Origin of the sequence: Nostoc sp. FACHB-888 (genome assembly GCF_014696655.1) — a bacterium.
In the GTDB taxonomy this organism is placed as follows: domain Bacteria; phylum Cyanobacteriota; class Cyanobacteriia; order Cyanobacteriales; family Nostocaceae; genus Nostoc.
Genome location: NZ_JACJQM010000044.1, coordinates 1 through 56,431, shown reverse-complemented (window position 1 = coordinate 56,431; position 56,431 = coordinate 1). Strand labels below are relative to the sequence as shown.

Here is a 56,431-nt window from a genome sequence, read left to right as displayed (position 1 = left end):
TGTCAATGATTGCAATTCTTTTAGTAATTTTTTAATATAATTTTTAATATTGTTTTGTATTTGTAACTAAGAATTTAGCATAACAAGTACTGAAGAACCAATTTAAAATTTTTCTAGTTTTATTAAAATTAAAATTAGAAAACTCTAAAACCACCCAATAATTCACCCCTGAGATGCGATGTGATTGCACCTCAACCATCATTACAGCCAAGATTCGCAAGACAAGTTACTCACTTGTCTCACGCGCTCAAAATCACTATCCTGTGAAATAATTGTCAAATCATGACGCAATGCGACCGCATACCCCCAAAAACCACATAGTTAGCCCCCTCCTCGCTTGCGGGGAGGGGGTTGGGGGTGGGGTTCTATCTCTGCAACCAAGCACCAATATCCTGCAACACCCTCTCCATCCTCTCCAAAATATCCTCATTTCTAAACCGTACAACCTTCAACCCCAAACTTTCCAAGAATTCTTGACGTATCGCATCTTCCTGTTGCGTGTAGTTGTGAATCTCACCATCCACTTCCACCACTAAGCGCGCTTCATTACAGTAAAAATCCACAATAAAACGATCAATTGTTTGCTGACGGCGAAACTTAAAACCCAAAAGTTGCTTGTCTCTCAACTTCTGCCAAAGTAACTTTTCTGTTGGAGTTGGTTCACACCGCATTTGTCGCGCCAATGGCTTAAGTTTTTTCCAAAGTTCGTATGGGGTTTGCCAAGGATATCCCGGAACCCCACCCCCTAACCCCCTCCCCGCAAGCGATGAGGGGGGACTGGAGTAGGTGAGAGGCTTTGGGTTGGGGTTTTGATTTTGGGTCATTTGCGCGATTGGTGGTTAGCTAATATTTCATGTATTATTCCCAGCGATCGCACTTTCCCAACTCTTCAAAACTCTGGCATAATCAGACATGGCTACGCCTAAAAAGCTGATTTAAAGCTTTACGCCGAATGGATATTTTAATAGAATAATCTCATCAAAAGATTCGCAGAAATATAAATGGACTGGATTACACTACTGCGATCGCTACAATCTGATTTTATTAAAAGGTTAGCATCTGGTTGTCTGCTTCATTGTGAAACAGAAGGTCAATATAGTGAATTAACTATAATCTCTGGAGAAAGGTTAAGGGCACTACGGGAATTTTGCTGGCTGATGGCTGAGAAATATAAACGTGTTTTACCAGTCCGTGACGTTTTTATTAGCTATCTCAAAGGGAAGTTGGGTGAGGAAGTTGTCAAAGAACGTTTAGCTGATTTTATTACCGAAGTTGATTATGAAAAGCGATTCGGCGGCGATGGCAATATAGATTTTACCTTGACTTCTGACCCATCTATTGGTATCGAGGTTAAATCTCGTCATGGTCGGATTGATAGAGTTAGATGGTCAATCAGTTCTGAAGAAGTTGAAAAAAATGCAGTTGTAGTTTGCATTTTGATTCAAGAAGATGTAAGTGAAGCACAATCTGAGTATCACCTTTTTTTGGCTGGCTTTCTCCCAACCCGGATGATTAAGTTGAAGACTGGGAAAATTTCATTTGGCATAGAACAATTACTGTATGGTGGTGGTTTATGGTGTTATCTAGAACAGTTACAATCTTCTATAAATAATTCTAGGCAACAATCATCAATTCACAAATACTTCCCGAAACAAGAAATTCTATCTAAGCCAACTATTAATCAGGTGTTCAAACCCCCTTTTGAACCTGAATATAGTGGTGAAGAGTTAAATATATTTTATGCAAAACTAGGCGATGAATGTTTTGAAAAAGGAGAATATACAAATGCGATCGCTAACTATAATCAAGCCTTACAAGTCAAATCTAGCGATATTGATTTATATTATAAACGAGGTTTAGCTTACTATCAAGTAGGCGATTATGAAGCTGCGATCGCAGATTATTCTCAGGCAATCCAGATGAATCTTCATGATGCTAAATCTTACAATAAACGAGGTTTAGCTCTGTCTCAACTGGGAAGATTAGAAGAAGCAATTAATGACTATAGCGAGGCTATCAGAATTAATCCTAATGTTGCCGTAGCTTATAAAAATCGGGCTGAAGCACGTTCTCATGTAGGAGATAATCAAGGAGCAATTGAAGATTATACCCAGGCTATTAAAATCAACCCCCATTATGCTGATACTTATAAAAACCGTGGGATTGCTCGTTATTTATTAAACTCTCAACCGGGATTTCCTCAAGCAATTAAGATTAATCCTAAAGATGCCATAGCTTATAAAAAGCGTGGTAATGCTCGTTCTGACTTAGGAGATTTTGAAGGAGCAATTGAAGATTATACTCAAGCAATACAGATTAATTCCAATTATGCCGATGCTTATTATAATCGTGGTAATGCTCGTTCTGACTTAGGAGATTTTGAAGGAGCAATTGAAGATTATACTCAGACAATACAGATTAATTCCAATTATGCCGATGCTTATTATAATCGTGGCAATATCCGTTTAGAAATAGGCGATAAGCAGGGAGCAATTGAAGATTTTCAAAAAGCGGCAGACATATATCGTAAAGAAGGTAAGCTAGAAGCACTCAAAGATACACGAGAAATTATATTAGATTTACAAATAGAAGAATCATTAGATATTTTAAATTTCTAAAAAATTAATCAATGTAAATAAATGGCAATTTTCAATTATCCCCAAGAACCCCGACAACTTTTACAAAATCGGGGTTCTAACTTTTTAGTTGGATTCAGGAAAAATTGATTTGAGGCTTATTTACCTAGCTCACAATATGGTTCCGGTTTCTTTCAAATAAACTCGTGTAAATGGTTCATTTTCAGATAGAGTATAATCTTCAATCAACCCTCTGCGACGGATAGAAATGTCGTTGCCTTTTCTAATCACCACAGTAGAACCATCGAAGACATCCCGCACTAGCATCATCTCAGTTTCGCTAGGATTATCCAAAACTACCATATTACTACTGCGGTAAAACATACCCTCTTCATCTAGGATGTCTCCCGTATACTCGGCAATCAATAAATCAAGTTTGGGATGACGTAGCAAAGTTTGGACGTTGCTATTGTAATCTTTACTTAATACTTTTTTAGACCGATTTACAAACACTGCATCACGACAAACAGCGCCTATTATCCAGTTGGGATGTTGCAAAAGAATATGGTCAATGGTTTCTTGCAATTCTTCAACTGAGATTTTATTAAAGGTAATAATTGGTATCCTAGCGTCTGTACCCGACTCAAAAAAGGTTTCTAAAATATGAGAAGGCACATCAACACTTTCACCTTCAGAAGGTTTAAGATGCATTAAAACGCCTGGTGCAGCGTTGATTTCCAAAATGGCAAAGTTACTCGACTTCCAAGATTCTGAGAGACTTTTGGTCATGACATCAATACCAAGGCAAGTCAACTGGAAGTGTTGAGCTATATCTTGCGCCAAGATAATATTGTCATCATGAACCGTCTGCGTTGCATCGATGCTCATACCACCAGCAGAAAGATTGGCAACTTTACGAAGGTAAACAGTGCGTCCCTTCTCAATAACGCTATCCAATGATAAGCGTTGTTCCTCTAGGTAGAGTTCCATCGCTTCATCTATTTGAATTTTACTCATCGGCGAGGTAGGTGTATCTAAACGTGCAGGTTTGCGGTTCTCTAGGCGGATTAATTCTGCAAGCGTTAAATACCCATCACCAACAACCGATGCTGGACGGCGTTCTGTAGCGGCGACAAATCTGCCATTAACACACAACAAGCGAAAATCTGATCCAGAAATACTTTTCTCAACAATTATCCTAGTTAACTGATCTTCGGGAATCGCTGCTACTGCCCTATTATAAGCAGCTACCAGTTCTTTTGAGTCCTGCACGTCAGCCGTAACCCCAATTCCTTTGTGGCCTACCACTGGCTTAACTGCCACTGGGTAGCCAATTTGTCTTGCTGCTGCCAAGGCTTCCTTTTCAGAGAAGACGATATCGCCTTCAGGGACTGGAAAACCCAAACTTTTTAAAAATGCCTTACAATCATCTTTACGGGTGGTGAACTCCGAATCTAGATGGCTATCACAGTTAAATGTTGTTGCTATCCCCCGGACGTGTTTTTTCCCTAAGCCGTATTGCATTAATCCTTCTTCCCACAAATAAAAGGTAGGAATACCTTTTTCATAGGCTGTTCGCAATAAGGCGTAAACTGTAGGCCCACCATAGACAGATGCGCGAAATTTATTTTGCAGCTTCACCAAGTGTTCATCAAAGGGAAAATCTTCGTCTTGGGTAATAGCTTCAAACCAATCCCAAACAAAATAAACTACCTCTCTAGTTGTGCGTTCATGTAATGATTGGACGCTAATTCGCACGAAATCTGGATATGGCTTGACACTCCAATGGTTAAGGTGCAAATCCATGTCCAGCTTTCCAACTTCGGACACAACTTGGGCAAAGAGATGAGCATAAGATTCGTAACTTTGGTCGCTCAGATTTCGATAGCGATGCCTCTCGACAAGCCGCTCCGCGTCTGTGCCAATCCTTGCAACATAATCTTCAATGGGTAAAGGCTTTCTAGAGTCAACTAGAGCAAAGTCAAATACTAGTGCCCCTATATCTAAATAGGGGTTGGGCCCAACATAATGCTTGAAGTTGAAAATATCGAATACATCCGTTCTTCTAGCATTAACGCGGACTAAATCACTGCTTTTTTGTACAACCATTGATTACAAACCTTTGGCTAAACACCCTGAAATTTCGCTGCTGAGTTATGATTACTCAGACTTATTGATTGTAGATTGATTCAGATTAATTTTGGAGAGTGATGGCAAAGCCATTGATCTAATCAGAACTCACATTAACCTTATTAGTAAGCATTTTCAACTATCTCAAGGCATAATTAAACTTCCCTACTTCAGCAAACGAAAAGTATAATCACTTCATCCTCATGAATAGTCAAAGTTATAACCTTTGAAAGGTACAACACTCACATAAGAATTGGTATAAATAAATATGCGGTATTTAAGAGACAGCAAAGTTATGAATAGCACAGAAGCTACTCTAAGAGATGAAATTCGAGAACTTGCTGAGGAAGCTTTTCACCAAAAGCTAATCTCTGGCCATGGTGATGGCCCGGACATAAATGAGTATCAAATTGTTTATCAAGGCAAACCCAGGCATCTCCCACTAGAACAAGCACGTTTTTTCTTAACTAACTTGCTTTACAGAAGTCGCATTCATTAGGACTTAGCACCAGATATCTAATTGCACCTAGCTAGAGTTAATACCAATTATTAAATTGCGCGATAAACTTTTAATCGGCAATTAATAATATGTTAACAATGCCTCTAGAAAATCTCTCTAGAGGCAGTTAATATGTGGATTTTATTAACTCAAAAAAATAATTTTGAGGATAGTTATTTTTTTGTAATTTTCTGGGAAAATCTCTTCGTTTCATGGCAGCGTCTAACGGCAAGCCGCTTCTCTACGAGATGCTACGCGTAGCTTGCTTTTCCGTACTAGTATGCGTCTACGCAAATTATAACCCTACGTTCTATCAAGTGATCTACCAAAGGGATGATTTGATACTTGAATTGTCATGATTTAGTAAAGTTTATTAACCCACATCAGGAAGCATCATCGTGGAAAATAATACCAAACGGCAGTTAGTAATTATTGGGGGAGCTGAGGACAAGGAAGGAGATTCCGTAATTCTGCGGGACTTTGTGCGTCGTGCTGGGGGTACGAAGGCGTACATTGTAATTATGACGGCGGCGACAGAATTACCAAGAGAAGTGGGAGAAAATTATATTAGAGTTTTTGAGCGGCTCGGAGCTGAGAATGTTCGCATTCTTGATACAGAAACCCGCGAAGATGGATCTTCATCTACCGCATTGGAAGCAATTAATAAATCAACTGGAGTATTTTTTACTGGGGGAGATCAAGCTCGCATCACCAGCATCCTCAAGGGTACCGAAATAGATAAGGCGATTCATCAACGATTCTCTGAAGGTATAGTTATCGCAGGCACAAGCGCTGGAGCTGCCGTGATGCCAGATAAAATGATAGTGGAAGGCGATTCGCAGACAAACCCTCGGATTGAAACTGTCGAAATGGGCCCCGGTCTAGGCTTTTTACCAGGAGTGGTAATTGACCAGCACTTTTCTCAGCGTGGACGCTTGGGACGCTTAATTTCAGCTTTAATACTAGAACCTGCTGTTTTGGGATTCGGTATCGATGAGAATACCGCTATGGTAGTCACAGATAACCAAATTGAAGTAATTGGTGAAGGTGCGGTTACCATTGTTGATGAATCAGAGGCTACATACAACAATATGGGCGAAATTTTGAAGGATGAGCCTTTGGCGATTTGCGGAGCAAAGCTTCATATTTTGCCACAAGGCTTTAAATTTGACTTGAAAACCCGCCAGCCTATCCTAAATGATGGCTCTGTGGCCAATGTTTCTGTACCCGTTGGTTGAATCAATACCTAGCTTTGAGCAGGTGCGTTTAACTTGAATAAATAATACTAGTAGATTAGTGACATTTATCTCTTGAATATCCTCCCAAGTACTCTCAGAAATAGGGGACATAGCCCCGCATTTTCAGGAGAAAAGGGGGGATTAATTATTAATAAGCGATCGCAGCCATGATTGTAAAATAATATGTATTTATTTATACATGAATGTCTGATAACTGGTTAGCCAAATCTCAAAGTAAGTTCGACGAGTCACATGGTGTATGCCCGTTCCCAACCCCTGGCAAACCAGCCTGATGAAAGATACATTCTGGTTTTGGGAACACTAGATTTACTACCAGGCTTAACAGGAAAGGGTCGATGTCTAACAGTGGATGGAATCACAGATCGAAAAACACACTTCCCTTGCAATTACCCATAACATATTTAAAACCAGTGAAGCGTAATACGATTACCCATGAGTTCAACTCTGGTTCACACGCAGAAATACTACCTATACAGGAAAGTGACGATAATTTATCGGAAGCGTCCAAATTACTACGGCAAGGAATTCAACAGCAGCAAAGCGGTGAATTAATAGCGGCGTTGAAATCCTTACAACAATCCTTGGGACTGTTTCAGGCAGTTGGGGATTTGCAAAAACAGGCTCAGGCACTTTCTTTTTTAGGATTGGTAACTTACAGCGCTGGAGATTACAAAGGTACTATCTCTTACTCCCAAGAGTGTCTGTCTTTGCTCAACAATACCTCAGATTTAGCAGTGCAGATGCAAGCACTTTCCCATCTAGGCAATGCCTACCGTCACTTGAATGATCATAAAAAGGCAATTGAATTTCTAGAAAAATGTTTGAAAATAACGCAGCAACTGCAAGACAAACGCAGTCAAGTGGCGGCACTGAATAATTTAGGATTGGTTTATAAAGGTTTGAGCAACTTTACGCAGGCAATTGAGTATCAGCAGCAAAGTCTAGAAATCGTCCGGGAACTCAAAGATAACTGGGGCGAGGAACAGGTACTCAAGAATTTGGGTAATGCTTGGTATGCTTTGGACAATTACCCAAAAGCGATCGCCTATTATGAGCAGTGTGTAGTATTAGCACACTCTTTAAAAAATGTTCGCAGTGCTTCTCAGGTGCTAAAAAACTTGGGGAATGCTTGTTATGCCTTAGGTGATTATGCTAAAGCCATTAAGTATTATGAAGATCGGTTGCACTTAGCTAGAGAAATCCAAGACAAGCGTAGCGAGGAACAGTCTTTAGGTAGTTTAGGAGTTGCTTGTGAAGCTTTGGGTGATTATAACAAAGCAATTACATATTATGAAGAACGTTTACTGTTAGCTAGGAATATCAAAGACAGTCGCAGTGAAGAACAAGCTCTTGCCAGTCTGAGAGTCGCTTGTTACGCCTTGGGTGATTATGCCAAAGCTATGCAATATCAGCAAGGAACATCTCAAAATACTTAAAAAGTAAGGCAAAAGTAAGGCAGAGTAAAAATTTAAAATTCACTCATTCAAAAATTAAAATTATTCGCATAAATCCATTCCTCCCATTGTCTTTTGTTGCTGGAGATATTCAAGAGCTTCTAATGTATCTACTTGGGGAAATTGTGCGTAAAAATTACTCACACTCCAAAAAGGTTCTGGTGTTTCCAAAACAATTGTGCGATCGCCCCACTGTTCTAACCAAGGTAGCAATGTTTGTGGCGCTACTGGACTACATAGCCAAACTGCTGCTGGAGAAAGGGTTTTGGTAGCAGTTGCCGCTACCGCTATTGTCATACCTGTAGCAATGCCATCATCAACTAAAATCACCGTAGCATTCTTGGCATTCACCTGCGGACAAGCAGGAATTAATTGAGCCTCAAGAGACTTAGCTTGGTTGATAGCTTTATTTAAAGCTACTTCTCGCCCCCGCGCATCATGTTTAGAGCGAAATAGCTTTTGCTCAGTCCAAAGAACATTTCCAAAAGTAGTGACTGCACCAATTGCTAACTCTGGGTTTTCTGGATGACTGATCTTTTTCGCCACCACAATTGTTAACGGACAATCCAAAAGACGGGCTATTGGTGCTGCCACTGGTATACCCCCTCTTGGCAAAGCATAAACAATTGGTACAGGCTTTACCCCAGAATCAATAGTTTGCTGAGTCAAAACATCATGAATCACTCGCGCCAATTCCTCACCTGCATGGGTGCGATCGGCAAAAAATGGGGTATGTGACATAGTTTCCCCCCAGCATATTAGGACGGCATTGCTTTTATCATGACTGAATTTTGTCTCAAATTAACTGATACAATAAGATTTGTATAAATAATTAAGTATTCAGCAAAAGTCTATTTATCTTGATAAATCTCCAAACAGAGCAGTATTTAACTCAGATAAGACAGATGGTGCTGATACCAAAATCCTAATTTTCATGAGCAGCGAAACCCAACTCAGCCTCTTCGACGACTCAACCCTTAACCAACGAGAACTGATTCCCACAGACGCTAAAATTGCGATCGCTCCGGGAACTTATACTGACATGACGGAGTTGGCACAGCATTGCAATAGCTGCCACCGTTGTGGATTGGGAGACACTCGGACTCATGCTGTCGTCGGACGCGGTAATCTCAAAGCACCAATTATGGTTATAGGGGAAGCGCCTGGCCAAAATGAAGATGAAACTGGCTTACCATTTGTAGGTAGATCGGGGCAGTTGCTGGAGAAAATTCTGGCATCCGTGAATCTAACTACTGAGGATCATGTATACATTGCCAATATTAACAAATGTCGCCCACCAGATAATAGAGTTCCTACACCAACAGAAGTGGCGGCTTGTTTACCCTACTTACTAGAACAAATTCGCCTAGTTGACCCCAAAATAATCCTGTTAACAGGTGCAACTGCTGTCAAAGGAATCACTGGCGATAAGCGGGGGATTACGAAAATTCGCGGACAATGGCTAGAGTGGGAAGGGCGTTTATGTATGCCAATTTTTCATCCTTCCTACTTGCTGCGTAATCCTTCTAAAGAAAGAGGTGCGCCTAAATGGTTGATGTGGCAGGATATTCAGGCAGTGCGTGCCAAGTTAGACGAAATCCAAAATAACAGTTAATTTTTAGTACAAGAGCAAAATTATATTTTAAAAGCTTATAAACGGCAGCTTTTAAAATATGACGAAGTTGCGTCTTGAAAACTCCCTCTTAGTAGTAGTGCGGTTAAAAGTTTAATTGAGTTAGTTAGTCAGTTAAGGTTTTTTGGTACTGATTTTAGACCAGTAGAGACGCGAAATTTCGCGTCTCTACTAAGGATTCTTAGCTTAACCGAACGGGATTGTTACTTAGCAGTCTTTTTTAAACCTTGCCATCTTTCTCGCAATCGCTTCAAGTTAGGGCTATGACCACCATAACGCCAACTAACATAAGCTTGACTAATCTCATCTATGACCTCAGCAGTTGCTGGGGAATGATGCTGGTACGATCCTCTGGCATACTCTAAAGGTGTTTGCGCTGGATGCTTACCTAAACCTTTTTGGGTTGTCCATTGCAGCATTTGTTGATAAAGGCTCTCCATTGCTGGCAATTTCTTTAACCATCGACGGTTGCGCCACTCTCGCCACTGACCCCAACCCAGCCAACCGAAGAAAGCTACTATAGTTGTCAAAATTAAGCCAGTTAATACACCAAACCAACCTTGAGAGAATAAAGCTAAAAACCAAGCGATCGCTCTAACTACCCACCTAAATATTGTCTCAAAAACATTATTCAACAAACCTGTCACTGGAGATGGTAACCATCCAGCAACCCATTGCCACAACTGGCGCAACACGCTAAAAGTCTGAGTATCTTCTACTGATGGAGGTATCAGAGGATGATTGGGAATCGGGTCAAAGGCAAACCAGCCATATTTCGGAAAATATACTTCCGTCATCGCATAAGCATCAGTATTACGGACAACATATAGCCCTGTAAATGGATTAAATTCTCCTGGACTAAACCCTGCTACTAACCGGGCTGGGATACCAATAGAACGTAGCATTACCGTAAGAACTGTTGAGAAATGGTCGGGATAACCACCTTTATATTTGAATAAAAAAGCTTCTACTAAGTCATCCTTTTCTCCCAAATAAGGCAAATCGAAGGGATTTTGGGGAATGGAGTAGTGTTGCTTCAGGTATTGAGCTAGGTAGAGAGTCTGTTCATAGGTTGAATCTAGGCTTTTAGAAGACTTTGCGATTCGTTCCCGATTGTAGTTAGCAAGAATTTCTTCGGTACGTTGCCGGACTTTTTCGGCAATTTCGGGAGGAATTTGCAGATAATGCTTCTTAATCTGTTGCGGATAATTAGTAGAAGCTTTACCTAATAAGGTGCGATCGCGGTATGGTACTTCAGAAACTACTGTGTAAGTAAGTCCTTCTGATAATTCCACAGGCGATCGCAATCCGTTTTCTGTATCAACCGCGATCATCGGTGTCGGAAAGTAAATCTCTTTGGGATAAGCCATCGCTGGAATTAGGTTAGGCAAATCCGCCACGACTGTATAAGTTTGGACTATCTCTTGGGTTTTACCAGTAATCAGAGGTCGGTTCAGGAAAATTTGGTAAGACCAAGGCGATCGCTTGATGGTTGTAACTTCTTCATTACGCGATACTTCCCATCCTTTACCCGTATAACGGTCAAATCCTAGAACTCGCCAAAAACCCTCAGCTTGCGATCGCACCCGCATCACAACTTTAGGTTTCATCTCGCCCCGCAGGTTTTGGTTAATTTGGCTATTAAAACCGTAATAAAAGTTACTATCTACTTTACCTGGTTGACCATTTTGATTTTGTCCCGTACCACTGCCTTGATTATCACCTTTACCTTGGCGGACATAACCGGGATTTATAATACTACGTCCAGTGAAACTGCCTTTTACTTGAATAGGAGAACTTACAGGAAAATTCCGTAACTGATAGCCAGGGAATCTGGGTAAAACAGCAAAAATTGCCAGTCCCAGACCGACAATTAGCAAAAAAGTCAGAATTAAAAATTTAAAATTAAGAATTGAGGAATTCTTATTGGATTTTTCCTTTTGAGTTTTTAATGGTTGCAAACCCAAGCGTGAGCGATAATCCAGTACTAAAGTTGGTAGAGCGATCGCTAAAAATAACAGCAACACAGGTGCAAATGCTAAAGTTTGACTTAGCGTTGCTGCCACACCCAATAAAATTAGTCCTATAACGATCGAATAACCCAAATTCTTCCGGCGGGGTGTATCAAAGCTATGCAACACCTGGAGTTGAATTAATAACTCTGCCAAACTCAACCGCGTATCATTCAACTCTCCCACTAACCGCCCAAAGAAAGCACCCAGTGCTACTAACATTCCGATAGCGATGCAAAACTTAACTGCAACATTGGCATCGCGGCGACTATAGTAGCTCCAAATCGCACCCAATATACTTAGGGGTAACGCCCAAAAAGTGAATGAAGTCTCTGCGGCGATATCCGTCGCTACAATTCCCAAAATAACCAACGCTAGCACTAGCACCCGCAAGGAAATTGAATCTTCCACTTCTATCAAAGGCGATCGCTGCGGAAAATTACCTACAGGGACACGCCAAAACCGATTCATCTTGGATAAGTTAAGCATTTCGATTCTAAGTGAAAATCCCACGGAAACAATGCTGAGGACAAAACTGTTCGTCCTACTTTAAAGTATTCCCGTTACAGAAAGCTTTCTTATCCTGCCTTTAAGTATCTATGAAGGTTTCGCGCTTATTTTTACAAATTAAAGCCCTTGCAGGAGTTTCAAAACCCTGTTATCAACCTTTGCTTCGCTTCTTTTGACGAAAACTCTGCGCCAGAGGAACAGCGACTTACCCTTAGAAGTACTAAACCCCTCCCCGCAGGACTACGATGTACACATAAGTAATTGAATTACTCGAAACAAAAGCAAAAACCTCACCCTGTCCTATCGGACATCCCTCTCCTTAGTAAGGAGAGGGACAGGTTTTGCACAAGCAAAACCAGGGTGAGGTTCTCCAAGTTAAATAAGTAATCAAGCAAACATGATATGACGTTACCGCGACCTGTAACGGCAAGAGTGAACATAAATTTGTATAAAAAACAACACAAACGAATAAATCCGTTCTGAAAAAATGGTGTCTCGGTAAAATAAAGGCGAGGCGAAATCAGCACAATACAAGAAATTAACTCGTTCTCCAGGCTTGGTTAGTAACCGAGTGGACTGACGAGTACCCACAAAAAATCAATTATGAGGTAGAGGGTAAGTCTACTTCTACTGGTTAGTTGTAACCACGCCTTAAGTTCCGCAAACGATATAAGTAAGCACCCTGTTGCTAATAGTGTCGAGAGGACGAAAAAGCCACAAGGCAACAGCTAGGCAATGATTACCTTAAGATATTCAGCATTACGTTCTAGCGCTGGCAATTAAGGTTACATAGTGAGATTAATGACAAACAAAAGCGGCTGTTGGTCTATTTCTGGAAACTCAACTTCCAGGGTATAAGTTGGGCTAAGTTGTTCGCAGCCTAACTCCACACTTAAGTATCCCGAAGTCGAAGATGTTGCCATTGCTAAGGTGCCACTTCCCCGAAGTGCTAAAGTTCCTTTAACAGGTAACTCAGCCTGAACAAGTAACTTTGTAAGTTTACCTACAGACTGATACTCTACTCTGATGTCCAAATTACCGACAGTGGTTAGCCATTGTCTTTCTACCACTGGACTAGTTGCTGAGAGTGGTAGAGTCAAATTTTCCAGCAGTTGTTTAGCTGCTAGCAACGACAAAGCCATTTGTTGACGCGGTTGTAAATCTGAGTAATCGCTCTGAATATTGGGAATTGTCTCCAGAGTACTTACAGACCTATAGGTGCTTCTTAGCACCAATCCAGCTATGTCGTTTAGTGATTGAGACTCGTTAGGGAAAAAGTTCTCCACCACTTGAACTAATTTTGCTCCCAGGGGCACTGAAGATGTCACCATCGCTTGACATTTTTCCAGCAATTGCTGAAAAACTCTCTCCGGTAAAGGACGTGGCAGATTCAGCTTCGACTGTTGTACCATCCACCCCCAGCTAGGAACGAGCGTCATTGACGGCTCGTCAACAAAATCGGGATAGTCGATTAATTGTGTTTCCCAGGGAAATAAGGGTGGGTGTTCTTGGGCTTGGATTTGTAAGCGATGCTTAAGGACAGCTTGAAAACGATCTTGCACAGTAGGAATTTCTCCCAATTTAAAGGTCTGGGGCGTTCCTCCCAATTTTGGCTCACTGCTTTTTGAAGCAGTGGCTTCATTGTGGAGGTTTTTTACCCCGTCATTTTCCTCACATTCTACAGATTGCTCGGTATTTTTGACATCATCTGTCAATAACCAACCGAGACACTGAGATTGTAAGGATTCTGAGTCACTATTCATGAGTAGATGCACCTGATCCGGACACTAATGAGTTACGAATTTCCCAAGCTTGCTCAAGAATCTTAAACCATCGTTTTTGTAGTTGTGCCATTGACAGCCCTAAAGTTTTTGCGATTTTTTCATCGGCTTGCCCTTGTTGCTTCAACTCTAGTAAAGACCGTTGCTTAGTGTCCAGCTGTGCTGTATATACTTGCCATTGCTGGGGAGTTAAACCCAAATTGGTATGCAAAGAGGCTTCTAGCCACTCGTGAACCAATTCCCAACGGTGTAATAAAGCAAACCGAATCAAATGATACTTGAAGCGTTGCTGTAAATAATCTCTCTGACGAGGGGTTAAACCTAAAATCGACTCAATTTCCTGTGCCGATAAATCCTGGAGGCGGAGGGAAAAGTAATCAGCACAGTCAGATTGTTGCCGTTCTTCGAGATAATTCATTAATTCTGTAACCACAACGGAGCGCAAGGTATCTTCTTCAGGTTCGGGTTCGGCTTGCGTTGCCATTGTGGAGCGCAATTGATGTACTACTGGTTCTTCCCAAGAACCATCGGCTTCACTATTGCTGCCTTCTGCGGCTTGTTCTATATCTACGCTGGTTTCTGGGGGCTGGTGTTGAGAAAAAGTTTGCGCCCGCAAGATAATTAGCTGCTGCTGACGGCCTGGTAAAGGAATGCGTCGCTTGCCGTAGCGCTCGGTAAATGCCATGTACTCGGACAATTCTAGAAGTGTCTGAGGGCGATAAGTAGCACCGAGTTGATTTTCTCGGCGGAAGGCGTTTAATGCTTCTAGATAAAAACTCTGTAAGAAATCTTCAATTATAGTCAGTCGCCCTTGATAACTCAATTGCTTCTGAGGCGGATTAATGTATCGATAAATAATTGCACTCAGAGTGCTGTGTAATTCTACCCTGCCCCGATTTGAACCCAACTGATAGTACCTGAGACACTGTTGTAGCCGATGCCGAGCGAGGGTCATCGCCGAGCTTTCTACAGTTCCAGAAGCTTGGATACGTTTGCTTTCATGGCAAATCCGATATACTTCAGTGGTAATACGTGTTGCTACATCATGGCAATTCTGTTCCGAAGCTTTGGTTGATTGTTGAAACTCCCTGGATAGGAGTTGAAAGATCACCTCCACGCCTTTAGAATTTTCTCCCAGAATATTTGCAGATGGAATAGTTGCGGTTGCGGCTGAATTCATAGTCTCGGTTTTCAAAAGACCCTAAGTATTTAAATACAACCTGTACGACGTGGGTATTGGCTTCAGTTTTACGTATAAGCTAAACGCAGACCAATCCAACATTGAGGATGTGGCTGATTTTATTATTCCCAACTTGGATGGGATTGTTCACACTTTGATAGATGTTATTGCCATTACCCAGGAGCCGTATACAAGTCATTATGGATTTAGAAGCACAAATTCAATTGCTGATTGACAATGCACCCCGCGATGGTATAACACCAAATCTGATTTCAGCAATTGCTCCTGCCCTTAGAGCGATCGCTCAAAAATTACGTTACTCCCAGTACTATATTCTTCAAAATTCAGAGTCAAGCTGGGTTTTAACTACATTGAGCAATCGTGCTAATTCAGGATTGGAAAAGCGTGTGATTTACGCTTTTCCTACCATACAGGATGTCTCTCTAATTTCCCCTGCTGGGCTTGACCCTCAAATGCTAGCTAAAATTATTCCTGTCACCCATATTTTGTTCCAACTGGTGGCATTGGAACCCGTAGATAGTATCGTTTTTTTGGAGACGCCGGGTAAGACCACTCATACCGTTGAAATTCGGCGAACTGATCTAGAGAAACTCATGCAGAAACAGTTGAGACAACAGCGATCGCCTAAACACATACCACCTGATATTGCATAGAAAAAACTTGGATGTGGGATTTTTTAGATACAATCCCACATCCAAAATTTTAAATCTCAAATTTGTTTGAAAAAGTTTTTGATGAAAAGAAATTAATGCCAGTCACTACCCTTTTAGTTCTTTAAAAAAGCAACCGAACAGCTTAATTTTCCGCCTAATCTAAAATTGATTAACAAACAGTTATCAGTGAACATTTTTCAAATTTTAGCTGATTATTGAGCAAAATTTCTCTACCTAAGAACAGTTGTGAGGTTTAGCTTGCGGTCTAAAGTCCTGTTTTCTACCTGTTAGTTAGTAAATAATTTAGTAAAGACGACTCAGTGTGTACTCAGCTATGTTAATCAATGCCTGGTGAGATTCTGAGGGTGGGAGAACTGCAAGATGTTCAATTGCTAACTTAGCATGGTGAGCAGCTAACTCTCGCGCCTGCTGTATACCTTGACTATCTTGAATTAATGCTAGTGCTTGCTCTAAATCCCCTTCTTGAGCAAACTTTCGTTCAATCAGCACTTCCAAAGATGGTTTTTGGGCTAAAGCAAATAAAACAGGTGCAGTTAAATTACCACTTTTAAGATCCGACCCCACAGGTTTACCCAAGGTATCTGCTGTACTGGTGAAATCTAGAATGTCATCAACAATTTGAAATGCTATACCAAAATGACGACCGTAGCTATACAGATGCTCAACAGTTTCTTGTGAAACTTCACTAAGTAACCCAGCAGCTTTAGAACTGTTAGCGATTAATGAAGCTGTTTTGTAATAACTCTTCTGGAGATAAGTATCAATAGAAATGCCAGCATCAAAACGATTTAATCCCTGCTGGATCTCCCCAGTAGCCAAATCCATAATTACTTCTGAAAGGAGTTTTACCACCTCTAAATTGTCCAAGTTTGCTAAATACCAGGACGATTGGGCAAAAAGAAAATCTCCTGCTAATATGGCAATTCGATTACCGAACAAACTATGAACGGTAGGAACGCCTCGCCGCGTATCTGATTCATCTACCACATCGTCATGTACTAAGCTTGCTGTGTGAATCATTTCTGTAATCTCAGCTAGGCGGCGATGACGCGGTGTAATCTCTTGAGCTAACATTGTAGCCCGCGATATTAGCAGGACAATTGCTGGTCTGATACGCTTTCCCCCAGCTCCGAATAGATGTTCGGCTGCCATAAACAGGATGGGGTGGCGATTTCCAACTAGCTGCTTTAGGTTATCTGCTAGTAGTCGCAGGTCTGCTTCCACAGGGGTAAACAGGGAGGTGGCTGGGGTCATGGATGGGCGGACTCTGACTTAGGTTACGAAAGTTTACATATCCTACACTCATTTTAAGATAACCCTGTGCCAGCGCAAAGTTTTCATAAGGTAATCCCATTTTCATGAGTATATCGGTGATAATTAAAGTTCATAGCATATTTGTCAATAAGCAATTATGCTTATTTTTTGGTAAGTCGGATTTTAAACTAACTTAAAATATGAATTTTTAGTAAAAGAAAACAAATATTAGCTTAAATTGGATTAAGTAGTTTCCCATTAGACGTTTGCCGCCACAGGTTGAAAAAAATTAAGCAATTTTACTTATTGACAAAATGGGTAAAAATTAAATGTGAGACTAATAGGTAAGACTAAATTTCTTTAAGACTGAAGTGTAGCTATTCAAAAAATTTGAAATTTAGCAGTCGAGTAGGCTTCAAAATCAGGGTCGTTGTGTTACGCTAAAATATAGGAATTTTAAATTTTTCAGATAGTCACACCCCAAAAGTAATTCACTTACTAAGTGATAATACTGTGTCGGTGATGTAAGTCTAAAATAATTAGTCGTAGTTGAGATTAAGGGAATAATTCCTTTGAGCTTTGTTACGATATGCAAAACTCCTGATTTGGAGCTATGCGATATCCCTGTGGGAAGTCGCTACACGTCTTCAGCGTATGTCAAGCGCAAGCATTGCTCTTTTCATAGCAGTGTTAATAAAAATAATGCAGATCAAGTAGATCGCTGAGAACCGTAGTTTTAGATTGCTAAATGGCAATTTAACTGCTGTGGGATCTATGGTCTGCAAGAAGCCCATTAGACAATAAATTCTTTAACCGTAGAGAGATGAAATCTCTATAGGTAATTTTACCATAGAAAACTACAGCAATCAAGAATGTACTTGGTTAGCTGAGGTTTCACTAATTTTATGGAATTTTATATTCGTTTGAAACGGTGCTGGTAGAACAATGATTTACGGAAGTATACCGATGATGATTTTTATTTTAGCGTCTGGATATTTGTTTACAGTTTACCTGTTATTAGCACTGGCGAAGCGAACAGGTACAAAGACTGTTCCGACAATCTCTCCATCTGCCGAAGGAAAACACAAGCAGGAGATACCAATAAGGACAAAGGTAACTGAAGTAGTTAATAGTCAATAGGCATTGGGCATTTGTAAATGACCAATGACTAAGGACAAATTAGTTTTATTGGAGTTGGGAAATAGCAGTATCAGTGAAGCAAACCTCTTCAACCATTGGGGTATAGCCTAGCCACTGCACTCCTGACTGGGAAAATTGTTGTGGACACCCGCTGACGGCGAAGCGAGTTGGCAGTGGTAGGTGGGTATTTTTTAAGCCTAGTAAATCTAGCTCTTGGGCACAAGCTGCCACAACATGAACAGCTGGATCAACTAGTTGGACTTGAGAGGGGAGGAGCGATCGCAATACTGGTGTCAGGTGGGGATAATGGGTACAGCCATGAACTAAGGTGTCAATTTCCTGCTCTAGTAAAGGCTCTAGGTAAGCTCGTGCAACTTCAGCAGTGTAGGGGTCGTGAATCCGATTTTGCTCGATGAGTGGCACAAACTCAGGACATCCAACTTGCCACACTTGGACATCAGGAGCAATTTCAATTATGGCGTGCTTATAAGCATTACTTTTCGCCGTAGCTGGAGTAGCAATTACACCAATCCGCTTTCCTTGCTGCACCGCAGCTTTTGCACCCGGTAGGATTACTCCCAAAATGGGTATGTTGAATTCTTGACGCACCGTTTCTAGGGCTAGGGCAGAACTGGTGTTGCAAGCCATAATTACCATTTTTACCTGCTGCTGTTGTAGCCAGGTAATAATTTCACGCGTAAATTGTAAAATTTCTGCTTGTGAACGAATTCCGTAAGGAAGTCGAGCTGTATCCCCAAAGTAAACAATTGATTCATTGGGGAGTTGCCGATATACTTGTCGCAGTACCGTCAGTCCACCCACACCACTATCAAAGATGCCAATTGGGGCACGTTGGGGTTCAAGAGCCGAAAAATCGTCAAGATTCGCATCAAAGATCGAAGATGAATACACAGGCAGATATTAATTTAAGTTTTGGGATTTAAAATACAGAATTTAGCAGACAATTTGCTAATTGACCACTAAATTATGGAGGTTAAAGCAGGCTAAATACGACCTTTTAATTAATAATTTGTACTATATTAACGCTGTAAGTATTTTAGAATGCCACTAGCGATCGCATCTGCCATCCGATTTTGATACTCTGGTGTTCCCAATCTAGGATTGTCTTCTCGACCAGACATATAGCCTGCTTCTACTAAAATCGAAGGCATAGAGCTTTTCCTGAGAACGTAGAATCTGGCTTTGCGGGTTCCCCGGTCTTTGATTGTATCGATGTTCTGGAGGATGCTATTGCGAACTGCTTCAGCCAGAGCATAACCGCTATCATAATAATATACTTCTAACCCATTCACATCAGGACGACGATCAACGGAATTAGCGTGAATGCTGACAAACAAAGTTGCATTAACTCGCTCGGCAATATTTACCCGTCCTTGAAGTTCTACGAAAAAGTCAGCATCCCGCGTTAGCACTGCTTGTACACCATTTTGCTCTAAAATGGCTGCTACCCTTCTACCAATAGGCAAGACTACATCCTTTTCTAACAGTCCACCCAGACCAGGAGCACCTGGGTCTTTTCCACCATGTCCTGGGTCAATAACTACTAGCAATTTTCCTCTGGGAACCGAGGGGGCTGGCTGTGGCTGGAAGATAGGACGGGGATTATCTATGGGGTTTGGAGATTGACCTTGGTTTGCCGATGGCAGAGGAGGTAAAGCAATGGGGGGTGTGAGGCTACGAGAGCTTTGTAATTCTAAAGCCAAAAGCTGGTTGCCAACCTGATTTAGTTCCCCAATTTGCACTCCGGCTGCTGGTTGAACCAAGACGATGACAGTATTCGATTCTTGTGGTTGCAGGCGAACCCGAAGGATAGGACTATTAGCATTAAAAGTAGGGCCTGTAACCTTGGGAGCTAACTGAGCATTGTTGATAGTGATGCGGAACAGACCAGAGGTTCTATCCCAGCCTCCTGTAGCAGATAAATTTTTGTCGCCTCTAATTAGCAATTGTGTGCCATTACCAGCCAATTGCACAGACTCAATAGTAGCAGGTGAGGTGTTAGTAGATGGTATAGGGCGTGGACTATTATTTCCAGGCAGCTGGGCAATGCCACGACTGGGCAGAATCACAAAACCACCAACACTGCTAGTGGTTGCTCGCCAATTTTGACTATTTTCGTCCACCTGTAACGTCATGCGAACAACAGATGGGCTTGTTTGTAGTTGGCTGAACTGAATGCGGCTGACACCATACCGATTAATCGGCAAATCGCGCTGCCTTAGATTTGGTGATAAAGTAGCGCCAGCAATATCAATGTTAATTGCCCTTTGCTCGTTGCTAGGATTTACCTGAATCTGAGGATTACCACCAGTGGTACGGATGAAAAAACCATCGCCTGTGACTTGTAAGTTCTCAATTTGAGTAACTCTGGCGGCAAGCATTCCGTTTTTAAGTGGATTGACAGGGCCTGTTCTCACCACCTTGTAAATATTTCTTGGAGAGAATACTGGTGGAGATGTTCTCGGTGAAGTCTCTGTTGCTATAGCTTGCTCTTGTTGCCCCCCAGGATTTGAGGGTACATTTTCGGCTTCTGGCGTAGGTAATTGCACTGTCCAGCGATCGCCAGTTGTGCCAACAAATTGTACTCTCTTAGGGTCTAAAGTATAACCAGGAGTGAGTTCAACGACTATGCGCGTTGTTTGCTCGTCAAATTGCCCAATACGGATAGCATGAATTCCACCACCCACCCGTTGGGTTAACTGCGGACGCCCAAATGTGGTGCCTGGCAAATCAATTACCAAACGAGTGGGGTTAAAAATTAATTGTGCTTGGGGTTGAACATCCCCCAAAGTATTAAATTCCAGGCGATTTTGGTTGGCATCAAAACGCCAAGATTCGAGTCTCGCGGCCATTGCCGGCGACGACAGCATGAAGATAGTTCCAATAGTACTGGATAGCAACCAGCGTAAATTCACAGTCTTTTCTCCTGATTCACATTCATGGGAGCCGTCAACATCTCAACATATTGGCTAATCCTCACACCGTCACCGCGCACACTTGAGTTTTGTGCTGGTATTAAGACACAGCTAATGGCGTAGAATATAGCACGATCCTCTGATTTTGCCATGCCATGAGCCTATATAAATTTGACTTGCAAAGCATCAGATGACAATAACAAAGAAGCTACTCCTGTCCCGCCGCAAGAATACTGAAATTGTTGTACTACTAAATTTGGATAAAAATGGTAAAGATTAGATGTATTTACTCAATTATTTTGAATAAATTCCTTATCTTCTCTTTAGATACTGAAGGATGCCACGAGCGATCGCATCTGCCATTTGATTTTGGTAAGCAGAGCTTCTGAGTTTAGCGTTATCATCTCGACCAGTCAAATAACCTGTTTCTACGAGAATAGAAGGCATAGAACTTTTTCTAAGGACAAAAAATCTGGCTCGCCGCACTCCCCTATCTCTGACATTTACACTTTGGAGAATACTATTATGGACAGTGCGAGCTAGACCCAAACCACTATCGTAATAATAGGTTTCTAAGCCACTGACATCCGAACGACCTGGCCCGACTGCATTCGCATGAATGCTAACAAAGATATCAGCATTTGCTCGCTCTGCTAACTTCACCCGTCCGGGAAGGGTAACGAAATAGTCAGAATCTCGCGTCATAACTACTTGTACGCCATTTTGCTGCAAGACCTGAGCTATTCGTTTGCTAATAGGCAAAAGAATATCTTTTTCGCGTAGTCCCCCAAGACCTACTGCTCCAGGGTCTTTACCGCCATGTCCGGGGTCAATCAGGACTACCACTCGCCCCCTGGTAACTGAACGCTGTGGTTGTCTTGGGGGCTGGGGATTGGGATTATTAGGGTCTGGGAATGGGCCCCGGTTTGGCGGTGGTAGCCCAGGTAAAGCAAAGGGGGGTCTTGCGGGGGGGATTGCAACAATTCGACGAGAGCCTTGTATCGGTAAAGTCAGAAGCTGGTCACCAATTTGCCTGGGTTGCCCAAGTTGTACTCCTGCTGCTGGTTGAATTAAGACAACGACTGTGTTGGGTTCTTGCCGTTGCAGACGTACCCGGAGAATGGGGCTATTGGGAGCAAAAGTAGGGCCTGTAACTCTAGGAGCTAACTTGGCATTGGGAATTGTGAGGCGAAACAGGCCTGAGGATCTATCCCAAGTTCCCGTGGCAGATAAAGTTTGGTCGGCTCTAATTAGCAGTTGTGTGCCATTATCAGCCAGTTGCACAGACTCAATTGTTGCTGGTGAGTTGTTGGCAGATGTTCTGCTGGGAAGGGAAACGGGTTCTGACTGACTATTAGAATTATTACTTCCAGGAAGTGTAACAACACGACTGGGTAGAATCACCAAACCACCGCCGTTACTATTAGTTGCTCGCCAGTCTGGGCTATTTTTGTCTACCCGTAAACTCAAGCGGACACCAGGAGGTTGGGTTTGTAGCTGGGTGAATTCAACACGGCTAACACCATGTTTATTAACGGGTATATTATTCTGTTGCGCCAGACGTGATGATAAAGATGCGCCAGAGATATCTACGAAGATAGTAGCGCGATCGCGGCTGCGAATTACCTGAATTGGGGGATTGCCACCACTGGTGCGGACGAACAACCCATCGCCTGTGACTTGTAAGCTCTCAATTTGAGTCGCCCCTCGTGTAGTAGTGGCAACCCTTGAAATATTAGGTTGAAGCTCAGAGTTTGGAGTAACAACACTGTAAGCACTTCTAGGAGATAAAGTGGGAGACGAGGCTACTCTATCGACTTCTGGTCTAGGTAATTGCACCGTCCAGCGATCGCCAGTTGCACCAGCAAATTTTACTCGTTTGGGGTCTAAAGTATAACCAGGTGTCAGTTCGACAACTATACGTGTTGTTTCTGTATCAAACTGCCCAACCCGAATCGAGCGAATTCCACCGCCTACCTGTTGAGTTACCTGCGGACGCCCAAATGTGGTTCCTGGCAAATCAATTACCAGCCGAGTGGGGTTAAAAATTAGTTGTGCCTGGGGTTGAACTGCTCCCACAGTATTAATTTCCAGCCTGTTTTGATTGGCATCAAAGCGCCAAGATTCAAGTCTCGCGGCCATTGCAGGCGACGATAGCATGAAGATAGTTCCAATAGCGCTGGGTAATAACCAGTGTAATTTCACAGTCCTTTCTCCTAATTCAAGTTCATGGGAGCCGTCAATATCTCAACTCATTGGTAAATCATCACACCGCCACCACCTAAACTTCGCCTTTGATGCCTTTTTTGATTTTTAAGCTGGTATAAACACATACTTAAATCAGTACCAAGTTTCATAATTGGGTTTAAATCCCCATGTGAAAACCTCCACCTGTAGAGGTAGAAACTCTGACTCCTAAAGAAGCTAGAAAACTAATAACTGATAACCGTTTTCTGATAACTGTTTTTTGTTCGTTGCCATCAATACGCTAAGTAAATAATTCCCATTACTGGGAGATGATCTAGCAAGATTTATGGGTGTTACTCCCCAATTACCTAAAAAATATTCAGATAAAGGCCAACAAGCCAAGGGAGATTAGAAATAAATAACATTCTAAATGCTAGTAAAAATTAGAAACAAACGATTATTCTACAATTACACGGGACGGAAATTTGCTACGGGAAGTTTCCACTGCACGATCACAAAATCTTCAAAGTACGGTGATAGTACTGAATTCAGAGTCCTGAGTTCTGAGCGAAAATTACTCAGAACTCAGTAAGAATTTACCCAAGACTTTGATTAGCGATCGCCAGATTCTGGGGTTACTTCCAAATTGCCACTATCATTTGATGCTGGCACTCTCGACTGAGGTGGTTCAATTACCAACGAGGTTCCAGAGGAACCGTCTAAAATTAGTTGATCTGAGCCTGCATCCACGGTTTTTGGATCTGGAAATACAAATCGTAATAAGGGAGGAGCTAAAAAGGTTGTCAAGATAACCATCATGATAATTGCCGCCCCTAATGGTTTCGAGAGAGCGCCACTGGCTGCGCCGACACCAGCAAACACTAATCCGACTTCGCCCCTGGGAATCATCCCCACACCGATTGCTAAACGGTTGATTTCCGGTTGACCAAACACGCTTAAGCCTGTGATTACTTTACCGAGAATGGCTACTATGATCAGGAAAGTTGCCATAATTAGACCTTCTCGATTGTCGGGAATTGCTGGGTTTAATACTCCCAAATCGGTTTTTGCCCCAACAGTCACAAAGAAAATTGGCACTAACATATCGGCAATCGGACAGACTTGGCTTTGCAGTTGTTTGCGCTTATCTGTCTCTTCTAGGACTAAACCTGCCGCAAAAGCTCCCAGAATTGCTTCTAAGTGGATGACGGCGGCAAGGTATGCCATAGCAAAGGCAAAGATAAATGCTGGTATAACCAGTCCACCGCGTGTTTTGAGTTTATCAGCGATCGCCACAAAGGACTTATTGAAAACATTGCCTAGTAGGATTGCTCCCAAAATAAAACCAGTGGCGCTGATAATCAAATAGATGACTTTGCTGACATCCACCACGCCATCTTTAGCTAGGCTGGCAACTACCGCTAAAACGATGATTCCCAAAACGTCGTCTATTACGGCAGCGCCCAAAATAATCTGCCCTTCTTTAGAATTGAGTCGCCCCAACTCTGACAGCACCTTGGAAGTAATACCGATACTAGTGGCAGTCAAAGCCGCCCCTGCAAAAATTGCGGGTACAGCACCAATACCAAACAAAGTCATCAGTCCCACAGTACCAGCGGCAAAGGGTACTACTACCCCCACTACTGCGACAATGGTAGCTTGGATACCAACTGCCAATAAATCTTTTAAGTTCGACTCCAAGCCGATTTCAAACAGTAGGATGATCACACCCAATTCTGCTAAAACCGAAACCACCTCAGACTGAGCTGCAAACACCGCGGGGCTGGCTTCAGGAGTTAAACCAGCAGTGATTTGCAGGAAGGACATGATCAAAGAGTTAGAACTATCTGTGCTGCCTTCTGGAAACACTAAAAGGTGGAAAACAGAAATGCCCACTACCACACCACCTAATAGTTCGCCTAAGACAGGCGGCAAACCCACTCGGTTTGATAACTCTCCACCAACTTTGCTGGCGAGATAAACTACTACTAAGCTTAGTAACACTGCTGCTACTACCATTGAACTGTCTGCGGCTTCTGTTGCCGTAGCCAGCAGAGGAAAAGAGAAGTTGATTGGATTTAACAAATACATGGGTTCCGTGAAAATCCTTCTCTTTGATTTTGACGCGTTTCTGAAAAACGGCTATCTGTGGAGATGCTATTGGCAGCTTGCATAAATTTATTTGTGCCATTTGTCAACTCAATCAATTGCTGCCAGTAGACTTTGGAAACCGGGACTACAGACAGTCTAGAAAATTGCAGCAAGTCAAAGTTGATAAATTTATAAAAAGGCGTCGGGAAAACCCACTCTTTTTAAAGATGGAATGAGAGACGTTGTTGATGGTTAACAGTCTTTCGTGTTGTCCCATCCCCTTTTCAAAATGGGATGAGCTTAATTAAGCGTCCCATTCCAAATTGAAGTAAGAATAATTTTCCGACTTTATTTACGCCGTGGCGTACTAAGTAATGTTCTTTAGTTTCAAAAAATGTAACCATTTCAGCTTTTAACTGTAGCAGTGTCAAAGTAAGAACATACAAATCGTATCTAGCGATCGCACTTCAGTTGTGAAAAACTGATGGTAACTGTTGACTCTCAACAGTCCCATAATATTGCTACATACCTTTATTCAAAACATCTGTGGATACTTTGAGGAGTGCAAATCTTATGACTAGAGCCGCTTTACTCGGTTCTCAGTTTTCCAATGGAAACCTGTGGAAAATACTGCCTTTAGCAATGCTTTTCTGTGTAACTATTACACTGCCTGCATTGGCCCAAGAAAAGGATAAATTGTGGCGAACCCTTACTGTCAATGGTCGCGGAGTTGAAGCAATTCCTACAACCTTGGCGCAAGTCAGTTTAGGAGTGGAGATTCAAGGGAAAACAGCCCAAGAGGTACAACAAGAAGCCGCCCGGAGGTCATCGGCTGTAGTTGCGTTCCTCAAGAGCCAAAATGTCGAAAAATTACAAACTACTGGTATTCAGCTTAATCCAGTTTACAGTTACACCAACAATGTGCAGAGGATTACAGGCTATGCTGCCAATAACACTGTGAGTTTTAGGATTCCTACCGAAAAAGCTGGTACATTATTGGATAATGCAGTGAAAGCGGGTGCGACACAAATTAACGGTATTAGTTTTGTTGCTAATGATGAAGCGATCGCGGCTGCTCAAAAACAAGCATTAAAAGAAGCTACTCAAGATGCCCAGCAGCAAGCTGATGCGGTTTTCAGTGCCTTGGGTTTCAAATCCAAAGAAGTGGTGAGCATTCAAGTTAATAATGCCAGTGCGCCTCCACCACCAATGTTTTTAAGGGCTGAGGCTGCAAAGTTAGCCAATGCAGATGCTTCCACCCCTATCGTTGGTGGTGAACAACAAGTAGAAGCATCCGTGACACTACAAATTAGTTATTAGTCATTAGTCCTTTGTCATTTGTGAGGGCAAAGGACTAATAATCAATGCCCAATGCCCAATTAAAAATGTTCTGAAGACATATCTCCTGCACCACTTTCTCCATCGCGCTTAGAGCCTAATAAATCTAGTTGGTCTACTCTAATAATCGGTGTAGAACGGTTTGCTCCTGTTTGGCGATCGCTCCATGAGTCAAACTTTAAAGAACCTTTTATACCAATTAGGCTTCCCTTACGCACATAATTACCTGCTACCTCGGCCGTCTTATCCCATAATTCTAGAGTGAACCAGTCAGGTTCCTCGCTGTTGCGCGATCGTCTTTTTACAGCTAGTGTCAATCTACACTTAACACTACCAGACTCAAAATATTTTATATCAGGGTCGCTACCTACACGGCCCACAAGGGTGACAATATTAATACTCATATGGGTTACCTCTTAGTACAAGCGTACTTGCAAATGCCGACTTTCATCATAGCGAATTGTGAAACACTTGAAAATAATGTATTAAACAGTTAACAATATAGTTGACTTGAAAAATTATACATACTACTTGGAGAAACACATAAAACTATACGGATATACTAAGTTAACCAGAGAATATCAAAACATACACACCTGAGACATAGTAAATATTCCTGGGAATCATATAAACATATAGTCTAGTTTACTCAACTCAGGATACAAACATAATCAAATCAACTCTTACCGTTGTAGTCAAAAAGTATCGCACATAGGGGGCTTAGAAACGCGTGGGTATTTTTAGAAACTTTCGCACATCATGGGATATGGGTATCGACCTCGGTACTGCTAACACCCTCGTTTATGTATCTGGTAAAGGTATTGTACTGCAAGAGCCTTCTGTAGTTGCTATCGATGTTAACGAAAAGGTAGCACTGGCAGTAGGAGAAGAAGCCAAAAAAATGCTCGGTCGCACACCTGGAAATGTGATTGCCCTCCGCCCTTTGCGTGATGGTGTAATCGCTGATTTCGATATAGCCGAGCTGATGCTGAAAAGCTTTATTCAGCGTGTGAATGAAGGTAAATCTTTAATTTTACCCCGGATTGTCATTGGTATTCCTAGTGGCGTTACAGGAGTAGAAAGGCGAGCTGTGATGGATGCGGCTCACCAAGCAGGAGCAAGAAAAGTGTATTTAATCGATGAACCTGTAGCTGCAGCAATTGGCGCAGGACTACCTGTTGCCGAACCCACTGGCAACATGATCATCGATATTGGTGGTGGTACAACAGAAGTTGCAGTACTGAGTCTTCAAGGTACAGTAATCAGCGAATCAGTACGCATTGCTGGAGATGAGCTGACTGAAGCGATCATTCAGTATATTAAGAAAGTTCATAACTTAGTCATTGGTGAACGTACTGCCGAGGACATCAAGATTCGGATTGGTTCTGCCTATCCTACTAATGATGATAATGATGCCATGATGGAAATCCGAGGCTTACACTTGCTTTCTGGTCTACCGCGAACTGTAACAATCAAAGGCCCAGAAATCCGTGAAAGTATGTTGGAACCGCTATCAGTAATTATAGAAGCCGTGAAGCGGACACTGGAACGTACACCTCCAGAACTAGCAGCAGACATTATTGACAGAGGTATTATGTTAGCTGGTGGTGGTGCTTTGCTCAAAGGCATAGATACCCTCATTAGCCATGAAACGGGGATTGTGACCCATATTGCTGCTGATCCTCTTTCCTGTGTTGTGCTGGGAACAGGTCGTGTGTTAGAAAACTTCAAACAGTTAGAACGAGTTGTCACCGAAAGCTCTCGCAATATGTAGCAAAAAAATATCAGACTTGAGTTCTATTTGAGTTCTATTTGGGTTCTATATAAAGAGAATCCAAGTAGAACTTAATTATGTAAGTGTATAAAGGTATATATGGTTACAATACGGCGTTGGTGGGATCATAAAGGGTTACAAATTGGGTTGTTAGCTTTAGTAGTTAGTAGTGCTTGGGTATTGCGACAAACTCAAGGTGAATTAGTGCTTGAGACATACCAGGCAATTACCCGTCCGTTAGAGATGTTGCAGTCAGGGCCAACTCGAGAAGAACGTCTTAGAGATGCTCGGATATTGGAATTGCAAACCCGTATAGTAGATTTGGAAAGTCAAAAAACAAAGCTACAAGATTTATTAGGCTATGTAGAAAAAGAGCCGTTGGCATCACGGCCAATTCCAGCACGGGTAATAGGACGTAGTGCTGATCAGTGGTGGCAACAGGTTACCCTGAATCGCGGTACGAATGCAGGGATTCAGGAAGGCTTTATAGTCAAAGCAGATGGCGGATTGGTGGGTCTAGTGGAGAGTGTAACTCCCAATACTAGCCGTGTGTTGTTAATCAGTGATCTTAAAAGTAAAGTGGGTGTATCAGTTAGTCGCACAGCAGCTAAAGGTGTTTTGCGAGGAGATTCTTCTGCCGAAGCTGTGCTGGAGTTTTATGAAAAAGTCCCAAATGTCAAAGTAGGAGATTTAGTTTCCACATCTACTTATAGTCAGAAATATCCATCTGGCTTGGCAGTAGGACGAATCAAGTCACTGGATTTAAAGAAACTTCCCGCATCAGTGGCGAAAATTGAGCTTTTTCCACCAATTCGCTCTCTTGATTGGGTAGCTGTTTATCCAAAGCCAGAAAACCAAGAGTCGGAAACCCAAAAGTCTAAGTAAATTCTTCAAAAAATCTATAGAAAAATGAAGATTCCTGCATTTAGTCACAGCAGGCAGAAAAAGCCAAAATCGTCAGGACGAAAATCGAAATTTCAAATCCAGCCACTTTCCCGTTGGCATCCTGGTGTACGTCAGTTGCTGGGTTGGATAGTGACGGCTAGTTCTGTACTGTTATGTTTACTGTTATTACCAACTCGCCTGCCAGGTATGGAATTATTGGGAATTGGCCCTAACTGGCTGTTAATTTGGGTGGTAGCTTGGAGTGTGAAGCGCACGGTGTTTGCTGGCGCATTCGCAGGTATAGTTCTAGGGCTACTTCAAGATTCAATGACATCACCTAACCCTACTCATGCCCTCAGTTTAGGTATAGTGGGAATTTTAACTGCTCTGCTACAGAAGCAGCGTTTTATCGAAGAAGATTTTATTTCGATCGCTGTAATTGTCTTTGTTATGGCAGTTCTAGCAGAAACCATCTTTGGGTTGCAATTAACTTTGATGGGAAATGAGCGCAAATTAACAGATATTTGGACATATTACCAACGTGTTGCCTTAGCCTCTGCCATTCTTAGTAGTCTGTGGGCACCTGTAGTCTATTATCCGCTAAATCGTTGGTGGCAGAGGATAAAATTGTTGGAGCAATAGTAAAGGGAGTTAGGAATTCAAAACGGGATAGGTTACAGGTGATACCAAACCTATGTAAGCCTGCATAGAATAATTCCTTTGTTTGCGATGGAGTTTCAAGTCTTTATATTCTGTGCATCTTCATAGAGAATTGTTACGACACTAAAGAAAATTATCCCTTGTACCCTGTAACCTAAGTCTTTATGGAATTTAGGTAAGCTCTAGCAATATAGATTCAAGCTACATTAAATCAAACAACATCGTATCATGATAGTTAGTAACATTTATGTCTAATACTTTCTTTTTTGCCTTAAAAAAATATCAGGTAAGTCATCTTTTGATTTACTAATGGCAAAATGTGGAAGTTTTCACTGACTAACTTAATTGGAGAACGCTGATGTCGAAGGAAAGAAAAAGTAATAAAGAAGTTAAAAAACCTAAAAAAGATCCCAAAGACAAAAAGGATAAAAACGAACCAAAGAAATAGGACGATTTAAGTAGATAGCTTTAGCGAAGACCAAGAGTTGCATTTCTTGATATTGAAAATACTTCGTTTAGTAGCATTGAGTAGGAGAAGTTATTCTCAAAAGTTTACTCACCCTTGGTCAAGCCTCAAAATCTGAGAATTTAGAAGATTTCAGTTACCTACACCGTATTGCTTGCAATCGGTGTAGGAGCGTGGCGTTAATCATTGGTGTCAACTTAAGCCTTGGCGAATGGAATTGCCTGCGGCACACTGCGTGTAGCTCGCTTCTCCGTAGGAGTACGCAGCTACACAGGCAAAGTCCGCCTCTGCGGACTAAGGTCAAATCAAAGTTTTGAAACCCACGGAGGTGGGTTTTGTTTGTGTAGACGAGCCAGTGCGTTGGGCGGTTGTGCCGACTTGAAGCACCTTGCGTGCGGTTTCTAACTGCCCATTTCGCGTTAGGTTGACACCAATGGGCGTTAATGCGTGCGATGTCTACGATGAGCTATTTATTGGGCTACTAAATTCTAAATTAGGCAGGAGTAAACTTCAACGAAACCCCGTTCATGCAATAGCGTTTGCCAGTGGGTGCAGGGCCATCATCAAAAACATGACCAAGATGGCTACCACAACGACTACAATGCACTTCAGTTCTGGTCATAAACAACGACCTATCTACAGTAGTAGCGATCGCACCTTCAATTGGGTTAAAAAAGCTAGGCCAGCCTGTACCACTGTTAAATTTGGTATCAGAGGTAAACAGTGGCTGTTCACACGCAGCACAATAATAAGTGCCTTGGTCGTATTCCTTATCCAATGGGCTGGTGTGAGGGCGTTCAGTCCCGTGTTTACGCAATACACGAAACTGTTCTGGTGTTAAGATGGTGCGCCATTCTTCTTCAGGTTTAGTAATTTCAAATCCACTCTTAGAAGTTGTCATGGCTTCTGACTCCTGATTGTTGTAAATATACCTTGATAACAATGCTGTGCCAACTATTACTGCACTAGCTTGTAAAAAATATCGTTTGTCCATCTATCTATTATTTTCTATTTTCCGGTTAACTGGACAATCAACTCCAGTACGGGATTCCCTACATTCATGATCAAAGAGGCAGGGGAGTAAGGGTTTTAGAACAACTAAATTTATCAACGAAGGCAGGAGTTAGGGGGCAGTTCAAGAGTAGAGGAAAACTGACCCCTAACTCCTGCCCGTGACCGGAGGGAACTTGGGTTTAAGACCTCCACCAAATTTTTAATTTGGTGGCTTTTATTCAGGAGGGGTCTGAATCCCCTTGTGAATAAGACCTTCTGCCTTCTGCCTCCTTCAATTATGGGGTTCTCTCCCTTGCTTCTAGGAAGAACTGCTCCCAAGCATAACTGCTATATAATCAGCGATGTCTGAACGACAAGCCGCTGACGCTCCTTCTCTGCGAGACGCTACGCGAACGTCGTTACCGCTTCGCTAATGCGTCTACGCTCTAAATTAGCCCTGAGCAAGTGATTAAAATGAGCTAAGAAACCAAGAATTATTCTTTAATAAAATACTGTAAAGGAATCAGATCGGCTTGACTTGATTTGAACTGCATACCTAGATGTGTAGCGACGGTCAATCATCATCTTCATCAGAGATGGTTTTTAGATCCTGAGTCGTCCCTTGTTTACCCCGACCCTTGAGAAATACAAATGCGCCATTGAGCCGCTTTACCCCACTGAGGGTAATCAGGGTCAGTAACCCTCCTAATAATCCCATTTGCCACAGACCACAACCGATCGCAGCCCCCAAACCGGCCGCAGTCCAGATACAGGCGGCTGTAGTTAAATTTTTTACCTTTGGTGCCGCAGATTTTCTAGGAGATTCATGTAAAATCAATCCGGCTCCGAGAAATCCTATCCCGGTAGCTACACCTTGAATTGTACGACTCAGCGCATTGGCGGCATCATCGGGACTCCCACTCTCAGCCTGCAAAGGAATCATTACGAATATTGCTGCCCCCATACTTACGAGCATAAATGTTCTCATTCCTGCTGGTCTACCCCCTTGCTGACGATTAAATCCAATCAAGCAACCAACCAGGAGCGCCAAAGACAATCGAAATGCTATATGTGGCCAATCGTTGGCATTAATAAACATCGGCCCCATTGCTTCATTTCTCCTAGAGACAGAACGGAACTTTGCACCTATGCCTAGCGGGCTGAATGGCTAGTTTTTAGCTGATAACCTAAGTACAGTAAACAAATACGTTTAGCTTACATTAAGGTTAATTTAACAAAAGGTTAGAGACAAGTAAACTAATATACGCAAACCTGCCATTGTTGTATTCCCCCTAGAGACAGAAGGAAACGAGCAGGGGAAGACAAGAAATCCCGTGCGTTGAAAATATGAACAACGTTAATCCACCACGCTATCGTTGGCTCTAAGGCGAGCAGGGAGGCAAAGCTCCAGCCCTTAAAATAACCTCAGCGCTTTTTTGGTCAGGTTAGCCAGTAAATTAGATGTAGGGCGTAAAAAAATAAACTTAATGAAAGCGATGTCTAACGACAGGCCGCAAGGCGTCTGCGCTTCTGATTTTGCATCTATCGTCGGCGAAGAAAATGCTGTTTGCCTTTGGGAAAATATCGAAATAGGGCAGCAAAAACTTATCCAACAAGCTATAGCTTCTGGAAATTCTCCCAGTTGTATCGTTTATCCCCGCACCCAACAACAGCTAGCCGCAGTCATCGCTACAGCTTACAGTAACAACTGGCGTGTCCTCCCCTGTGGTAGTGGCAGTAAACTTAGCTGGGGCGGTTTAGCTAAGAACGTTAATGTCGTAGTTAGTACAGAACGCATCAACCAACTGATTGAACACGCTGTTGGGGATTTGACTGTCACAGTAGAACCTGGGATGAAGTTCTCAGATTTGCAAGCACTCTTAGCAAAGTCGCAGCAATTTCTTGCCCTTGACCCTACAGCACCAGAGTCAGCAACCATTGGCGGTATTGTTGCCACAGGTGATACAGGTTCTCTACGACAACGTTATGGTAGTGTGCGCGACCAGTTACTAGGTATTAGCTTTGTGCGCGCTGATGGACAAGTCGCTAAAGCTGGGGGAAGAGTAGTTAAAAATGTTGCCGGATATGACTTGATGAAGTTGCTTACTGGGTCTTATGGTACGTTAGGCTTTATTAGTCAACTAACTTTTCGTGTATATCCGCTACCAGAGGCATCGGGGACGGTAGTACTAACCGGCAGTGCAGAGGCTGTATCCCAAGCGGCTGATATTCTTCGAGGTTCGGCATTAACACCAGTTCAGGCTGATTTGCTATCAACTAAATTGGTGTCCAGCTTAGGTTTGGGTGAAGGACTGGGATTAATTGCCCGCTTTCAAAGTATTAGTGAGAGTGTTAAGGAACAGTCAAACCGAGTTTTGGAAGTAGGGCAAAAGTTAGGTTTAAACGGGGCAATTTTTGCAGATGGTGATGAGGCTAATCTATGGCAGAGATTGCAAGAACGAATACATACTACTGCCACAGAATCTGTAATTACTTGCAAAATAGGAGTGTTACCTACTGCTGCTGTGGAAATTTTAACTCAGGTGGAGTTGGGTTTAATTCATATAAGTAGTGGTTTGGGTTTGTTACAATTAGAGGATAAAAATCAAGTTTTGAAAGTGCGCGATGAGCTACGCTCCGCTGGAAGCGATGCCTACGGCGGGCTGCGCCTACGCACTCAAGTTAATAGAGGTTTTTTAACAATTTTGTCAGCACCAATGGCGGTTAAAGAACAAATAGATGTTTGGGGTTATACGGGGAATGCTTTGCCGTTGATGCGCCGTATTAAGGAACAGTTTGATAGTAAGAATATTTTAAGTCCTGGGCGGTTTGTGGGTGGGATTTAGTTTTAACAAACCGCGTAGACGCAAAGGACTCAAAGGAAGAGGGGAAAGAGAGAAATATGCAAGTTTCAGATAATTCTGTTAATAATACGGCTAGTTTAAAGAATTTGAAGGGGTTTGATGAGAGTCATCCGCCTGACCCAAAGTTGATTGATAGTTGTGTACATTGTGGGTTTTGTCTCTCGACTTGCCCCAGTTATCGGGTGCTTGGCAAAGAGATGGATTCACCTAGAGGGCGCATCTATTTAATGGATGCAATTAATGAGGGTGAAATTGCTCTAAATACGGCAACTGTAGAACATTTTGATTCTTGTTTGGGATGCCTTGCTTGTGTGAGTACTTGTCCTTCTGGTGTGCAGTATGACAAGTTAATTTCTGCAACTCGTCACCAAGTTGAACGAAATTATCCCCGCAGTTTGCCAGACCAATTTTTTCGTCAACTGATATTTTCTCTGTTTCCCTACCCCAATCTTTTACGGGTTTTATTAGTTCCGTTATTGGTTTATCAAAAGTTAGGTTTTGCTAAATTCTTTCGCGCTACAGGTTTACTCAATAAAATCTCCCCCCGTTTGGCAGCAATGGAATCAATTCTGCCAGAAATTACTCTCAAATCTTTTCAAGATAATTTGCCTACTGTTATTCGCGCCCAAGGTGAAAAGCGCTACCGAGTTGGGGTAATTTTGGGTTGCGTGCAACGGCTATTTTTCTCGCCAGTTAATGAAGCAACGGTGCGGGTTTTAACAGCGAATGGTTGTGAAGTTGTGATTCCGAAATCTCAAGGTTGTTGTGCAGCGCTTCCCGAACACCAAGGACAAACAGAACAGGCGAAGGCTTTAGCAAGGCAGATGATTGATAGTTTTGCCAAGACGGATGTAGATTTTGTGATTATCAATGCTGCTGGTTGCGGTCATACTTTGAAAGAATACGGTCACATTTTAGAAGATGACCCAGAATATCGGGAAAAGGCAAGGGATTTTGCAGCTAAAGTTAAAGATGCTCAAGAGTTTTTAGCAACTGTTGGGTTTACAGCAAAACTTTCGCCACTGATGGATAAACCTTTGAATTTAGTTTATCAAGATGCTTGTCATTTATTGCATGGACAAAAGATTAGCGTGCAACCGCGTCAGATATTGCGGCAAATTCCAGGGGTGAAGTTGAGAGAACCACTAGACGCGGCTTTATGTTGTGGCAGCGCTGGGGTTTATAATATGCTCCAACCAGAAGTTTCTGAAGAATTGGGTCGGCAAAAAGTGCAGAATTTGTTGAATACTGGTGCTGAGTTAATTGCTTCTGCTAATCCGGGGTGTACTTTGCAAATTACTAAGCATTTGCAGTTGCAAGGTAAGAAAATTTCAGTTATTCACCCGATGGAGTTGTTAGATTATTCGATTCGGGGTGAGAAGTTGGAATTGTAGACATCTGCTTATTGCGTTATAGTTTTTCCTACTGTCATAGCCACCTCTCGAAGAGCGGGGAGGTGGTTGGGGGTGGGGTTCTTGTACCTCACTCAACCTATATGCATTTCTGATTTTTCATGGCATCTGGAAAACCTCACTTCTATTTCTCTCTCCTTTTAGGCTACGGTGTACACACAATTGTTCTAGAGTTACCCCACAGGCTTTGATCCCCCAACCCCCCTTTTTAAGGGGGGCAAAAACCTTTCAAAGTCCTCCAATTTATCGGAGGATTTAGGAGGATCAACAAGACTTTGGTTTTATATAGAGATAGCCGCTTTGAAGAAGTTTTTTCCGAAATAGCGGTTTTGCCGTCTGTATAACCACTGAGATGGGCAAGAGTATCAGGCTAATTTCAGGTGATTTGTAATGAAACTGGATTTAACAAGGTTTTTTAAAGCTTGCAACCCTAGCAAGACTTTAGTTGTAAGCAAACCAGAGGATAAACAATATTATATTGATTTCTCTAAAGTGCGTGGTGCCAAGATTATTGAGGAACTTGGGCGAACTATCACCCGCCTTTCACCTGAAGAACCTACCTGTCAATTATTTACCGGACATATCGGCTGTGGCAAATCTACTGAGTTACTGCGACTCAAAGCAGAGTTAGAGCAGCAGGGATTTCATGTGGTTTATTTTGAGTCTAGCCAAAGCCTGGATATGGCTGATATTGATGTTACAGATATTTTATTGGCAGTAGCTCGTGAGGTGAGTCAAAGTCTCGAAGCAATCAAAATCAATCTCAAACCAGGATACTTTAAAAATCTATTTACGGAAATTTCTGAGTTTTTGCAAACGCCGCTAGATATTGGGGTAGAGGCTGAATTATCTGTAGGTATTGCCAAGATTACTGCCAAAACTAAAGATAGCCCCAAACTTCGCGGTCAGTTGCGGCAATATTTAGAACCGCGCACCAATGGCATTTTAGAATCAATCAACAAAGAATTGCTCAAGCCTGCTAGAGAAAAACTCAAACAGGAAGGTAAAAAAGGACTGGTAGTAATTATAGATAATCTCGACCGAGTGGATAATTCTTTGAAGCCTTCCGGTCATTACCAGCCAGAATATCTGTTTGTGGAACGCGGTGAACAGTTAAATCAGCTAAATTGTCATGTTGTTTATACCATTCCGTTAGTGTTGATTTTTTCCAACGCTTTAGGTAGGTTAACAAATCGCTTTGGCGTAGACCCCAAGGTTTTGCCGATGGTTCCCGTGCAGTTACAAGATAGTTCGCAATTCTCACAAGGAATCACGCTGCTGCAACAGATGGTTATGACGAGGGCTTTTCCTGGTGTTAGTTGGGAACAAAGTCGGAATTTAATTACTGAGGTTTTTGATAGTCCTGATACTTTAGAGAGACTTTGCCGAGTTAGCGGCGGTCATTTGCGTAATTTGCTAATGTTATTATTTCGCTGTCTTCAACAAGAAGACCCACCTCTGTCGCGCGAGTGTGTAAATAGGGTGATTAAACAACGCCGCAATGAGCTAAGTTTGGCAATTACGCCCGATGAATGGGAATTACTGCGTGAGGTGGCGCAAGACAAAAACCTAAGAGGTCATGAAAGATACGAACTTTTGCTCCGCAGTATGTTTGTATTTGAATACCGGAATCAGGATGGTTCTTGGTTTGATATCAATCCAATTTTGGCTGAAGCCAAGGAATTTAGGTTATAAATCGGGTATTTTGTGAAATGCTATAACGTTAAGCATCTCAGTCTTCATGGGAGCGGTTTCTGTCGTGATGGGAGCGGTCTCAGTCTTCACGGGAGCGGTCTCTGTCGTGATGGGAGCGGTCTCAGTCTTCACGGGAGCGGTCTCTGTCGTGATGGGAGTGGTCTCAGTCTTGATGGGAGCGGTCTCTGTCGTGATGGGAGTGGTCTCAGTCTTGATGGGAGCGGTCTCTGTCGTGATGGGAGTGGTCTCAGTCTTGATGGGAGCGGTCTCTGTCTTCACGGGAGCGGTCTCTGTCGTGATGGAAGTGGTCTCTGTCTTGATGGGAGCGGTCTCTGTCTTCATGCTAAGGTGTACACACAAGTCTTCTAGAGTTGCACTACAGGCTTTTGATCCCCCCAACCCCCCTTAAAAAGGGGGGCAAAAAGCTCTCAAAGCTTAGGAAAAAACGGATACAAAGCTTTAAGGTTATCTCCCCCCAACCCCCCTTAAAAAGGGGGGCAAAAATCTCTCAAAGTCCCCCAATTTATCGGGGATTTAGGGGGGATCAATATACATTTTGCACCCAGCAAAAAGATGTGTGTACACCGTAGCTGTCTTCATGGAAGCGATGTCAGTTGTAATTTTCACAACTACAGCCTACAACTAACAAAAATCATCTTTCTGCCGACTGCGCCCTACTTGCATGATGTAATTATAGAAACAGCTAATATAAGGTAAATTATCTATGTTATGAGTAATCAGCAAGAGCCAGAAAATGTATCCTTTGACAATGAGCATTCATTGCAAACTCTGGTGCGAACAATTACTTTTTCTCAAGGAGAATTTTCGCTGATTTTGCTGCGCTGTAATTATGCTGCTTTACGTCAGCGTATGGTGGAACGTCTGCACCAATTATCTCCTATACATATTAGCGAAATTATTTTACCTGCATCAGTTAAAACGCTTTACACAAATATACGTGAACAAATTGGAGATGAACAGCCACCTGCATTGATGGTTTTTGGTTTGGAGTTGGTTAAAGATGTTGAGACAGTTCTAGCTTCGGCTAACCAAGTACGGGAGGAGTTTAAAAAGAATTTCCCGTTTCCGATATTGTTGTGGGTTAATGATTCAGTTCTGCAAAAGTTTATTCGATTGGCAACTGATTTAGAGAATTGGGCAACTATTATTGAGTTTGAAAACCCTACTGATGATTTAGTAAATCTTCTCCAGCAAAAGACTGATGAAATTTTTGCTGATGAAGTAACGCCTAATCCCCAAATGTGCCGGGAATTAGAAACCGCTCGTAAAGATTTGCAAAATCGAGGAGAAGTATTAGAACCAGCGCTTCAAGCAAGTTTAAAGTTTGTCCTTGGTTTAAATAATTATCTACATGACCAGATAGATTCTGCTTTGGCAGATTATCAACAAAGTTTGGGGTTTTGGCAGCAAAGTAACTATTTAGAACGACAAGGTATATTATTTGTTAATATTGCTTTGGCGTATAACCGCCAAGCTGAAAAAGATCAGACAGAAAATCAACGCTATTGGCATGAGTCTAAAAATTACCTTCAGCAAGCTATTGAGATTTTTGAACTAGCGCAACGTTCAGATTTAGTAGCAAAACATATTACTAAACTGGGTGAAGTTCTGCGACATCTGCAAGCATGGGCAGAGTTGCAAAGCCTTGTTGAGAAATCTCTGCCGCTACATCAGAATTATGGCACATCGTTGCAATTGGCTAAAGATTATGGTTTTTTGGCAGAGGTAGCTTTAGAGCAGTCGCGCTGGGATGAAGCTAATCAACTCGCAGGGCAAACATTACAAATATTAGCTGATATTCCTAATACTAAATCAGACGAATTTGGATTATATCGGTTTATTTTAGCTAAGTCGCAGCAGGCTTTAGGTCAAGTTAAAGCAGCAATTACTAATTTAGAAAGGGCAAAAAAAGAAAGTAATCATCACTACAACCCATATTTATATATATCTATATTAGAGAGGTTACGCTCACTCTACTTTGGGGAAGGTGAATATCTCAAAGCTTTTTATATTAAGCAAGAACAACTACAAATTGAACAGCAGTATGGTTTTCGCGCCTTTGTTGGTGCATCTTATCTTAACCCGCAACGACAGGCAATTAATTCTGCACAGTCGCAAGTCGAAAACCCGGAAAGAATTGCTCAAGAAATTGCCGCTTCTGGACGGGGACAAGATGTGAAGCGGTTGCGAGAAAGAATTGGCGGGACTGAGCATAAATTGACTGTAATTCATGGTCAGTCAGGAGTGGGGAAAAGTTCAATTTTGCAGGGTGGTTTAATTCCGGCGCTGCAACAAGAGGCAATTGGTGAGCGAGATGCTTTACCTATTTTGTTGCGAGTTTATACAGATTGGGTGGGGATGTTGGGGCAGTGTTTAGCTAAGGCTTTTGAGGAAGTCAGAGGTAAAGAATTATTTGCTAATCTTGATTCTTCAGCAGCGATTTTAGAACAATTACGGAGAAATGCTGACCGGAATTTGTTGACGGTTTTAATGTTTGACCAGTTTGAGGAGTTTTTCTTTGTTTATCCAGGCCAAGGTCAACGACGAGCATTTTATGAGTTTTTGCGAGTTTGTCTAGATATTTCTTTTGTCAAGGTAATTCTGTCTTTGCGGGAAGATTATTTACATTATTTATTAGAATTAGACCGTCTGTTTAATTTGACTGCAATTAATAATAATATTCTCGATAAAAATATTCGCTATTACTTGGGGAACTTTTCGCCAGCCGATGCGAAGGCAGTTGTGCAGAGTTTGACAGAACGCTCTCACTTTTACTTAGAGCCTGCATTAATTGATGAATTAGTGCGGGATTTAGCAGGGGAGTTGGGGGAGGTACGCCCGATTGAGTTACAAATTGTGGGGACGCAACTGCAAACTGAGAAAATTATAAGTTTAGATAGTTATCGTCAGTTTGGTACAAAAGAAAAACTGGTTGAGCGATTTTTAGAAGAAGTTATTCAAGATTGTGGTTCGGAGAATGAACAGGTTGCTCGACTGGTTTTATATTTACTTACAGATGAAAATGGTACTCGTCCCCTCAAGACTCGCGCTGAGTTAGCCGCAGATTTGGCAGTAGAAGCCGAGAAACTAGATTTGGTGTTAGAGATTTTTGTGGCATCAAGGTTAGTATTGCTGTTACCAGAATCGCCTGCTGACCGTTATCAACTGGTGCATGATTACCTTGTGTCGTTCATTCGCCAACAACAGGGTAATGAAATATTAGCAGAATTAGCTAGAGAGCGAGAACAACGCTTGCAAGCAGAAGAGAAGCTGAAGCTTGAACAAGATGCAAAGCAGATATTAGTTGATGCTCAACAAGAAGCTAACCGACAAGTTCGCCAAGGGCGGATGCGGTTGGCGGTGAGTTCTGGTTTAGCGGTATGTCTATTATTATTGGCAGGTATATCATCTTTATATGCATTGAGTCAAATTCAAGTCGCTAAAGATGCTGATGATGAAAAGCAACAGGCAGAAAATACAGTTAAAACGGCTCAAGCTGAATTGCAAGCTACGCAAAAAACACAGCTAGAATTACAGAAGAAAGCACAAGAATTAGAAACTAACAAGAAAGATGCAGAGAAAAAGTTTCAAGCAGCGCAGAAGAATCAGCAAGCCGCAGAAGTAAAATTTAAGGCAGCACAGGCAGATTTAGGGAGTGTAAAGCAGCAAGCAGCAGAATTACAAGATAAAAATTCTCAAGCAGAGGAAAAAATTCAAACAGCTAACGAACAAGTCAAAACGGCTGAAGAGAAAGCCCAACAGGCAAATAGACAACAACAGGAAGCAAAATCTAAAACTAAACAGGCTCAAACTATTTTGAGTCAAGCACAAGCAGCGCTAACAAAAGCATATCAAGATACACGCGCAGCAGAGACAGCACAAAAAGAAGCACAAAAGGGAACGGAATTAGAACGGGCTGGAGTTAATGCTTTAAGACAGTTTGAGTATACCGAGTTAGAATCGCTGGTGGCAGTAATGCAAAGTGGGAAAGAGTTAAAAACTCTGGTAAAAGATGGTCGCCCTTTAGAAAAATATCCAGCTATCAGCCCTATTTTTGCTTTGGATACTATTCTCAATAAAATTAAAGAACGTAACCAGTTCCAAGGGCATCAAGACGAAATCAATAGTGTGAGTTTCAGCCCGGACGGCAAAACCATCGCCACGGCATCATCTGACAACACAGCGCGGTTGTGGAACCTGGAGGAGAAACTGCTGCAAGAATTCAAAGGGCATCAAGGCGGTGTCTGGGGTGTGAGTTTCAGCCCGGACGGCAAAACCATTGCCACGGCATCATCTGACAACACTGCGCGGTTGTGGAACCTGGAAGGGAAACTGCTGCAAGAATTCAAAGGGCATCAAGACAAAATCAATAGTGTGAGTTTCAGCCCGGACGGCAAAACCATCGCCACGGCATCAGATGACAAGACAGCGCGGTTGTGGAACCTGGAAGGGAAACTGCTGACAGAATTCAAAGGGCATCTAGGCAGAGTCTTAAGTGTGAGTTTCAGCCCGGACGGCAAAACCATCGCCACGGCATCAGATGACAAGACAGCACGGTTGTGGAACCTGGAAGGGAAACTGCTGCAAGAATTCAAACAGTATCTAGGCAGTGTCTCAAGTGTGAGTTTCAGCCCGGACGGCAAAACCATCGCCACGGCATCATCTGACAGCACAGCGCAGTTGTGGAACCTAGAAGGGAAACTGCTGCAAGAATTCAAAGGGCATCAACTCGGTGTCTCAAGTGTAAGTTTCAGCCCGGACGGCAAAACTATTGGCACGGCATCACTTGACAACACAGCGCGGTTGTGGAACCTGGAAGGGAAACTGCTGCAAGAATTCAAAGGGCATCAAGGCTGGGTCTTAAGTGTAAGTTTCAGCCCGGACGGCAAAACCATCGCCACGGCTTCTTATGACAGCACAGCGCGGTTGTGGAACCTAGAAGGGAAACTGCTGCAAGAATTCAAAGGGCATCAAGGCGGTGTCTCAAGTGTAAGTTTCAGCCCGGACGGCAAAACCATTGGCACGGCATCACTTGACAACACAGCGCAGTTGTGGACGCTCAACGGGCAACTGCTGCAAGAATTCAAAGGGCATCAAGGCAGAGTCTGGGATGTGAGTTTCAGCCCGGATGGCAAAACCATTGGCACGGCATCACTTGACAACACAGCGCGGTTGTGGACGCTCAACGGGCAACTGCTACAAGAATTCAAAGGGCATCAAGGCTGGGTCTTAAGTGTGAGTTTCAGCCCGGACGGCAAAACCATCGCCACGGCTTCTTATGACAACACAGCGCGGTTGTGGTCTGTGGAGAATTTAGACCAATTGCTGGTGCGGGGTTGCAATTGGCTGCATGATTATTTGCAGAATAACCCGAATTTGAGTGAGAGCGACAAGCGTCTCTGCGATGATATTAAGTAATTCGTAATACTCGCCAAAGGCGAGAAGCAAGCTACGTAATTCGTAATTTTTAATTCGCAATACTCGCCTCCAGCAAGAAGCAAGCTACGCGTTAATTAACCGTAGCGAGCAGGATGCTTTCAATCCCACACCCGTCGCAAATTCAAGACAAAATCCGGCAACACCGCTTCACCCGACAATTCTCCCGGATTCTCCAACACTTCCACGTCCTTAGCCAGTCGATAAATTTCCACCCGTCGCTGCTGCGGATCGATTAACCAACCAAGTTTAGCGCCATTGTCGATATACTCCCTCAATTTATCTTGCAGGGACTTGAGGGTATCTGAACTAGAGCGTAACTCAACCACAAAATCGGGGCAGATATTAGCAAACGTTCCTTTTTGTGCCGAAGTAAGCGCCTGCCATCGTTCTCCACTCACCCAAGAGGCATCGGGGGAGCGAGTCGCACCATTGGGTAAAATGAAGCCTGTAGAAGAGTCAAAGACCTTACCAGGTTCACCCGCACTACGCCACCACAAATACAATTCGCCAGAAATACTCCAATTACGTTTGCCAGTTTCCCAGCCTGTTGGTGGGTTCGCTATTAATTCTCCTTGTGCGGTTCTTTCCAGTCTCAAGTCTCGGTTGGCTGCGGCTAAAGCAGCAAACTGTTCTTGGGTAACATACAGCCCAATCGACTTAGGCAACTCAATCAATAGGGTTTCGGTTTCTGGACTAGCGGGTGTTTGTACCATCTTGATCTCTTACCAATAAAGATTCGGTAAATGATGCCTACCCTATTAACTAACAAATTCTACAAGCTTTCTTAGCGTCCGCCTCCGGCACTGTACGATCGCCCAAGCACCTCGAACGCGATCGCAATTGCAGATATAACAGGCAACAGGCTTGAAAGTATTATGGTGTAAGGGTTTTAAGATAAGGTTATGTCTTAACCTTAACTGGCAACTGCTGTAATTATAAGCGATCGCCATCTCTTCTCTAACCCTTTTCTCTTCTCATAGAATGATCCAGAAGATTTGCTACGCCACTATGACTCTTCTATTCTGGGCGCAAATGCTTAGATAGTAAAAGGGTAAGCGATCGCTTTACTAGCACAATCATACACACTTTAAATATGTACAATAAAATTGCCGTGCAAGACAAAGCGAAAAATTATGCATCGCCGGATTAACATCACCTTGCCAGATGAGACAATTGAACTAATTGATCGAGTTATTAAAAAAGGCTATTCTCTAGAGGAGAGGCTACGCGATTCTCCAGAGGAGAGGCTACGCCAACGCAGTCGATTCATCAACGAAGCAGTGGAATATTATATTGCTCAAAAAGCCTTAGTGAATCTTAGAGAACAGTTAAAAGAGGGAGCCATCCAATGGGCGGAACGCGATTTAGAGTTGGTGAAGTTTTGAGGCGATGTCTTTCGACAAGCTGCTACGCGTCTACGCACTTTCTAGAATTATTGCACGCGATGCTTATATTACGAGGTAAACTACGCTACATTTTTAACTTGTGCTAAAGCGTTTGTCGTTTACGTCTTGGGAAGCTTTTTAGTTATATTCTCTAACAAACTGAGACGGCTAACTGGTAATAACTAACAGCTAATCATTATAAAAAAATTAGCAATTAGACATTAACAATTAGCCGTCAATCCCCTTGGGGAGTATTTAAAATTCAAAACTTAATTTTGAATTAGAGTGTAAACGCCTGTCAGAACCTTTTTTGCTAGATAGTAACTCTCAAGCACGCTCATCAAATTTAGTGTATGGACTACCGGATTTTATCCAGTATTGTTTTAAAGTATGATGAGGTGTATGTAAACTAGCTTTTGCCTGATACAAGATCACCTGGCGATGATCGCCCATCCAAATCTTATTAATCGGATCAACGGATATTACTGTTCCTCCTAAAGAAGCGACACATTCAGAAAATCTCTCAATGGTCGTGTATTCTAATGTCTCGAATATAAAAAAGTTGCCCGAACAAATCAAGTGGCGACTGCGAATCCAGCAGCGCATTTTTTTTTCAGCTTGTGGAGGTAACATTTTAGATTTAATAAATTCAAGCTGAATCAACATAAGGCGCTCACCGCACATAATTAATCAGCAAAACTTTCCCATTTTTCAAACCGCAAAGGGCTAAGAGGTTAACCCCTATATTTGCTCGTGGATTTTAATATCTATACCTCTATCTAGACTTATCTAAACAAATTTCTACCACCGCAGAGTTATTGACGGATAGAGGCTCGATGTTATAATGCACTTGCTCAAGGTGGGCAAATGCTAAATGATGATCGCTATGGTGCGATCGCGATCGCCCAATTGAAAATTCAAAGAATTCGGTAATTTCCATTAGAAAAGTGATTAAAAAAAGTAGCTTACAATTCAAGAGGTATCTTGGCTAAAAAGTTATTTTCCTAGCCTCTTTGATCATAACCGCATTCAGAAGTGCTAAGTGCTGTTAATGGATAGCTATGCTTGAGCCAGTGCTGACTTAGGAGTACTGAGTTCTTATTCGCCCGGTTGTTTTTAGCGCCCAGCCCATTTTTCATCTATACTTAAGCAAATCTAAGCAACTTCAGTGATAAGCTGTTACGCATTTAACTTGAACATTTACATGATGGCTAATGACTGATGACCGATGACTGATAACCGTCAACAGTTAACGACCGTAAAGAGTGTTTATACAATTTAGGCGCGCATCAGCTTAGTGATAATTTTGCTGCTTGTCCTATGAATGTTTTGCACATACTCAGACAGTTAGTTGTAGTTAACTACATCTTTAAGCTTGCGTAAACGGTTACGCAGATTAGCTTTTTGCATCGTTATGCCTTTACACATTCTGATACGATGCCGAAACCATATTTATTAAAATTTGTTAAGTTAAATAATACTAAAGTAGCCAGTGCGGAATCCTGTGCTGCTTTGATGCTAATTAGGATATTTGCTGCCAAAGAACCCCCTGACTTTCACGGCATCTGGAAAACCTCTCTCTAAATCTCTCTCCTAAAAGGAGAGAGACTTTGAATTTCCTCCTTCTCGCATCGGGAAAGGCAGGGCGGTTTGATACAAGCAGAGAAAAACTAAAACTGCGTTTCAAAGCCTCTCCCCCCGTGGGGGCTACAGTGTACACACATCTTTTTGCTGGGTGCCAAATGTGTATTGATCCTCCTAAATCCCCCTTAAAAAGGGGGACTTTGAGAGCTTTTTGCCCCCCTTTTTAAGCTACCGTGTATACACAAGTTGGATGTAAAGTAGGTGCAGAGTGTTTCACCATAAATGGTATATTGGCTCTTGACCCGACCGAGTACAAACTATGCATAAGCCCACAGGTGTCAAAAGTCGAGGTATTGTACTCAGTACTACAGTACAGGAAGGGAGAGTGGGCAGATGAACAAAAAATTTGTCCAAAGTAGTGTTTTTTCCCTATTTAAAGGCATACCTCTACGTCGCATTCTGGTAGCATTATTTCTGCTGCAAATATTGCTAGCTGTATTATTAACCGCACATTTATCAATCAGCAATGGGCAAAAGGCAATCAATGAGGTAGCTAGTGAATTGCGTTATGAAGTCGCTAATCGAGTAGAGCAGAATTTACAGACTTATCTCTCAACTTTGCGTCAACAACTGCGCGGTAATCAAAATGTTATTGATATTGGGTTGCTAAAGATGGAAAATCTGGCAACCTGGGAGCCATATTTAATAAAGCAGTTAGATATTTTTCCTGATGCCATTTTAACGGTAAGCAATGAACAGCAAGAACACCTAGCGGTGGAAAAGCTCAACGATCGCGAATTTTTGCTAAGATTTGCCGATAAGTCAACTGGGTACGACCTCTACACGTACAGAATTGACTCTCAAGGTCAACGTACCCAACTACCAGAGGTGATCAAAAACTATGATGCGCGATCGCGTCCTGATTATCAAGCAGCAGTTACCGCCAAAAAATTCACCTTTAGTCAAATTTTTCCATCCGTCACCGAACCAACGCTGCTGATTAGTGCATCTGAGCCTATATATAACTCCCAAGGCCAGTTACTTGGAGTCAACAATGCTCTAACTCGCATATCACAAATTGGGGATTTGCTACAAAATATTAAAGTTGGCAAGTCTGGGCAAGTTTTTATTATCGAGCGATCGGGGCTATTAGTCGCAAGTTCCACAACAGAAGAACCATTCCGCTTACAAAATGGTAAACCCACTCTGTTAGCGGCTTCCCAAAGCAGAAATTCTTTTACTCAAGCGATCGCTAAATATTTAACAACGAAATTTAGTAACTTTGACCAGATTCAAAGTTTACAGCAGCTAGATTTCTCCTTTGACGGCAAACGGCAATTTTTAGAAATTAGACCCTTACAGAGCGAACCAAATGTCAATTGGTTGATTATAGTGGCTGTCCCAGAAGCAGACTTTATGCGACAGATTGATCGCAACAATCAAACCACAATTCTCTGTCTGGGAGCATTGGTACTAGCTACTTTACTAGGGATTGTCACTGCCGATTGGATAACTCAGCCAATTTTGTATTTCAGCACGGCGACAAAAGATTTAGCTGATTTTACTAATGGCAAAGACTCAGTGATGATAGTACAGGGCATTAAAGAACTAGAGGTGCTGGGTGAATCTTTTAACGAGATGATGCAGCAGTTACGCAAAACTTTTACTGCACAGATTACCAAAAGTGAAGAGTTAGAATTGCAAGTTAAGCAGCGAACTCAAGAATTACAGCAAGAGATTCAAGAACGTATTAACAATGAGCGAAGACTTAGCCAGCATCATCAGGCGTTAGCAGAACTGGCAAATCACAGGGCAATTTCAGAAGGAAAGCTGGAAACGGCATTCAAAGTTATTACTGAGAAAGCAGCAAATGCTTTAGAAATAGAACGAGTTAGTGTTTGGTTATTTAATCGCAATGCCCACGACGGGATGCGCCAACGCACCAAACTACAATGTATAAGTCTCTATGAACGTAGCAATCAGAGACATTCGGCAGGTTTAGAACGCAACCTTGAAGATTATCCTATCTACTTTAAATCCCTAATATCTGCTCGGATCATTGCCGTCACCGATACTCGCACTGATCTACGGGTACAAGAATTATGGGATGAACTGCTAGAACCAAATAACATCCTATCCCTAATTAATACTTCCATTTGGGTTGGAGGGGAAGTGGTGGGAATGGTATTGTATGAGCAGATTGGGATTACGCGGACATGGGAACTGAGCGAGCAAAACTTTGTTAGCTCAATAGCTGAATTTGTCACCCTAACTTTAGAAGTCTGCAATCGCAAAAATGCAGAATCCTCTCTGCATGAGGCTAAAGAAGCTGCCGAAATCGCAAATCGTGCTAAAAGCACCTTTTTAGGAAACATCAGCCATGAACTGAGGACTCCCTTAAGCTCCATTCTTGGAATCACACAGGCACTCCAAGATCAAGTGTACGGCCCTGTAAATGAAGAACAACGCCAGTCCCTAAATACCCTCGAATTCAGTGCTAAGAATTTACTAGAATTAATTAACAATATCCTTGAGCTTACCGACATAGAATCCAGCAAGATAGAGCTGCAACTAGCTTCCACTTCGATTCAAGGATTATGTGACTCTAGCTTGAGTTTTGTCAAACATTTAGCATTACAGAAGAATATCCACCTAAGTTTACAAATTCCTGATGAACTTGAACACATTCAAGTTGATGAGCGCCGCATCCGCCAAGTATTTATTAACCTGTTAACTAATGCTATTAAGTTTACTCACGACGGAGGTAAAGTTTGGATTGAAGTCCAGCCAAATCCTACAAACGAATATATCTTTTTCAGTGTGGTAGATACAGGTATTGGGATGCTTTCTGATGATCTTTTCAAATTATTTCAACCTTTTGTGCAGGTTGAAAATGCCTCCACCTCTCGTTCCACAGGCACTGGTTTAGGATTAGTGATGGTGCAAAGAATTGTCGAGTTGCACGGTGGTACTGTCCATGCTGAAAGCCAGTTAGGCAAAGGGAGTCGATTTACGGTCAAACTTCCGTGGAAAAGGTACTAGTCTGAGAACAAAAACAGTTAGCTTTTAACTTCTATTCAATTTATTCTCAGCCAATTCTCAGCTAAAGGGTTAATACTAATAAACAACAGAGGGCTTCGATTTCCTGATCCATCTAATACCAATTCACAAAAATCCTGATACATATAGATTTCTCGTTAGGGCATGGCATTGCCATGCCCCTACCAGGGTATTTGTATCATTATTAAAGTGAAATAGTATAACACCTCTTAACCTTAAGTAGCTGAATTCTCCTTCTATTAATATCATGTCCACATAATTAATTACAATTCCTACGCTTTGGCGGAGTGGGGTTATTCAGGTTTAATAAGCAATCAAGCGGACATGACATAACACCTAATATCTCAATTCTCATTTTTTAGTTTGTCAAATATTAATTCAAGGAATTCCAATCATGAATCTCAAAACAATTATTACCACTGCTACTTTAACAGGTTTAGTTGCTATTAGTGGTGCTGCACTGAATACGATTAACTCACAATCAAATCAAGCATTTGCAAAAGAAGCAAAAGTAATGACTGCACAAGCCGCATCGAAAGCAGACATGAAAGATGCAACTGGTTTAACTATTACTCAAAAAATTGAAATGCTGACTAAACATAAAGGAATGTTTGGTAGCGGTGACGAACTACGTCGTTATTTCTTCGGGGATTTGGAACCAATTGCCGTCCAACCTGGTGGTGCAGGTATGGTTGTAAATTTATACAACAAAGCTAGCAAAACCACATTTGCTTATTGTGCAACTTATGATGTAGTTGTTGCAGTTAAAGCTGGTAAAATCGAAAAATTCGAGGCTAGTGAAGTGAAGTAACTTATAGCTGGTTTATTAATTGATATAGCAATAAAAAAGCTTTCATAAAAAGATAACTTCTGTAGGGACTTAGTAATATTAAGTCTCTACAGTTTATTTTTTTTCAACGTTTGGTTAAGATGGTGATATATCCGAATAAGATCACATTCCTTTAAATCCAATTTCACTCTCAACTTCTTTTAATTTTGCTATCGAATCATTCTGTGACTGTTGGGTTTGTAGAGATTGTTTTTGTGAAATTCCAAATTGGCTGAGAATAATACCAAGCAAAATTACTACTCCACCAACATACTGGGCAAAAGTTGGAGTCTCACCCAAAATCAAATAAGCTACAACAACTGCAATAATAGGAGTAAAAGAGCCAATTAAGGAAGCTTGAGCTACACTAGTAGCCCTTAAGCCAGTAACCCAACATGACTGACCAACTACTACAATTATAGGGCCGTAAATTAACATCCATTTCCACAGAAAAGGTGAGAATATATCTATGAAATGATTTTGCCCGTATAGAATTAAGGCGAGGAAAAAAAATATTATTGTTCCCAGAACTGTACGGTAAATACTATAAATTCCCAAAGGGACTCCTGAGAGTTTTTTCTTACTAATAATTGTAGAGACAGCCAAAGCAACAGATGCGATCGCAGTCAAAATTTCCCCAGTCCCAAAGCTGAACAAATCTTTCATCTCTACCATGCTTTGAAGATTACTTGGCAATGAGATGGTGAGGAATACCCCAAAAAAAGATGCGATCGCACCAACTATTTCCCAAAAATTAACTCGCTCTCGCAGCAACCAAAAAGAAAAAGCCAAAATTAAAGGTGGTTCTAACCTACCAATTAAAACGACATTATTAACGTCAGTTATCGCTAGTGCTTGGAAAATTAAACCAGGAGCAAGTGCCCCACCGATAATTGAAGCAATGGTAAGATATAACCATTGATTTTGGGAAATTTGCTGTAATCTACTTAGTCTACATTGTCGTCCATAGACGATTAATAATACTAGTAAAGCGCAGATATTCCCTACAAATAAAACATTACAAAGCGAAATCGGATTGCGACCATTCACATATTTTTCTGCACCAATTTCTGTAAGCTTGCGAGTGACAGAATTTGCAGCGCCAAAAATGATAATGGCACACCATAAATAAAATTGACCGGGTAATTTACGTATAAGCAAAAGACGTGATATCTGCATTGAACCTTAAATAATAGGTAATTAAAGCTGATTTTAATTTGATACTCACCTAAATTGTGCAAAGCTTTGTGTTACATTACCACTTGTCAATCTTATAGATATATTGGTCTTCAGTCATCGGTCATCAGCCTTCATGTAAATGTCCAAGTTAAATACGTAACAGCTCATTTGTTCTAATCACCATGCAACAGCTATTTCCTGGAGAGGTATTTGCCAATACTGCTGATTTTGACACTGGTATTCGCCAACTTTTACCGAGATACGATGAGATGTTGGAAGTAATTACCCGTTGTGTGCCTTCCACAAGTCGGCGTATTTTAGAATTAGGGTGTGGGACAGGCGAACTTAGTCTAAAAATACTTAATCGTTGCCCAAATGCCCAAGTAATTGCCCTAGATTACTCACCTCGAATGCTGCAATTTGCCCAAGATAAACTCACAGTAGCAGGATATCAAAAACACTGGACTGGTATACAAGCAGACTTTGGCGACTGGGCAGATAATCCAGAGAAGTTAGATATTGGTAGCGGATTTGATGCTTGTGTCTCATCCTTGGCAATCCACCATCTCCAAGACGAGATGAAATTGAAGTTATTTAGGCGAATTACTGCTAGCCTCAGTAAAGACGGCTGTTTTTGGGATGCAGACCCCATTTTACCGGAATCACCAGCCTTAGCAGAAGTTTATAAGGCGGCACGAGAGGAATGGTCAATTCAACAGGGAACTAATTTAACCGATATTCGCGCGAAGCTTGCTACAACTAGCACTCAAGGTTACTCCGGTCAAGACCAGCTAGCTAGCTTAGATGCTCATTTACAAATGTTAAGCAAAGCTGGATTTAAGATAGTTGCAGTCCCTTGGAAATATTATGGTCTAGCGGTGTTTGGTGGCTGGCTGTGAAAATTTTAGGTTTTGAATACTTGAATTTGGGATTTAACTGTCTCCAATGGGTATTCATAGCATTAAGAGCTTCATAGTAACGAAACAGCAATAAATAACATGATTTCTCTTGATGAGAATTAATATATAAACGCATTAGGTCTGTAAAGGAGGTTTTGCTAACTAACACAAGGATTTTTACTGAAACTTGCGATATATAAGCTTGTCTTGTGTTTTATGCAATATTTTCACATTAGAAGTACCCGTGAGGGTACTATCAATCCTCTATAGACCTATCTGAAAATACAGAGTAGAAAATTTTATTCAGAAAACAAGCCAGGAATACGCTATTTGAATTCGTTTTTCTGCTCGTTTCAAAGGTGAAATTAAAGCCACTGTTTGCCATAAATTAGTTTCAAAAGGAGAATATCTTGGATGGCTCGAAATAAAAAGAAATCAGCCCGGTTCAAGTATGAGCATCCACTTGACTCTAGATGCCCTATTTGTTGTATTATTCCGCCCCATATGCTGGAAAATGTCGTGGTGAATGGCAACCCCCAGCAGCGTAGTTGGGCTTTTCAGACATTAAATGTTTCGGCACAGTTTCGTGGACGAAGAGATGTCATAGGTTCTGTCTCATTTGCACCTTCCCCGGGTGAAATGCGCCGTACCATCTACGATGCAAAACATGGCCAGCAACTTCCTGGTACACTAGTGCGCGGTGAGGGAGATCCTCCCAGCAGTGATGCAGCAGTTAATGAAGCCTACGATGCTGCTGGTGCTACTTATGAATTATTTTATGAGATATTCGATCGCAATTCGATTGACGACAAAGGACTACGTTTAGACTCCACCGTGCATTATGGCGTTAAATATGACAACGCCTTTTGGAACGGCGACCAAATGGTTTATGGTGATGGCGATGGAGAAATGTTTCAATGCTTCACCAAGTCAATTGATGTTATTGGGCATGAATTAGTTCATGGTATAACTCAGTATGAAGCGGGTTTACAGTATTATGGCGAACCTGGGGCGCTGAATGAGTCGTTTTCTGATGTCTTTGGTTCTCTGGTGAAACAAAAGACCAAAAATCAGACTGCACAAGAGGCAGACTGGCTGATTGGTGAAGGTCTTTTAGTACCGACTGTTAAAGGTGTTGCCCTGCGCTCCTTGAAAGCACCGGGGACAGCATACGATGATCCAGTATTGGGTAAAGATCCTCAACCAGGTCATATGAAAGATAAATATACTGGTGTTGAAGATAACGCTGGAGTGCATATCAATTCAGGAATTCCTAACCATGCCTTTTATCTAGCGGCTGTTGAGATTGGTGGCTATGCTTGGGAAAGAGTTGGTAAAATCTGGTACATAGCTTTACGCGATCGCTTGCGTGCCAAAGCAGATTTTAAAAAAGCTGCCAATGTCACCATTCAAGTTGCTGGTGAACTCTACGGTAATGACAGTCATGAGCAAAAAGCTGTGCAAAACGCTTGGCAAAAGGTAGGAGTTATTTAGAGTTAGGAGTTAAGAGTGAGGAGTTAGGAATAAATAGTTAATACCTTACACTGCCTCACTCAACACTTGAGACTGATAAATCTGTTGTTTATTGTTGGTAAACTGGGAACCGAGAACTATTATCTCCCGGTTTAAGTATTTATCCCAACTAAATAGCACAACGGAGAACAAAACAATGCGGATATCCTTTGAACGCACGGGCGGCTTTGCTGGGATTACCAAGAAAACAACCGTTGATACAGCCACTCTCTCACCAACCGAAGCTAGCACCCTTCCCCGACTGGTTGAAGCTGCTGATTTATTTAGGCTACCTGAACACATTACCTCGCCAAATCCTCAGAGCGATCGCTTTCAGTATAAGTTAACAGTAGAAGATAACGGTAAGCAGCATACAGTGACTGTCAGTGAAGCAGCGTTGCCAGGAACCTTAAGACCCCTAATTGAATGGCTACAAACCATAGCACAAAAAAGGTAATTTGCGGAATTAACAATTGAATTTTTAGAGAAAAATCCAGTCAACACAATATAAAATTGAATGCCTAAAGAGAAGCATATAACTAGGAGAATGCGAAGTCGTGGGCGAAGAAAATATAAATTTTAATTCCGCAGAAGAAAACCAAACTGATGATTTTTTGCACGTAGCATCTGTAAAAGAGGATTGGGGTGGAGACGGCAGAGGGCGCATGAATTTATCAGGAAGGCGTACAGCAATCTCAAAAGAGTATGTACCTCGCCAGTACCAATACTTTGATACAAATGCCTTACCAGAAGAACACGGTTGGCGAGTCAGTGGAATGCCAGATAACGTAGCATTTGGTAGTAGGCGATCACTTACTTGGCATGACAGTGGGGCATCAACGTCTAGAGTTGTAATACCACGGCAGTTTGAAGCACCGTCTGGCTTCTTTACTTCTGATTTGGAGATTTTTGTACTCAAGGGTGCAATCCAATTGGGAGAGTGGCAGTTAAGCAAGCATGGCTACTCCTTTATCCCCGCAGGAGTAAGAGTAGGCCCTTGGAAAGTGTTAGGTAATGAGGAAGCAGAAATCCTCTGGATGCAAAATGGCTCTCTCAAATATAAAAATGCAATAAATGATCATCCAGATGCTAGGTTAAGTGGCTTCATCCCAGCATTGGATAGCAAATTGCTACCGTGGGGCAATACAGAAACAGTTCAATTTGTGCAAGCAAATAAAAAGTGGTTAAGGAAGGATAGTAACGGGGGTGGAGTTTGGCTGCTTGCTATCTTGCCACATTATGATGGTAAGTCCCCAATGATTCAATGTTATAACGAGGAAGGGTATTGCCTAGCTGGATACTGTGATATTGGAAACTACAAATTTATAAAGGACTACTTTGGCTATATCCCCAGCTTTACCACCTCTCCTTGGCATAGAACAGACGATGGTTGCTTATTCTTTATCCGTGTTGATAGGAATTTATCACAAGTTGGAACAGTCTTGTCATATCCCCACTAATTAATACATAGTTTGTAAACAGCAAGGTTTCTATGTAAACACTCTAGAAGACCTTTTTAAATAGCGTCCAATAGGAGAACCTAAAACTTGCCCATCGTTGTAAATCAAATTTCCACGCAAAAAAGTACTTTTTACCCTTCCAGTTAACTCCACCCCTTCAAAAGGTGTATAACCTTGTTGTGACTCCGACTCAGCCGCACGTACTACAAAGCTTTCATTAGGGTCTACCAACACCAAATCAGCATCATAGCCAATACCAATATCACCTTTTTCTAACAAACCAAAGCGTCGGGAGGGGTTCCAAGATAGTAATTTAGCCATGTGATTGTAGGACATCCCCCGCTTACTACCTTCACTAAATACACCAGAAAGTAAATATTCTGTACCGCCAAAACCAGACTTTGCTAACCAAATATTATTCGGGTCTTTAGCACTTCTTTTTTGTTCAGCAGAACAGCAAGCGTGGTCGCTAACTATCCAATCTACTTGATTGTTGAGTACTGCTTGCCATAAGTATTCCACATCAGCACGGGGACGAATAGGAGGGTTGACTTTTGCCCAAATTGTATTGGGAGTATCGACATCTAATAGCAAATGTCCGATAGTAACTTCTCGCCGAAAATTGATATGAGGAAAAGCACTTTGCATAGTCAAAGCTGCTTCCATTGCTTTACGCGAACTCAGGTGCAACAAATTGATATTTGCACAGTTAGTCTCATGCGCTAAATAAGAAGCGATGCAAATTGCTAAACCTTCGGAATGAGGCGGACGCGCTGCACTGTAAGCGTGTAATCCGCTCAGACTAGAATCGTTTTCAACTATTTTGGTGTAGGCGTTGAGGATTTCTGCAACTTCGCAATGCAAACTCAAGCTGATAGTATCTCGCGCTTCTGGATGTGCTTCCATCAAGCGAGTTAGACCACGCATAATAAATTCAAAATGGGCAAAGTCGTACCGTTCCTCTTTATTAATCATCAAAAAGAGGTTTTGCTGGTCTGACAAACCATGCAAGCCATATCCGCCATAAAACATGAAGATTTTAAACGAAGATACACCGTGTTCTTCAAACAATAAAGGTATTTCGTCAATATGCTGGCTAGCTATAGGTGCGATGTGATAGCTGTAATCTACAAAAAAATTACCTGCGGATAACGCCAACACCTCTGGAAAAAAATCGCGGTAGGAGCCGCCTTTGTTAAGATAATACTGCCCTGTACGGATGTAATTTAAGCTAGTAGTCACGCCTCCCATTGCGGCTGCTTTGGTTTCAGTTACAGCATCTTTGTCGAGAGGTTGATAGATACCTATGTGCATATGGGCATCTACGACTCCAGGAAAGCCTAACAGGCTTTTGCCATCAAATACCTCTTTACCTGTGTCTGGGCTGATATTAGGGGCAATCTGAGCAAATTTTCCATCTTTAATGCCTAAATCAAGTAGTTCGATTGCATCCTTATGGGGACGAACTACCCGCACATTTTTGATAATTTGATCTAATACAGGAGTTTCAGACACAGTAGACCTCCCACTAAAATGAGTAGACCTCTTGCAAAATTACTTTTATGTTATAGTCAAGGGTTTGCATTTTGGAATTGCTAAATTTAACTCATAGTTATAAATTGCTGCTAGTAAGTTACAA

Annotated in this window: 42 protein-coding genes; 22 read left to right on the top strand and 20 right to left on the bottom strand. The window is 41.9% G+C overall.

Annotation, left to right across the window (positions count from 1 at the left end; translation table 11 throughout):
- Nucleotides 1–365: 365 nt before the first annotated feature.
- Nucleotides 366–824: an endonuclease domain-containing protein gene (locus H6G26_RS23605; RefSeq protein ID WP_190731704.1), complete on the bottom strand. Its 459-nt coding sequence runs from the start codon at nt 822–824 to the stop codon at nt 366–368.
- 177 nt (nt 825–1,001) lie between these two features.
- Between H6G26_RS23605 and H6G26_RS23600 the strand changes: the two genes are divergently transcribed.
- Nucleotides 1,002–2,618, top strand: a complete 1,617-nt coding sequence (locus H6G26_RS23600) for a tetratricopeptide repeat protein (RefSeq protein ID WP_190731702.1) — start codon at nt 1,002–1,004, stop codon at nt 2,616–2,618.
- Nucleotides 2,619–2,747: 129 nt separating this feature from the next.
- Here H6G26_RS23600 and H6G26_RS23595 read toward each other — a convergent pair whose 3' ends face one another.
- Nucleotides 2,748–4,685, bottom strand: coding sequence for an acetate--CoA ligase family protein (locus H6G26_RS23595; protein ID WP_190731700.1), 1,938 nt, complete (start codon nt 4,683–4,685; stop codon nt 2,748–2,750).
- 316 nt (nt 4,686–5,001) lie between these two features.
- On the opposite strand from H6G26_RS23595, the gene H6G26_RS23590 reads away from it, so the two are divergent.
- The 3 genes from H6G26_RS23590 to H6G26_RS23580 all read left to right on the top strand — a co-directional run bounded on the left by H6G26_RS23590 (nt 5,002) and on the right by H6G26_RS23580 (nt 7,900).
- Nucleotides 5,002–5,205 (top strand): hypothetical protein, encoded by a 204-nt coding sequence (locus tag H6G26_RS23590; RefSeq protein WP_190731699.1) that lies wholly within the window; start codon nt 5,002–5,004, stop codon nt 5,203–5,205.
- A gap of 395 nt (nt 5,206–5,600) precedes the next feature.
- On the top strand, nt 5,601–6,443 hold the full coding sequence (locus H6G26_RS23585; protein WP_190731710.1) for a cyanophycinase: 843 nt from the start codon (nt 5,601–5,603) through the stop codon (nt 6,441–6,443).
- A gap of 356 nt (nt 6,444–6,799) precedes the next feature.
- The gene (locus tag H6G26_RS23580) at nt 6,800–7,900 is read left to right on the top strand and encodes a tetratricopeptide repeat protein (RefSeq protein ID WP_190731697.1); all 1,101 of its coding nucleotides are present in this window, start codon (nt 6,800–6,802) and stop codon (nt 7,898–7,900) included.
- 60 nt (nt 7,901–7,960) lie between these two features.
- On the opposite strand, the gene H6G26_RS23575 is transcribed toward H6G26_RS23580, so the two are convergent.
- Entirely contained in the window at nt 7,961–8,659 is a 699-nt protein-coding gene (locus tag H6G26_RS23575; RefSeq protein ID WP_190731695.1) for a phosphoribosyltransferase family protein, read from the bottom strand.
- A gap of 193 nt (nt 8,660–8,852) precedes the next feature.
- Between H6G26_RS23575 and H6G26_RS23570 the strand changes: the two genes are divergently transcribed.
- A complete protein-coding gene (locus H6G26_RS23570) occupies nt 8,853–9,533 on the top strand; it encodes a uracil-DNA glycosylase (protein WP_190731694.1) in 681 nt (226 codons plus the stop codon).
- Nucleotides 9,534–9,754: 221 nt separating this feature from the next.
- Here the strand turns inward: H6G26_RS23570 and H6G26_RS23565 are convergent, their stop codons facing one another.
- The 3 genes from H6G26_RS23565 to hetZ form a co-directional block, all read right to left on the bottom strand.
- Nucleotides 9,755–12,034, bottom strand: coding sequence for a DUF3488 and DUF4129 domain-containing transglutaminase family protein (locus tag H6G26_RS23565; protein WP_242053839.1), 2,280 nt, complete (start codon nt 12,032–12,034; stop codon nt 9,755–9,757).
- 824 nt (nt 12,035–12,858) lie between these two features.
- A complete protein-coding gene (locus H6G26_RS23560) occupies nt 12,859–13,836 on the bottom strand; it encodes a PatU (RefSeq protein ID WP_190731690.1) in 978 nt (325 codons plus the stop codon).
- Nucleotides 13,829–15,034: a heterocyst differentiation protein HetZ gene (hetZ, locus tag H6G26_RS23555; RefSeq protein WP_190731687.1), complete on the bottom strand. Its 1,206-nt coding sequence runs from the start codon at nt 15,032–15,034 to the stop codon at nt 13,829–13,831. The genes H6G26_RS23560 and hetZ overlap by 8 nt, the downstream gene beginning before the upstream one ends.
- Nucleotides 15,035–15,234: 200 nt before the next feature.
- Between hetZ and H6G26_RS23550 the strand changes: the two genes are divergently transcribed.
- Nucleotides 15,235–15,708: a hypothetical protein gene (locus H6G26_RS23550; RefSeq protein ID WP_190731678.1), complete on the top strand. Its 474-nt coding sequence runs from the start codon at nt 15,235–15,237 to the stop codon at nt 15,706–15,708.
- Nucleotides 15,709–16,011: 303 nt separating this feature from the next.
- On the opposite strand, the gene sds is transcribed toward H6G26_RS23550, so the two are convergent.
- Entirely contained in the window at nt 16,012–16,983 is a 972-nt protein-coding gene (sds, locus tag H6G26_RS23545) for a solanesyl diphosphate synthase (RefSeq protein ID WP_190731676.1), read from the bottom strand.
- Nucleotides 16,984–17,928: 945 nt separating this feature from the next.
- Between sds and H6G26_RS23540 the strand changes: the two genes are divergently transcribed.
- Nucleotides 17,929–18,123 carry a hypothetical protein gene (locus tag H6G26_RS23540; protein ID WP_190731674.1) on the top strand — a complete coding sequence of 65 codons (195 nt, stop codon included), beginning with the start codon at nt 17,929–17,931 and terminating at the stop codon, nt 18,121–18,123.
- A gap of 45 nt (nt 18,124–18,168) precedes the next feature.
- Here H6G26_RS23540 and murI read toward each other — a convergent pair whose 3' ends face one another.
- The 5 genes from murI to H6G26_RS23515 all read right to left on the bottom strand — a co-directional run bounded on the left by murI (nt 18,169) and on the right by H6G26_RS23515 (nt 25,337).
- A complete protein-coding gene (gene murI, locus H6G26_RS23535) occupies nt 18,169–19,035 on the bottom strand; it encodes a glutamate racemase (RefSeq protein WP_190731672.1) in 867 nt (288 codons plus the stop codon).
- Between the two features lie 128 nt (nt 19,036–19,163).
- Entirely contained in the window at nt 19,164–21,059 is a 1,896-nt protein-coding gene (locus H6G26_RS23530; RefSeq protein WP_190731670.1) for an N-acetylmuramoyl-L-alanine amidase, read from the bottom strand.
- Nucleotides 21,056–21,211 carry a hypothetical protein gene (locus H6G26_RS23525; protein ID WP_190731668.1) on the bottom strand — a complete coding sequence of 52 codons (156 nt, stop codon included), beginning with the start codon at nt 21,209–21,211 and terminating at the stop codon, nt 21,056–21,058. The genes H6G26_RS23530 and H6G26_RS23525 overlap by 4 nt, the downstream gene beginning before the upstream one ends.
- Nucleotides 21,212–21,371: 160 nt before the next feature.
- On the bottom strand, nt 21,372–23,264 hold the full coding sequence (locus H6G26_RS23520) for an N-acetylmuramoyl-L-alanine amidase (protein WP_190731667.1): 1,893 nt from the start codon (nt 23,262–23,264) through the stop codon (nt 21,372–21,374).
- Between the two features lie 594 nt (nt 23,265–23,858).
- Nucleotides 23,859–25,337, bottom strand: a complete 1,479-nt coding sequence (locus H6G26_RS23515; RefSeq protein ID WP_190731666.1) for a cation:proton antiporter — start codon at nt 25,335–25,337, stop codon at nt 23,859–23,861.
- Between the two features lie 573 nt (nt 25,338–25,910).
- Here H6G26_RS23515 and H6G26_RS23510 point away from each other — a divergent pair.
- Complete coding sequence (locus tag H6G26_RS23510) at nt 25,911–26,657, top strand: SIMPL domain-containing protein (RefSeq protein ID WP_190731665.1); 747 nt, start codon at nt 25,911–25,913, stop codon at nt 26,655–26,657.
- Between the two features lie 59 nt (nt 26,658–26,716).
- Here H6G26_RS23510 and H6G26_RS23505 read toward each other — a convergent pair whose 3' ends face one another.
- On the bottom strand, nt 26,717–27,079 hold the full coding sequence (locus H6G26_RS23505; RefSeq protein ID WP_190731664.1) for a single-stranded DNA-binding protein: 363 nt from the start codon (nt 27,077–27,079) through the stop codon (nt 26,717–26,719).
- Nucleotides 27,080–27,441: 362 nt separating this feature from the next.
- Here H6G26_RS23505 and H6G26_RS23500 point away from each other — a divergent pair, with 362 nt between their 5' ends.
- The 3 genes from H6G26_RS23500 to mreD all read left to right on the top strand — a co-directional run bounded on the left by H6G26_RS23500 (nt 27,442) and on the right by mreD (nt 29,976).
- The gene (locus tag H6G26_RS23500; RefSeq protein ID WP_190731708.1) at nt 27,442–28,449 is read left to right on the top strand and encodes a rod shape-determining protein; all 1,008 of its coding nucleotides are present in this window, start codon (nt 27,442–27,444) and stop codon (nt 28,447–28,449) included.
- 99 nt (nt 28,450–28,548) lie between these two features.
- Complete coding sequence (gene mreC / locus H6G26_RS23495) at nt 28,549–29,334, top strand: rod shape-determining protein MreC (protein ID WP_190731663.1); 786 nt, start codon at nt 28,549–28,551, stop codon at nt 29,332–29,334.
- 24 nt (nt 29,335–29,358) lie between these two features.
- Complete coding sequence (gene mreD / locus H6G26_RS23490) at nt 29,359–29,976, top strand: rod shape-determining protein MreD (RefSeq protein WP_190731662.1); 618 nt, start codon at nt 29,359–29,361, stop codon at nt 29,974–29,976.
- A gap of 977 nt (nt 29,977–30,953) precedes the next feature.
- Here mreD and msrB read toward each other — a convergent pair.
- Entirely contained in the window at nt 30,954–31,454 is a 501-nt protein-coding gene (msrB, locus tag H6G26_RS23485; RefSeq protein WP_190731661.1) for a peptide-methionine (R)-S-oxide reductase MsrB, read from the bottom strand.
- A 573-nt stretch (nt 31,455–32,027) separates the two neighbouring features.
- Nucleotides 32,028–32,561 (bottom strand): MgtC/SapB family protein, encoded by a 534-nt coding sequence (locus H6G26_RS23480; RefSeq protein ID WP_190731660.1) that lies wholly within the window; start codon nt 32,559–32,561, stop codon nt 32,028–32,030.
- Between the two features lie 379 nt (nt 32,562–32,940).
- Between H6G26_RS23480 and H6G26_RS23475 the strand changes: the two genes are divergently transcribed.
- From H6G26_RS23475 to H6G26_RS23455, 4 genes are all read left to right on the top strand, one after another.
- The gene (locus tag H6G26_RS23475; RefSeq protein WP_190731659.1) at nt 32,941–34,299 is read left to right on the top strand and encodes an FAD-binding oxidoreductase; all 1,359 of its coding nucleotides are present in this window, start codon (nt 32,941–32,943) and stop codon (nt 34,297–34,299) included.
- 56 nt (nt 34,300–34,355) lie between these two features.
- Nucleotides 34,356–35,711, top strand: coding sequence for a (Fe-S)-binding protein (locus H6G26_RS23470; RefSeq protein WP_190731658.1), 1,356 nt, complete (start codon nt 34,356–34,358; stop codon nt 35,709–35,711).
- A 408-nt stretch (nt 35,712–36,119) separates the two neighbouring features.
- Nucleotides 36,120–37,424: a P-loop NTPase fold protein gene (locus H6G26_RS23465; protein WP_190731657.1), complete on the top strand. Its 1,305-nt coding sequence runs from the start codon at nt 36,120–36,122 to the stop codon at nt 37,422–37,424.
- Nucleotides 37,425–38,153: 729 nt separating this feature from the next.
- Complete coding sequence (locus tag H6G26_RS23455; RefSeq protein WP_190731654.1) at nt 38,154–42,863, top strand: hypothetical protein; 4,710 nt, start codon at nt 38,154–38,156, stop codon at nt 42,861–42,863.
- Between the two features lie 119 nt (nt 42,864–42,982).
- Here H6G26_RS23455 and H6G26_RS23450 read toward each other — a convergent pair whose 3' ends face one another.
- Nucleotides 42,983–43,597, bottom strand: a complete 615-nt coding sequence (locus H6G26_RS23450) for a Uma2 family endonuclease (RefSeq protein ID WP_190731652.1) — start codon at nt 43,595–43,597, stop codon at nt 42,983–42,985.
- A 420-nt stretch (nt 43,598–44,017) separates the two neighbouring features.
- Between H6G26_RS23450 and H6G26_RS23445 the strand changes: the two genes are divergently transcribed.
- Nucleotides 44,018–44,269, top strand: a complete 252-nt coding sequence (locus H6G26_RS23445) for a hypothetical protein (protein WP_190731650.1) — start codon at nt 44,018–44,020, stop codon at nt 44,267–44,269.
- 327 nt (nt 44,270–44,596) lie between these two features.
- Here the strand turns inward: H6G26_RS23445 and H6G26_RS23440 are convergent, their stop codons facing one another.
- Both H6G26_RS23440 and H6G26_RS23435 read right to left on the bottom strand, forming a co-directional pair.
- The gene (locus H6G26_RS23440) at nt 44,597–44,935 is read right to left on the bottom strand and encodes a CpeR family transcriptional regulator (RefSeq protein WP_190731648.1); all 339 of its coding nucleotides are present in this window, start codon (nt 44,933–44,935) and stop codon (nt 44,597–44,599) included.
- A gap of 109 nt (nt 44,936–45,044) precedes the next feature.
- On the bottom strand, nt 45,045–45,209 hold the full coding sequence (locus H6G26_RS23435; protein WP_190731646.1) for a phycobiliprotein lyase: 165 nt from the start codon (nt 45,207–45,209) through the stop codon (nt 45,045–45,047).
- Between the two features lie 1,037 nt (nt 45,210–46,246).
- On the opposite strand from H6G26_RS23435, the gene H6G26_RS23430 reads away from it, so the two are divergent.
- Together H6G26_RS23430 and H6G26_RS23425 are read left to right on the top strand one after the other, a co-directional pair.
- On the top strand, nt 46,247–48,895 hold the full coding sequence (locus H6G26_RS23430; protein WP_190731644.1) for an ATP-binding protein: 2,649 nt from the start codon (nt 46,247–46,249) through the stop codon (nt 48,893–48,895).
- A gap of 412 nt (nt 48,896–49,307) precedes the next feature.
- Nucleotides 49,308–49,724 (top strand): hypothetical protein, encoded by a 417-nt coding sequence (locus H6G26_RS23425; protein WP_190731642.1) that lies wholly within the window; start codon nt 49,308–49,310, stop codon nt 49,722–49,724.
- Between the two features lie 141 nt (nt 49,725–49,865).
- Here the strand turns inward: H6G26_RS23425 and H6G26_RS23420 are convergent, their stop codons facing one another.
- Nucleotides 49,866–50,921, bottom strand: coding sequence for a DMT family transporter (locus H6G26_RS23420; RefSeq protein ID WP_190731640.1), 1,056 nt, complete (start codon nt 50,919–50,921; stop codon nt 49,866–49,868).
- Nucleotides 50,922–51,103: 182 nt separating this feature from the next.
- Between H6G26_RS23420 and H6G26_RS23415 the strand changes: the two genes are divergently transcribed.
- The 4 genes from H6G26_RS23415 (at nt 51,104) to H6G26_RS23400 (ending at nt 54,792) form a co-directional block, all read left to right on the top strand.
- Nucleotides 51,104–51,820 (top strand): class I SAM-dependent methyltransferase, encoded by a 717-nt coding sequence (locus H6G26_RS23415; protein ID WP_190731638.1) that lies wholly within the window; start codon nt 51,104–51,106, stop codon nt 51,818–51,820.
- 414 nt (nt 51,821–52,234) lie between these two features.
- A complete protein-coding gene (locus tag H6G26_RS23410) occupies nt 52,235–53,314 on the top strand; it encodes a M4 family metallopeptidase (RefSeq protein WP_190731636.1) in 1,080 nt (359 codons plus the stop codon).
- Between the two features lie 175 nt (nt 53,315–53,489).
- Nucleotides 53,490–53,789: a protealysin inhibitor emfourin gene (locus H6G26_RS23405; protein WP_190731633.1), complete on the top strand. Its 300-nt coding sequence runs from the start codon at nt 53,490–53,492 to the stop codon at nt 53,787–53,789.
- A 100-nt stretch (nt 53,790–53,889) separates the two neighbouring features.
- Entirely contained in the window at nt 53,890–54,792 is a 903-nt protein-coding gene (locus tag H6G26_RS23400; protein ID WP_347242497.1) for a DUF4437 domain-containing protein, read from the top strand.
- A 30-nt stretch (nt 54,793–54,822) separates the two neighbouring features.
- Here the strand turns inward: H6G26_RS23400 and H6G26_RS23395 are convergent, their stop codons facing one another.
- A complete protein-coding gene (locus tag H6G26_RS23395; RefSeq protein WP_190731631.1) occupies nt 54,823–56,307 on the bottom strand; it encodes an amidohydrolase family protein in 1,485 nt (494 codons plus the stop codon).
- Between the last annotated feature and the right edge of the window lie 124 nt (nt 56,308–56,431).

Bases quoted from the DNA above. Each gene is read 5' to 3' on its own strand.
- H6G26_RS23605 (WP_190731704.1), bottom strand. From the start codon at position 824: ATGACCCAAAATCAAAACCCCAACCCAAAGCCTCTCACCTACTCCAGT.
- H6G26_RS23600 (WP_190731702.1), top strand. From the start codon at position 1,002: ATGGACTGGATTACACTACTGCGATCGCTACAATCTGATTTTATTAAA.
- H6G26_RS23595 (WP_190731700.1), bottom strand. From the start codon at position 4,685: ATGGTTGTACAAAAAAGCAGTGATTTAGTCCGCGTTAATGCTAGAAGA.
- H6G26_RS23590 (WP_190731699.1), top strand. From the start codon at position 5,002: ATGAATAGCACAGAAGCTACTCTAAGAGATGAAATTCGAGAACTTGCT.
- H6G26_RS23580 (WP_190731697.1), top strand. From the start codon at position 6,800: ATGTCTAACAGTGGATGGAATCACAGATCGAAAAACACACTTCCCTTG.
- H6G26_RS23575 (WP_190731695.1), bottom strand. From the start codon at position 8,659: ATGTCACATACCCCATTTTTTGCCGATCGCACCCATGCAGGTGAGGAA.
- H6G26_RS23570 (WP_190731694.1), top strand. From the start codon at position 8,853: ATGAGCAGCGAAACCCAACTCAGCCTCTTCGACGACTCAACCCTTAAC.
- H6G26_RS23565 (WP_242053839.1), bottom strand. From the start codon at position 12,034: ATGAATCGGTTTTGGCGTGTCCCTGTAGGTAATTTTCCGCAGCGATCG.
- H6G26_RS23560 (WP_190731690.1), bottom strand. From the start codon at position 13,836: ATGAATAGTGACTCAGAATCCTTACAATCTCAGTGTCTCGGTTGGTTA.
- hetZ (WP_190731687.1), bottom strand. From the start codon at position 15,034: ATGAATTCAGCCGCAACCGCAACTATTCCATCTGCAAATATTCTGGGA.
- H6G26_RS23550 (WP_190731678.1), top strand. From the start codon at position 15,235: ATGGATTTAGAAGCACAAATTCAATTGCTGATTGACAATGCACCCCGC.
- sds (WP_190731676.1), bottom strand. From the start codon at position 16,983: ATGACCCCAGCCACCTCCCTGTTTACCCCTGTGGAAGCAGACCTGCGA.
- H6G26_RS23540 (WP_190731674.1), top strand. From the start codon at position 17,929: ATGATTTACGGAAGTATACCGATGATGATTTTTATTTTAGCGTCTGGA.
- H6G26_RS23525 (WP_190731668.1), bottom strand. From the start codon at position 21,211: ATGGCAAAATCAGAGGATCGTGCTATATTCTACGCCATTAGCTGTGTC.
- H6G26_RS23515 (WP_190731666.1), bottom strand. From the start codon at position 25,337: ATGTATTTGTTAAATCCAATCAACTTCTCTTTTCCTCTGCTGGCTACG.
- H6G26_RS23510 (WP_190731665.1), top strand. From the start codon at position 25,911: ATGACTAGAGCCGCTTTACTCGGTTCTCAGTTTTCCAATGGAAACCTG.
- H6G26_RS23505 (WP_190731664.1), bottom strand. From the start codon at position 27,079: ATGAGTATTAATATTGTCACCCTTGTGGGCCGTGTAGGTAGCGACCCT.
- H6G26_RS23500 (WP_190731708.1), top strand. From the start codon at position 27,442: ATGGGTATCGACCTCGGTACTGCTAACACCCTCGTTTATGTATCTGGT.
- mreC (WP_190731663.1), top strand. From the start codon at position 28,549: ATGGTTACAATACGGCGTTGGTGGGATCATAAAGGGTTACAAATTGGG.
- mreD (WP_190731662.1), top strand. From the start codon at position 29,359: ATGAAGATTCCTGCATTTAGTCACAGCAGGCAGAAAAAGCCAAAATCG.
- msrB (WP_190731661.1), bottom strand. From the start codon at position 31,454: ATGGACAAACGATATTTTTTACAAGCTAGTGCAGTAATAGTTGGCACA.
- H6G26_RS23480 (WP_190731660.1), bottom strand. From the start codon at position 32,561: ATGGGGCCGATGTTTATTAATGCCAACGATTGGCCACATATAGCATTT.
- H6G26_RS23475 (WP_190731659.1), top strand. From the start codon at position 32,941: ATGAAAGCGATGTCTAACGACAGGCCGCAAGGCGTCTGCGCTTCTGAT.
- H6G26_RS23470 (WP_190731658.1), top strand. From the start codon at position 34,356: ATGCAAGTTTCAGATAATTCTGTTAATAATACGGCTAGTTTAAAGAAT.
- H6G26_RS23465 (WP_190731657.1), top strand. From the start codon at position 36,120: ATGAAACTGGATTTAACAAGGTTTTTTAAAGCTTGCAACCCTAGCAAG.
- H6G26_RS23455 (WP_190731654.1), top strand. From the start codon at position 38,154: ATGAGTAATCAGCAAGAGCCAGAAAATGTATCCTTTGACAATGAGCAT.
- H6G26_RS23450 (WP_190731652.1), bottom strand. From the start codon at position 43,597: ATGGTACAAACACCCGCTAGTCCAGAAACCGAAACCCTATTGATTGAG.
- H6G26_RS23445 (WP_190731650.1), top strand. From the start codon at position 44,018: ATGCATCGCCGGATTAACATCACCTTGCCAGATGAGACAATTGAACTA.
- H6G26_RS23440 (WP_190731648.1), bottom strand. From the start codon at position 44,935: ATGTTGATTCAGCTTGAATTTATTAAATCTAAAATGTTACCTCCACAA.
- H6G26_RS23435 (WP_190731646.1), bottom strand. From the start codon at position 45,209: ATGGAAATTACCGAATTCTTTGAATTTTCAATTGGGCGATCGCGATCG.
- H6G26_RS23430 (WP_190731644.1), top strand. From the start codon at position 46,247: ATGAACAAAAAATTTGTCCAAAGTAGTGTTTTTTCCCTATTTAAAGGC.
- H6G26_RS23425 (WP_190731642.1), top strand. From the start codon at position 49,308: ATGAATCTCAAAACAATTATTACCACTGCTACTTTAACAGGTTTAGTT.
- H6G26_RS23420 (WP_190731640.1), bottom strand. From the start codon at position 50,921: ATGCAGATATCACGTCTTTTGCTTATACGTAAATTACCCGGTCAATTT.
- H6G26_RS23415 (WP_190731638.1), top strand. From the start codon at position 51,104: ATGCAACAGCTATTTCCTGGAGAGGTATTTGCCAATACTGCTGATTTT.
- H6G26_RS23410 (WP_190731636.1), top strand. From the start codon at position 52,235: ATGGCTCGAAATAAAAAGAAATCAGCCCGGTTCAAGTATGAGCATCCA.
- H6G26_RS23405 (WP_190731633.1), top strand. From the start codon at position 53,490: ATGCGGATATCCTTTGAACGCACGGGCGGCTTTGCTGGGATTACCAAG.